The organism is Limosilactobacillus caccae (assembly GCF_900156885.1).
GTDB lineage: Bacteria > Bacillota > Bacilli > Lactobacillales > Lactobacillaceae > Limosilactobacillus > Limosilactobacillus caccae.
On the sequence record NZ_FTOY01000008.1, the window covers coordinates 228,168 to 273,976 of the forward strand.

Genomic DNA, 45,809 nt, shown 5'->3' on the forward strand with positions numbered 1-45,809 from the left:
GCTACATGCTATTATTTGCTGACCGGACGGTAATGAACATTTCCCTTGCTTATATCGGCAAGGACTTTCACGTCGGGGCAGCCGCGCTTGGAACGACTGCCAGTGCCTTTTTCCTGGGCTACACGCTGATGCAGATTCCCGGCGGGTACCTAACGGATAAGTTTGGTAGTAAGTATTTAATTATTATTTCCCTCTTTGCTTGGTCGCTGATGACGATGGTAACAGGGTGGGCCTGGTCACTGGCCGCCTTGATCGTGATCCGTTTTCTCTTCGGGATTGCGGAAGGACCATACCCGTCGGCAGCCCTGAAGCGGATTTCCGAAAACTATGACAAGAGTGAAAAGTCGCAAGCAACCTCGGCCTTGATTTCGTCAAACTACGCGGGGGCTGCAGTGGCGCCACTGATCATCGTGCCAATCATTGCTAGCAGTGGCTGGCGGAACGCCTTTGTCTGGCTCGGCATCGGTGGCCTGGTCGTAATGGTCGCCTACTACCTGGTCGAACGGCCGATCAAGAACGAAAAGGCCGCTGGACAGGCGCGGCAAAAGATTGAATGGAAGAACATTGACTCCCGCGTCTGGGTCTTTGTTGTTATCGGGATGGCCCTTAACATCATCACCAAGGGGCTGGAAACCTGGATGCCCGTTTACTTCCTCCAGGAACAGGGAATCAACCTGAAGAACCTTGCCTGGTTAGTGCCACTGCCAGTAATCTCTGGTGGGATCGCCGCCTTTGTCTCCGGCTTCATCATGGTACACCTCTTTAAGAAGCGCGAACGGTGGATGATCATTATTGCCTCACTGTTGACACTGGTCTTCATGTTTGGCCTGTTTAAGTCGTCATCATTGACCGCCGTGGTTATCTTTGACGTCTTGATTTACTTTGTAAAGTCCCTGGCATTTACTGGGATCTTTAGTTTTACCGCCCAGATCTTAAGCGAAAAGTCATACGGCTCATCGATTGGGATCGTCAACTTCGGTGGTCAGCTAGGGGGCTTCATCGGTCCACTGTTGATTGGGTGGATCGTCCAGCTCGCTGGTTCATACTCCGCCGCCTTCCTAGGCCTGGTAATCAGTGCATTACTAGCAGTAATTGCCTGCCTCTTTATTCGGAAGGGCTAAGCAAGTTTTACTGATCGAAAAATGAATAACTATCTCAAGCAGCTTGTACCAGAATATTGGTATGAGTTGCTTTTTTATTACTGTGGGGGAAAGGTGATGCGGATTTACAAGCACAATTAGCAATTTTAACACCGCACAAATTTGGTTAATTTATCGGGTGTAATTTTCAGAGTTAGGTTTATTTTTCAGCGACGGTTAATTATTTTTAAAAGCGCTTTAAAAAATCTAATGGGAAGGGTTATAATGGGCGCGTTAATAGAATTAAAACTATTGGGGGAATTACAATTGAATAGTAAAAAGTTAGTAACTACCGCAACCATGGCGGCTGCAGCTGTTGCCGGTGTTTCTGTTGCCACTAATGCACAAGCGGACGCAACACCAGCAAATGACGAAAGTATTCAACAAAATGCACAGAGTTCTCGTCAAGCAGCAATCAGTCAAGCAGAAGCAGGGGTGAAAGATGCACAGGCTGCCCTAGATAGTGCGAATGCAGGACTTGCTACAGCACAAACTAACTCAAACAACGCTGATACTCAGTTGAAGAGCGCTGGCAAGGCAGTTGACGACCAGCAAGCAGTTGTTAACAAGGTACAAGCGACGGTCACGTCCGCAAGTGCGGCTAATAGTGATGCACAAAAGGCCGTAGACGAGGCAAATAAGGATGCAGCGTCAGCTACGCCAGAGAATATCGCAAAGGCACAACAAGATATTCAAAAGCAAACTGAGTTGGTTAAGGGAAACCAGGATAAGTTAACCAAGGCTCAAGCGGATGCGGATGCTTTTGCGAAAAACACTGTTAATTCAGCGCAAGAAAATGTAAATGTCGCAACTACTAAGCGTGATGCCCAACAAGCAGCTGTTGACCAGGCTAAGACTAACGTTAAAAACGTGACTGATATTCTTAATAATAGTGCACAAGCCAAAGATAAGGCGCAAAATGATTTGAATGCTGCTAATGCTAAGGTTAAGACTGATAGCAACGCTGTTAGTGCTAAGCAAGAAGACGTAAATAACGCTACTACGGCTAAGGAGGGTGCGGATGCTGCTTTAGCTAAGGCTAAGGATGCTGAAAAGACTGCACAACAAGCCAAGGACGCTAAGCAGAAAGTAGCCGATGAAGCTAAAGCTGCCTTAGATGTTGCCAATGCAGCGGTTAAGGATGCTCAAGCTAAAGTTGATGCCATTAATGATAAATTAGCTAACTTTAATACGATTACTTTACCTAGTGGCTATAAAGAAGCGATGAAAGAATATATCACCAATGGAGATAATTCTGCTGAGATAACTGAGTTAGGTAAAGATGGCAAAAAAAATAATAGTTATAAATCTAATAAAGAAGATCAGAAGATTAGCGTTGATTACAATAATTTAACTGAAAAGCAACGGACAGAGTTGTCCATTTTTGCTACTGGTTTAGTAAATCAGATTCAAGCTCAAATGGGTACACCAAAGACAAAGGTTTCAGCTAAATCAGTAGAATTTGCTAATAAGGTTGTTGATGAAGCTTATAATAAGCCTTCGTGGGATGCGTTTGGACCTCATATGAATGACGGAAAGAGCCATAATAATAGTGGACTACAAAAGGTTTCAGATGAAATGGGATCAGAAACTAAGCTAGAAAATATGAGTACTTCTATCCACAATTATACTTTTGATAATGGGAATATTGTATCGGGTAAAGTTGCACCACAAACGATGGATTCATTAAAGAACGCCCTTTATAATGACATTATCAACATGATGTTTGATGACGCTGGTTCAAGATGGGGGCATGCATTAACATTCATTAACTTTGGTGATGCCTGGAGAAGTCAATCAATTGATAATGAGGTTATGGGTGTTGCTTTCGATAAATATGGCTATTCACACTTTGATTTCGCGGAAGCTACTGAAACTAATGGCTTTGGTGATAATGAATTTCCTATTTTGCCTAATGATGATTCAGAAAATAAATTGTCTATAGCAAATAATGAATTGCAATCTGCAAAAACAGACCAAGCCACTAAACAAAAAGCAAATGATGATGCTCAAGATGCTTTGGGTGATATGCTTCAAGTCCTGGCTGCTGCCCAAAAGGATATTAAGGCCAAGACGACCAATGCTCAAACCGCTACTGATAGTTTAACTAAAGCTCAAAATGACTTGGCCAGCTTACAAACCCAATTACAAGCAGATCAAGTTGCTCAAAAGAAAGCTCAAGCTGGTTTAGATTCATTTACTGCTGATGTGGAGACTAAGCGAGCTAACCTGCAAAAAGCTAACGACCAACTTAAAGCTGAAGAAGGTAAGTTAGACACTACCCAAGCTAACCTGGAAACTGCTAACAAGGTTTTGAAAAATGCTCAGGATTCCTTGAAACAAAAGAAACAAGCTGTTGAAAATAATAAGGCAACGCTTAAAGCGAATAATGATAAGTTAGCTTTATTAAAGAATAAGCTTAACAGTTTACAAAATGCTCAGAAGGTGTTAGCTGCTGCTCAACAAACTGTTAAAAAGACGCAGAAGACGTTAGATGCTGCTCAACAAGAGCTAGCAAAGCAGCAAAAGCACCTTGCGGAACTTAAAGCAACCCACTCACAACGGCAAAAAGATGTCGATGCCGCAAAGGCTGCCGTTGCCAAAGCAACTGAAGACGTCAATGATGCCAAGAAGGCATTGCAAGAAGCAAAGGATGCCTTAGTCGAAGCCCAAAAGACTGATGCCGACAGGTACGGTAGTCTGGTTAAGATTGAACCCGTTACAGTGGTTGTTGGTCAAGAAATTCCGGACCCAGTAATTGCTAATGACGGAATCGTTGTAAGCACGCCAGCAGTGCAATCATTTATGTTAATGTCATTACCAGTGGTTACGCCGCAAGCCGCTGGGCAGTTACCAGATGGAACTAATGCAGAATGGGCTGATCGTGAAAAGGTCGAGCGTGATGCCAAAACAGTTGGTAGTTACGATGAAGACGTATTAGTTACATTCCCAGATAAGTCGACGTACAAGGTTAAGGGCGTCCACCTAATTGTTAATCCGGTAACGAAGCCAGGTGACAACAAGCCAACAGGGGATAAGACCCCAGCAGGAGAACCAGGCACGACGCCAACGCCAGGGAAGGATGATACGTCAACAAAGACGCCATCTCAACAACCTGGAAAAGGCGAAGATAAGGGTTCAGCAAATCAACCAGGCAAGGACGAAGGCACGTCAACCACCCCATCAAATGGGACGGAAACACCAAGCAATACGCCAGACCACAATGATGGTAATTCGGCTAAGCCAGATGACAACAAGTCAGCCGGAGATAAGACTCCAACAGGAGAACCAAGCACGACGCCAACGCCAGGAAAGGATGACACGCCAACAAAGACGCCATCCGAACAACCTGGAAAAGACGGCGACGATAAGAGCTCAACCAATCAACCTGGTAAGGACAATGGCACAGTAACCACGCCAAGCAAGGACACGACGCCAGGTACCGAAGCACCTTCTCAACAACCTACCAACGATGGTAACAATGGGTCAGCAAGTCAACCTGGAAACGATGCAAATGGTTCCACTAACATGGCCTCAACTGAACAACCAGCGCCGACTAACCACGGAACTGGTGCAACAACTACTGCACCGGCAGATAGCAAGCCAGCTCCTTCGGTAAATAAGGATACTGGTTCTTCAGCTAAGACGACCGCTCCATCAATGAGTAAGGGACAAGCAGGAATTGACCATTCACAGATGCCTAATGATGATGAAACGCAAAATATTAGCAACGAACCTGCTGCTAATAAGCAGGGCGCTGCAGTCGCTAATGCCAACATGGCCAAGAGCGCTTCAGCAGTCCAAACGTCAATCACAAGCGCAAATGCAATGCCAACGCGGGAACAATCCCAAGCTAGCCAGCAGAACAAACAGTTACCACAAACTGGTAATTCGCGTTCTAGCATCTTAACACTAGCAGGAATTGGTCTCGCCGCTGCAGCAAGCCTGTTTGGTTTAAGCTTAAAGAAGCGGGAAAACTAGTTTGACGACAAAAAGCTACCGGCAATCACGCCGCTAGCTTTTTTGTTAGAATGAAAGAAAGGTGGGGATGGAAAATGAAGTTTGCAATGGCCTATAGCTGTGGGAAGGATAGTACGCTTGCGCTGCATAAGATGATTGCGCAGGGGCATACCCCGGTCGCATTGATCGTGATGATTAATCAGCAAGTGGGTCGTTCTTACTTTCACGGTGCTGATGACCAACTACTGGCAGCATATTCTAGCGCCCTGGAGATTCCGCTGATCCGCTGCCAAACGGACGGGACTGACTACGCTGTCGCATTTGAGCGGGGACTTGCTCAAGCCAAGGCAAAAGGGGCAGTGGCCGCCTGTTTCGGTGACATCGATCTTCAACAAAATCGCCAGTGGGAAGAGGAACGTTGCGAACATCGCGGGCTGGCGGCAGTTTTCCCCTTGTGGCATTGTGACCGCAGGCAAAACGTTTATGACCTCCTAGCTCACGGCTATAAGTGCCTGATCAAAAGCGCTAATACTAACTTATTGCCCAAAACAATTGCCGGAAAAAGCCTGGATGAAGCGACAATTGCGGTGATGAAGAAGGCCAATATTGATATTTGCGGTGAAAATGGTGAGTACCATACCCTCGTCATTGACGGGCCGATTTTTCGACGGCCGCTCGGGGTCCAGGTCGGCCAAACTATGCAGTTTGGTGATTATGCGACTGCCGAGATTAGCTTGGCGGATTTTAAGTGAATATTAACGAAGAGCGGCTATCTTTAGTCGCCCTTTTTGCTATAATATAATTACGATGAAAGCGCTACGACAGAAAGGACGCATATGATGACAAAAAAGATTATTTTCGACTGTGACCCTGGTCATGACGATGCCTTAGCATTAACCTTGGCGATTGCTTCACCCAAGCTTGACGTCTTGGCAGTAACGACCTCTGCAGGTAACCAAACACCTGATAAGACGTTAAACAACGCGATGCGGATGCTTACTCTGCTTCATCGCGAAGATATTCCCGTTGCCCAGGGGAACCTGACACCGTTGGTAAAGCCTCTAGAGACAGCGCCCGAAGTACACGGGGAGACTGGCCTTGATGGCGCCGACCTGCCAGACCCTGACTTTGCGGTCCAGGATGTTCCAGCGATTGACCTGATCGCCGCCACCCTCCGCAAGTGTGATGAAAAGGTCACCTTAGTAGTTACTGGCCCGATGACCAACGCTGCCTTGTTCCTGCGGGTATATCCAGACTTGGCAAAAGAAAAGATTGACCAAATTGTCTACATGGGTGGGGCAATGGGCCTTGGTAACTGGCGGCCATCCGTTGAGTTTAACATTTTCGTTGATCCGGAGGCGGCTAAGATTGTGATGAACTTTGGCATCCCATTAGTAATGGCCCCGTTAAACGTCACGCACAAGGCGCAGATAATGAAGGATGAGATTAAGCAGATCGGTGAGATTGATAACCCGGTTGGTCATGCCTTTTATGGCCTGTTAAACTTCTTCGAGCAGTACCACGAAAATCCAAAGTGGGGATTCACCGGCGCGCCGCTACATGACCCTTGCGCGATTGCCTGGCTGATTGACCCAACGATGTTTACGACCGAGAAAATGAATGTTGATGTCGAGACCCAGGGTGATTTGACCCGCGGCGAAACCGTTTGTGACTACTACGAACTGACTGGCAAGCCAAAGAACACGGAAGTCATGCTGGACATCGACCGGGAGAAGTTCATTAAGCTGATCATGGATTCAATTAAGAGCTTTTCATAACTAATCGCGAGGCCGGAACTAATCGCCGGCCTCAATTTTTAAAAACTTATGTTCACGTTAAAATCAAAAAGAGATAAAGTATCCACAATTACCTTCTGGCGCTGAGTTTAATAATTGACATGGCGCGTCATTTTCTTTATGATAAGGATAACTATTAAGCTGATATAAATATTTTGATATATTTAAGGCAACGAAAGAAGGAAGACTCTTGGAGGAAGAGAAGGTTACAATCAAAACAATTGCCAAGATTGCAAATGTTTCACACACGACTGTTTCGCGGGCCTTAAATGATAGCCCCCTAGTCAAGGAGGAGACAAAGAAGAAGATCCGCGAATTAGCGGCGAAGATGAATTATACGCCTAACTTAAACGCGAAGGCACTGGTTGAGCAGAAGTCGTTTATCATCGTTGTTTACTTCACGGATATGGCCGATGGGACCTCACCAAGTTTCATGTCGGCAGTGATCCACCAGATCAAGGACCAGTTGCCGAAGGGGTACGAGATCGCGGTTGATAGTTTCGCTAGTCTGCGGCGGGCAAAGCAAAGTATTAACTTACGTTTCGACGGGGCCCTAGTAGTGAGCCAGTCGGCCAGTGATGATGAGTACATTGAGCAGTTGGCGGAGACTGGCAAGCCGGTGGTGGTATTAAATCGGAAGATCGACCGTGACGATTTATATAACTATTCATCAGACGATTACGCGGGAACGACGAGCGCGCTGAATTACTTGTTGCGGATGGGACACCGGGATATCGCAATGATTGCTGGACGGAAGGACTTTGCCTCGGCGAAGCTGCGTTGCCAGGCGTTCTATGATGTGCTGAAAGCAAACGACATTGCAGTACGTCAGGATTGGATGCTGCAGGGAAATTACAGCATTGATTCTGGCTACAAGGCGATGGAGGATATCCTCAACGCGGGCGATTTACCCTCGTGCGTGTTTGCGGCCAATGACGATATGGCGATGGGCGCAATTCGGGCCTGTGAAGACTACGGCTTTAAGGTTCCGGAAGATATTTCATTTATCGGCTTCGATGACAACGCCTATTCGCAGTATTACAATCCGCGGATTACGACGATTAAGAAGCCGACAAGTGAGATTACCCATTATGGGATTGGTGTCTTGAAGGCCTTAATTGATAATAAGCAGCCAGAGCTACCACGATTTGAAAACTTGAAGCCAGCGTTGGTCGTCCGTGACTCAGTAAAAAAATTAAAATAGTTAAATGATTTTAGCAGGGCTAGTTAAGAGATGGACTGGCCTTTTCTATTTACCAATAAGAAAAATGAAAACCTTTTCAATGTGTTGGTGATGATGTATAATTGCCGTGAAAAGCGAAATGTGATTTCTTTATTGGTAACAAAGGAGCTGCTAAGATGAGTTTTAAGATGGTAACGCGTTATGCACACAGTCCTAAGGATATTCAACATTATGATACTGATGAGCTACGTCAGGAATTTTTAATGGATAAGATTTTTTCACTAGGCGATATTCTTTTGACGTATACCTATAATGATCGGATGATCTTCGGTGGGGTTACACCAAAAGCCGGGGAACCATTAGAAATTAAGCTTGATAAGGAATTAGGGGTAGACTTTTTCCTCCAACGTCGTGAATTAGGGTTCATTAATATCGGTGGTTCTGGATCAGTTACGATTGACGGCAAGAAGGACACGATCGTTACTCATGATGGCTACTACATTGGAATGGGTGCTAAGCATGTTGTGTTTGAATCAGATGATTCAGACAATCCTGCAAAGTTCTACGTTGTTTCTACACCTGCTCACAAGACATATCCAAATAAGAAGTTGCCATTCAAGGATGCAATTGCAATGCCAATGGGTGACCAAAAGAACATGAATAAGCGGACGATCTACAAGTACATCGACGCTTCTAGCATGGACACCTGTCAATTACAAATGGGTTACACTGTGCTTGAACCTGGTAATTCATGGAACACGATGCCTTGTCATACCCATGCACGGCGGATGGAAACTTACATGTACTGTGAATTTGGTGCCGATGACACACGGGTATTCCACTTCATGGGCAAGCCTGACGAGAGCAAGCACATTGTAATGGAACCAGAACAAGCCGTTGTTAACCCTAGCTGGTCAATTCACTGTGGGGTTGGGACCACTAATTACGCCTTTATTTGGGCAATGTGTGGTGAAAACCAAACTTACGATGACATGGACATGGTTGATATGCATGATTTGAAGTAGTAAAAAATAAAAGCAATCGTTTGATAGGATAACGTAATTCGCTCCTTCTTGGGAATTATGTTATCCTATCTTTTTAAGTTGATTATCATCTTAGATAGGTTGATAATTAAAGTAATAAGCTAAATTAGGTGAAAAACATGGAAAACAAATTATACGGGACGGTTTTGCTCAAAGCCAAGCAAATCCTCGACTATATTGCACGCACCAAGGACGGTGTGACCCTCAATGATTTGAGCAAGAATTTGGACATCTCAAAGCCAACCATCTATAAGATTTTAAAAACGCTAGAATTTTGTGGTTATGTCCGGGTTGTTTTTGTCGGCGAAGAAAAATTCTACCACCTAGGTACAATTTTTCTCCAGTATGCCCAGTCGGTTAACGACTCAATTAACATTGTTGAAATTGCTAATCCTTTCCTCAAGAAATTGCGGGATGAAACCGCAGAGACTGTTAACTTAGGGATTGAAGAAGATAACAGTATTGTTTTACTTTCAAAAATGGAAAGTACACATAGTATTAAGTTGGTTTCTGTGGTTGGTGGGAAGATGCACATGTTCTCCTCATCAATGGGAAAGGCTATTTTAGCAACATATTCGCAAGAACAGCTAGACGAGTACTTAGCAACGGTTGAATTTCAAAAAATGACGGAAAATACCATTACTAATAAGAAGGACTTAGTTGCTGACCTAGAAAAGACACGGGCACAGGGATTTTCAATTGATAATGTGGAAAACCAACCTGGAGTATACTGCTTAGGTTTTACGTTAACCGCAAACGGAAAGGTGTACGGGGCTTTTAGTATTAGTACTCCTGAATTTAGGATGAACGCGGAAAAACGGGATCAGTTTATTGCATTAGGCAAACAAATTCAACAGGAAATAGAACAGCACTTATAAAAAAAGCGGAGGGAAACCTGCGCTTTTTATAATTACCGTGAAAACGATCACAATAATAAATCAAGCCTTAAATGCTCTTAAATTGCGATAATATACACTTTAGGAATCACATATTCATATACGATGAGAATATTTTCAATATCATTTGTGAATATGTTATTTTTTTCACAAAAATTGTTAACGTTTTCAGTGAAATGTGCTAATATGGAAACTGTTGAAGGGATCGCTTATGTACTAACCGTTCAATAGGCGCACTTCCTTAATAGTTGTTTTGTTTCTTTTGGTTTTTGTTTTTTATATTGTTTACATGCGGACAAGGGCAATTATATTTTATTTTTTTGCTAGTAATTGTTCACGTGTGTTTTTAAAGGAGGGCTTACCTTATGAGTGATCATGATAGCGCTGCTACTGCTACGACGGCAGTGCAGAGTAACGAGGGTAAGAAAGTAGATAATTATAATAAGCAAATTCCTACTCACCAGAAAATTTTCTATGGATTCGGTGATTTCGGGAATGGGTTTATGTTTGACCTTGGTCAGGCCTATCTGACTAAGTTCTGGATTGATGCTGCCGGCATTGGGGCCGGGGCTGTTGCCGGGATTTTCGCCTTTACGAAGATCTTTGATGCATTCATGGATCCAATCGCTGGTTCTTATGTTGATGGACGGAAGAATATCGGGAAACGAGGAAAGTTCCGTCCGGTAATGATGATTTCTGCTATTATTTTGGGGATTATGACCGTCATTACCTTTACCATGCCGATGGGCTTGACTACTACCCAGAAGATTATCTACGCTTATGCAGTTTACATGATCTGGGGTGTTGTTTATTCATTTACTAATGACCCGTATGGATCGCTAGCGTCGGTTATGTCGCGGAACCCGCAAGACCGGAGTTTCATGGCGACGACGCGGCAAGTTGGTTCTGTTGGTGCCCAGTTTATCGCTGGGGTTGCCTTTATTCCACTGATGGAATTAGTCGGCGGTGGAATGAGTAGCAAGGACCAACTTCATGGTTACTTCTTCGCTGCATCTGTCTTTGCAATTATTGGGATTGCGATGTTTGCCGTTTGTTACTTCGGGACAAAGGAAAACGTTAAGGTTCACCGTGACCAAAATGCTAAGCGTGAAGGTTTTAAGGATTACATTAAAGTTATCTTCACCAATGGTCCTTTGGGTGCCTTGATTTTGATGACCTTGTTTACTATTTCTGCAATGAACACCAACAACCAAATGATGGTCTTCTATGCACAATACAACTTAGGTAACATTGGTCTTCAGCCAGTTATCAACGCTGTTATGATGGGTTGCTCAATTGTTGGTGTGTTCATGATTCCTACACTGACTAAGCACTTCGGCCAAAAGCGGACTGCAATGTGGTCATTTGTTGTCGGTGCAATTGCTAACATCTTGAACTTCTTCTTGCCAACTAACGTAATTACTTTTATCGTTTTAGTTACGATTGGTTACACCGCCTTAGCTATTCCAAATGGGATCACTTGGGCCATGGTTTCTAACGCCATCGATTATGGTGAATGGCACACGGGAATGCGGAAGGAAGGTATTACTTACGCCGCCTTCAACTTCTCACGGAAGATTGCGCAGTCAATCGCTGCCTTAGTCAGTGCCGGTGTTCTTGCCGTTACTGGTTACGTTGCTAACGCACAACAATCAGCTAAGACCCTTCAAGGGATAAAGGCTGCGATGACCCTTTACCCTGGTTTCTGCTTAATTATGGCCGCTATTATCATTGGTTTCTTATACAAGATCAGTGATGACAAGTTCAAGCAAATTGCTACTGACCTTGATAATGGTAAGTGGGAACACGGTGTTATCGGTGACGAAGATGTTAAGTAATTTGAATCTTGCTTAGGAGGATTTATTATGACTTTATTAGATAAGAACTTTTTGCTGACGAATGAATGGGCGAAGAAGTTATTCTTTGACTATGCTAAGGACATGCCAATCATTGACTTCCACTGTCACCTTAATCCAGAAGAAATTTATGAAAACAAGAATTACGAAAATATCACGCGGGTATGGATTAACGAAGACCACTATGGTGACCACTACAAGTGGCGTTTAATGCGGGCTAATGGTGTTCCCGAAGAATTAATCACTGGTGACGGTGACGATTATGAAAAGTTCCTTGCCTGGGCTGGTACGATTGAAAAGGCCGTTGGGAACCCGGTTTATGAATGGACACACCTTGAATTACGGCGTTTCTTTGGCATTGATGAACCGTTGACTCGCAAGAATGCGCCCGAAGTTTGGAAGAAGGCAAATGCCCTTTTACAAACTGAAGACTTCAAGCCACGCAACTTGATCAAGCTTTCTAACGTTAAGGCTGTCTGCACCACGGATGATCCTGCATCAGACCTTCATTACCACAAGCTATTAAAGAAGGAAGAAAAGGAAAACGGCTTCCGGACACTGCCTGCAATGCGGCCGGATAACTTAATTCAAATTAATAAGCCAACATTTGCAGAATACATTAAGCAATTAAGCGACGTTTCTGGCGTTGAAATTAACTCCTTCCGTGATTTGATTAAGGCAATGGATCAACGTTTCCAATACTTCAATGACATGGGCGGTCGTCTTTCAGACCACTCTCTCTTGACTTACCACTTTGCTGAAGCCACTGATGATGAACTTGATGCGATCATGAAGAAGGCAGAAGCTAACGAGGAAGTTACCGGGATTGAATACGACAAGTGGTTGACGATGTTCCTTGAAGAAATGATGAAGTTGAACACCAAGTACAACTGGACAATGCAGTTCCACATTAACTCTATTCGTGACCTTAACCACCCAATGTTCAAGCAACTTGGTCAAGATACTGGTTACGATGCAATGGGGACTCAACCAGATATTGTGGCCCAAATGCAACAACTCTACTCTAAGATGCGGGATACCAATGATATTCCAAAGACCATCTTCTACTCACTTAATCCAAATGACTGGATGCAGTTAGTAACCTTGATGGGTTGCTTCCTTGAAGGTGGCAAGCAACGGATGCAATTAGGTGCTGCATGGTGGTTCAACGACACTGCCGAAGGGATGACTACCCAATTACGTGACTTTGCACAACAAAGTCTGCTGCCAAACTTTGTCGGAATGCTGACTGACTCACGGAGCTTCTTGTCATACCCACGTCACGAATACTTCCGGCGGGTACTTTGCAACTTCTTCGGTAACCTGGTTGAACAAGGACGGGCACCAGAAGACGAAGAATACCTTGGTAAGATTATTCAAGACATTGCTTACAACAATGCTTACGAATACTTCGGCTTCTTTGGTGATGCTAAGCCAGAAGAATTGTTTGAAAAGCATGACAATCCTTTCCAATACTAATTGAATAGGATCAGAGGTTGGGATTTCCCCAGCCTTTTTTGTTAAGGAGGTGTTTATTCATGGTTGCATATCCGGGAGAACCATTAAATATTTTGCATACAATTGGCCTAAAGGAACTCTATCCAATTATCCGCGTGCACTTTTGTGTAGCGGGGAGCTTTGACGAAGCCCGCTTTGAAGACGCACTAATGAAATGCGCGCAGGTAGCGCCAGAAATATTCTGTAAGTACGTTCTTGCAGATAATTCATTTGTCCCGGTTGTCGATGACTTAGAAGGGGTTGTCTATCAAAATCTCGATCCTGACATTGATATCTCGCGGTGGGACCTTTTTATGGATCCGCAGATTCGCGTTTATCTCAATCACCATGGTGAGGAGGCTGACGTCACAATCTTTCTCAGCCACATCTTGACTGACGGGGCCGGGGCTAAGCAGCTATTGCAGCTCTTAGCAACTGCTTACAATACTAGAACGGTAGAAGGAATAGTAAACCACCAGGACATTGATTGGTTGCGGAAGTTGCTAGCCGAACACCAGGTAGAAGTTAAAAAGGAAACTGACCATCCAGCCAAGCCATTAACGATGCCGAAGTTAACTAGCAATAAGGAACAGCAGACGAGGAGAACACACCGGCTTACCTTAAGCAAGAAACTTACCGCCCAGTTAATTAAGACCAGTCATAAGACAGGCGTTACCATCAATGACCTCTTAATGGCAGCGTATGGGCAGGCTGTCCAGCGTTTTTCTGCGACTGACCAAATTTCTCTTGCCTGTCCGACGGATATGCGGAAGTTTATCCCTGGACCCGAGGAGTTACGGGTGGCGAACCATACCTCGCGTTATAACATTAGCGTTTATTCTGACGTGCAACAGCCGTTTGCCCAAGCTGTGCGCGCTGTCCATGATGCGATGGTCGCTAATAAGCAGAGCTTTCAGTGCCTCGCGTCAGTTAAGACCCTGGTTGACAACTACGATCGCTATTCGCTCGCAAAGTTGCAACAGATTTGCGAAGACAATTACCATGTGCGGACGATTTCGTATACTAATTTTGGGATTGTTGATTTTGCTTTTGCTGGTTGTCAAATCAGCGACTTTGACATGCTTGGTAGTTATCGGCGGGCACCGATGTTCCAGGTTGCGGTTAGCACCTATGAAGCACAACTTATCTTTGCTTTCGCGATGATTGGGACCGCGGAAGAAGAACGTGTCGGCAACGTGGTAATGCTAACAATGAAAGATTTACTGGAAAAATATGTTCTTGAATTTAGTGAAAACTAGTTTTGTTAACGTTCACAAAACTGTTATAATGATGGAAAAGAATAGAAGAGGAGTTTTTAACCATGAAAAAAATTGTTACCTTTGGTGAGATGATGATGCGACTCAACCCGACAAATATGAAGCGGGTACTCCAAGCGGACCAATTTGATGTTAACTATGGTGGCTCGGAAGCAAACGTTGCGGTTTCTCTAAGCTTATTCGGTGATAACGCGGCTTACGTTACTAAGCTGCCAAAGAACATCCTGGGTCAAGCAGCTGCTAACAAGTTACGTGAGTTTGGGGTCGATACTTCACTGATCCAATACGGTGGTCCACGTCTGGGGATGTACGTGTTTGAAAAGGGTCACAGTATTCGCTCAACTAATGTCACTTACGACCGGGCAGGTAGTTCATTTGCAATTTCTACGGCTGCTGAATATGATTGGGCTAAGTTATTAGCTGGCGCTGATTACTTCTACTTCAGTGGTGTTACGCCAGCCTTGTCAGCAGAATTGCGGCAGGCGGTGCTGAGTGCTTGTGAGTATTGCCAGGAAAACGATATTAAGGTTGTTTGTGACCTTAACTTCCGTGGCAAACTGTGGACACCAGCGGAAGCTCAAGAATTTATGAAGAAGGCCATGCCGTACGTGACGATTTGCTTAGCAAACGATGAAGACTTTGAACAGTCACTAGGGATTCATGCATTTGATGGTGATATGACCCACGGGATTGAGCAAAAGGCAATGTTTGAAAAGGGAATGCAAGAAATTACCAAGCAGTACCCGAACGTAAAAGTAGTTGCTAGTGTATTACGGAATATTCAGTCCGTTGATAAGTCAACGTGGATGGGACTAGTATTTAAAGATGGCAAGTTTACTGAAAGTCCTGCTTACGATGTCGACGTCCTTGAAGGTGTTGCCGGCGGGGATGCCTTTGGTGGCGGTCTGATGCACGGGATTCTTAACGACTTTGATGACCAAGAGTTGATTGATTACGCAATCGCAGCTAGTGTCCTTAAGCTAACTGTTCTTGGTGACTTGAACATTACAACCGAAGCAGACGTCCGGAGCGTAATGGAAGGCGGCGCTGGTGTGCGCGTCTCACGTTAAAGTATTTTAATAGGATAGCTAAGATGCATGAATTAAGTGCGTCCTAGCTATTTTTTTGTGGACAAAATTTAAAGTTTAATTTTGCACAAACTTGTCGAAAGCGCTTGCTTATTTTTCAGTCTATGTTATTATAATAATGAAATAAGAAATATGATTTCTTATTAGGAAATAGCAATAAGGATCCAAATGTTGCAATGCAATTATAAAGAAGAAGGTATATTATTATGGCTCAATCACAAGAAGAAATTAAACAAAATGAAGCAGCACTCGATAAGTTCAAGATGTCATTCTTTGACCTAAGTGGCAAAGTTGCCATTATTACGGGTGGTAATACAGGATTAGGACAAGGTTATGCTGTTGCTTTGGCAGAAGCTGGAGCAGACATCTTTATCGCTACTCACGGGACTCAAGGCTGGGATGCAACTCGTGAAATGATCGAAAAGCGTGGCCGCAAAGTTGAATTTATGGAAATCGACTTAACTGAAGATGGCGCTGCTGATAAGGTCATTAATGAAGCACTTGCTAAGTTTGGTCACATTGATATTTTGATCAATAATGCAGGAATGATTAAGCGTAACCCAATCCTTGAATCAAAAGATGAAGACTGGAAGAACGTTATCAACATTAACTTGAACGCGGTTTACCACTTATCAATGGCAGCTGCAAAGGTCTTTGCAGAACAAAAGCATGGGAAGATCATCAACATTGGTTCAATGCTTTCATTCCAAGGTGGTAAGTTTATCCCTTCATACACCGCATCTAAGCACGGGGTTGCTGGTTTAACAAAGGCATTTGCTAGTGAGATGGGGGCATACAATGTCCAAGTTAATGCCATTGCTCCTGGTTACATTAAGACTGCTAATACCGCCCCAATTCGTGCAGACAAGGCTCGTAACCAAGAAATCTTGAGTCGGATTCCTGCTGGTCACTGGGCAGAACCACACGAATTAATGGGTGCAGCGGTCTTCTTGGCTAGTGATGCTGCTAACTACGTTAATGGGACAATCATGCCAGTTGACGGTGGTTACTTAGTACGGTAATTAATTAGTGTTGCTTTGAGGCTCGATAAAAGCAGGAGAGAAGACTTTTAGTCGAGCTTCTTTTCTTTGGCAACTTTGTGAAAGATATCATAAAGGGTGAATAAAAATGGGAGTCATTAATTACATTATGTCTCTTGGTGCCAGCGTTATGATGCCAATTATTTTCTTAATTTTTGGGATCTGTCTTGGCATGGGAGTCGGTAAATCATTAAAATCAGGTTTGTCTGTCGGGGTAGGTTTTGTTGGTCTAAATGTTATTACCCAGCTGTTATCTGATAACATCGGTCCAGCAGTTAACTCAATGGTAAAGATTTACGGGTTAAATCTTCATTCATTAGATATCGGTTGGCCAGCTGCTTCAGCTGTTGCCTTTGGGACGCAAGTCGGCGCGATCATTATTCCATTAGGACTGTTGATTAACGTTATTATGTTGTTGACCCAGACGACAAAAACACTGGATGTCGACCTTTGGAACTACTGGCACTTTGCTTTTATTGGGTCTATCGTTTCAATTGCAACCCACAGTTTCGTTTTAGGGTTGATTGCTTCAATCGTAACGATTGCTGTTACCTTGGTTGGTGCTGACCGTTCACAAAAGCGACTTCAAAGTTTTTACGGGAAAGACTTAGAAGGGATTTCAATTCCACAGGCATTCTGTGTTAGTTTTATTCCGTTTGCAATTGTTGTTAACTGGATCTGTGAAAAGATTCCGGGATTAAACAAGGTTGACTTTGATGCAGAAAAGATGTCGAAAAAGTTCGGGATTCTTGGTGACCCAATGTTCTTAGGGGTTATTGTTGGTGTGATCATTGGTTTCTTAGCTCACTATTCAGTTGCAAAAGTTTTGCAATTAGGGGTTATCTTAAGTGCCGTAATGGTTCTTATTCCACGGATTACTAAACTTTTCATCGAAGGGTTAGCGCCAATTTCCCAACGTGCACAAGAAATTATTTCTAAGCATACCAAAGGGAAGTCATTCAATATTGGGATGACACCAGCGTTAGTTATTGGACACCCAACTACTTTGTTCTGCTCATTGCTGTTGATCCCAATCATTTTGTTCTTAGCTGTTATCATTCCAGGAAACCAATTCTTACCATTGGCAAGTTTGTCTGGATTAATTTACATCTTCCCACTGGTATTACCTTACACAAAGGGGAATGTTTTACGGACATTTTTAACTGGTTTGGTAAGTATGATCTTCGGTGTATTATCAGCAACGATGTTAGCGGGCATCTTTACCACTGCCGTTAAGATTGTTCACAAGTCATTTATTCCTGCTGGTACTAGTTCCGTTGCAAGTATTGACTTTGCGGCTAGTCCATTAGCATGGGTAGTATACGAATTAACTGCTAATGCTACGGTAATCGGGGTTGTTGTCATTGTCGTATTAACATTAGGTTTAATGCTCTGGAACCGGAAGCACATCGTTAGTGAATCAAAGAATGCAAAATAAGCTAGAACGGTTAGTAATCTAGGCAACTATTTAGATAATTATTGATATTTCTTGGTTAGAAGATTAATATATCAATTGCAAGGCAAATTAAGTTTGAAAAGAGGAAATATTTGATGTTACCAAAGTATGAAGCATTAAAAGCAGTTGAAGAAGCTGGTGTCTTGGCCGTTGTCCGTGGCCGGAGTGAAGAAAACTCCTACGAGATTTCAAAGGCCAGCATTAAGGGTGGGGTAAAGGCCATCGAATTAGCCTTCACTTCCCCCAACGCCGATGTAACGATTAAGCGGTTAAACGAGGAATTTGCCGATGACCCCGAAGTAGTTGTCGGTGCCGGAACGGTCTTAGACCCGGCAACGGCGCGGATGACGATGGTTGCTGGTGCCAAGTTTATCGTTAGCCCATCCTACAACGAAGAAGTTGCGAAGTTATGTAACCTGTATGCAGTGCCATACATGCCAGGTTGCTTCACCCCAACCGAAGTACAAACGGCTTTAATGGCGGGTGCCGATGTCGTTAAGATCTTCCCTGGGGCAATTGCCGGCCAAAAGATGATTCCGGAACTGCAAGGACCATTCCCACAAGCTAATATCATGCCAAGTGGTGGGGTATCCCTTGACAACATGAAGGACTGGTTTGCGGCTGGGGCCTTCTGTGTCGGTGCTGGTGGGAGCCTCGTTGGCCCAGGTGCTGACGGCGATTACGACCAAGTAACGGCCAATGCCAAGAAGTTCCACGAAGAATTAATGCGGATTCGCAGTGCAAAGTAAGTTATTAAAATATTGCCAAAATAAAAACGTCTACTGAAAAATTCAGTAGGCGTTTTTATTTTTGGTAATTTTCAAAGAAGTCAGGGAATGTATCGATTAAGTTGTGTTCTTCCTTTAACATTCGGTGCATGTGGTTGGCGGTTAGACGATCAACCTCGTTAATGTCCTTGGACTTTACAGCATCGAGGATCGCTTCATGCTCTTCCACAAGGCCACTCCACGACAGCCCTTCGACCTTGAGTCGTAAGAAGCGGAAGCGGTCGAATTGAATATTAATCTTTTTCATCCAGTTCCAAATTCGTTCACGGTTAGTGATTACGTAGAAGTAGCGGTGAAATTCGTCATCACTTGTTAAGAACTTTGGGAAGTCATCCACACGCATCAAGGCCCGTTCCTTATCTAATATATTTTCAAATTGAAAGAGCTGCTCAGCCGTCATATCTACAGCCGCAGCATTCCGCATGATTCGCTGCTCCACGCTAGCACGAACAAAGCGAGCATCGAGAACTTCTTGCATATCAATTTTTGATATATAAGTTCCTGACTGGGGAACAATGTTTAACAGGTTTTCCTGCCGTAGTTGGATGAAGGCTTCCCGGACTGGTGTGCGGCCAATGCCGAGTTCCGCTTCTACTTGCTTTTCAGTAACCCGTTGGCCCGGTTTATAGTCAGCATCAATTATTTTTTTCATAATTAAATGGTAGGCCTGACTGGTTAAATTCTGTTTTTCCATATCAATTTCCTTTCTTGCTAGTTTCTATTATATCATTCTTTTTCCTGAATTTTCTTGACAGCTGCCTTGGAAGCGTTTACTATAATAAGTGAATTGATATATTAATATATCAAATAGGAAGGAGAGCTTGTCGATGGTGAAATTATTAGATGACTACCAAAAAGACAAGGATGCTTTTCAAAAGGCCGGAATTAAGGTTCCAGAGTTTGATCAGTCACGAATGGTTGAAGAAACCGCAAAGAACCCGGTATGGGTACACTTTGGTGGCGGAAATTTATTCCGTTGCTTCCACTCGATGATTGCTCAAGACTTGCTGAATAGCGGTGATATGAAGAGCGGAATTATCGTTGCAGAGACTTACGGTGACCAAGTAGTAAATAAGCTTTACAAGCCGTACAATAACCGTTTCTTATCAGTAGAAATGAAGAGTGACGGCAGCTTGGATAAGACCCTGGTTGCTAGTGTAGCTGACAGCATTTATGCTGGCGCGGATAGTAAGGAGGGCCGGGAAAAGTTAAGGAAGGTCTTTGAACAGCCATCCTTACAATTTGTCACCTTTTCAATTACGGAAAAGGGGTATGCCTTAAAGGACATGAACGGTGAATTGACTGCTGATGCTGTTAGCGACATTAAGAATGGTCCACAAAAGCCGCTTACTAACATGGGCTTTATCGCAAGCCTCCTCTTAGCACGGTTTAAGGCAAATCAAGCACCGCTTGCCCTAGTAAGTACTGATAACTTTTCACAAAACGGGCAACGGTTGCAGGATGCGGTAATGTTAATTGCTAATGGCTGGCTCAAAAACGGGTATGTCGACCAATCCTTTATCGATTACTTATCAGATCCGACGAAGGTTACGTTCCCGTGGAGCATGATTGACCGGATTACACCAAACCCTTCAGCAAATGTTTCTGCTGAATTAAAGGCAAGTGGCTTTGAAGATGGTGAAATTCTGCATACGTCCAATTCTAACTTTGCCCCGTTTGGCAACACGGAAGAGACCCACTACTTAGTGATTGAAGATTCCTTCCCTAATGGCCGTCCCGCACTAGAAAAGGCGGGAGTGATGATGACTGATCGGGAGACAGTCAATGACGCTGACCAGATGAAGGTTACGGCCTGCTTGAACCCCCTGCACACTTCGCTGGCGATCTTTGGCTGCCTTCTCGGCTTTGACTCGATAGCTGCAGAGGCGAATGATGACGACCTGCTTAAGCTAATTAAAAACCTCGGCTACGGTGAAGACTTACCAGTGGTAAAGGATCCAGGAATTATCAACCCCAAGGAATTTATCGATACGTTAATTACGAAGCGGTTGCCAAATAAGAATATTCCTGATACGCCACAGCGGATTGCCTCCGATACTTCGCAAAAGGTTGGTATTCGTTATGGGGTCACCCTCCAGAACTATGTTGATGATCCGCAATTAGATCCCGCCAAGCTTGAATTTATTCCCCTGATTATTGCCGGTTGGTGTCGTTACTTGATGGCAATTGATGATCGTGGTCAGGAGTTTACGCCAAGTCCAGACCCACTTTACGACCAATTACATGAATACGTTGCAACGATCAAATTAGGTGATGGTAGTGTTGATGTTCATGAAAAGCTGCAACCAATTCTTAGCAATAAGGCAATCTTTGGTAACGACCTTTATGAAATTGGTGTTGGTCAAAAGGTAGAGGGCTACTTCAAGCAGCTGATTGCCAAGCCGGGTGCGGTTCGTGCAACCATTGAAAATACGGTAGATAAATATGGTAAATATTAATTAAAAAGGAAGTTTTTGACATATGAAAAATATGGGATTTCGCTGGTATGGCGATGGCAACGACTCGATCAAGTTGTCAGACATTCGTCAGATTCCAGGGACAACGCAAGTAGTTGGTGCATTATTTGATATACCAGTTGGTGAAGTGTGGCCAAAAGAACGGATTGCGGCACTGAAGAAGGAAGTAGAAGATGCTGGCCTCAAACTTGAAGTGATTGAATCTGTTAATATCCATGACGATATTAAGATTGGCCTGCCAACACGTGACAAGTACATTGAAAACTACAAAGAAACAATTAAAAACCTTGCTGCCTATGGCATTAAGGTTATCTGTTATAACTTCATGCCAATCTTTGACTGGGTGCGGACAGATCTTCATTATCCGCTTCCTGATGGCTCAACGGATATGGCTTTCCAGCATAAGTATGTTGAGGGGTCACCAGAAGACATTATTAAGTCTGTCGAAAAGAATTCCAACGGGTATGTTCTTCCTGGCTGGGAACCAGAACGGTTAGCGGAAGTTAAGCGGTTATTTGAAGCCTACAAGGACGTTGATGAAGCTAAGCTCCGCGAGAACTTAAAGTACTTCTTAGATGCAATCATCCCGACGTGTGAAAAATATGATGTGCGGATGGCAATGCACCCGGATGATCCGCCAATGCCATTATTTGGCCTGCCACGGATTTACAAGAACCGGGAAGACATGATCAAGATTGAACAAATGCACGAATCAAAGTACAACGGCTTTACGATTTGTACAGGTAGTCTCGGTGAGAACCCGAAGAATGATGTGCCAGCCATTATCCGTGAATTCGTGAAGAAGGATCGGGCACCATTTATCCATGCGCGGAACATCAAGTTTATGGAAAATGGGGACTTCCATGAATCAGCCCACTTATCATCCGAAGGTTCATTGGATATGTATGAAATCATGAAAGCCTTGTATGACACCGGCTTTGATGGCTACATTCGACCAGACCACGGTCGTGACATCTGGGGTGAAGAAGGTCGTCCAGGCTATGGTTTGTATGACCGTGCACTTGGTGCAACATACTTGAATGGCTTATGGGAGGCGATTGAGAAAGATAATAAGTGAAGTGGTGGTAAGGAAACTATCATTTTACAAAGTGGTAGTTTCCTATAATTTGTGGTTAAAATGAAAGCGCTATCTTATAGAGGAGTTCATGAGGAGAGTGAAAAATATGAGTAAAGATAAGCCAGAATCGAGCGTTATCGGCGAGATAACTAATGCAAAAGTTAAAGATGAAGAACAACCCAAACTTCCTTGGCTAGTTTCGTCCGCGATGTTTCTTGCGCCACTTTGTTGGTACGGGCCAATCGGTTCAACAAGAAGCGTCTTAATTCCGCAATTATTTAGTCAAATTGATCCCGTTCATAAGGTGTGGGCTGTTGGTATCTTAGCAACGGTAGCTTCAATTACCGGTGCAATTGCTAATCTTTTGTTTGGTGCCTTGTCTGATGTTACACGGACACGTTTTGGGAAGCGTAAGCCATACATTGTTTTAGGAACGCTTTTTATTGCAATTTCACTTTGTATTATTGCTAATATGAGGTCGGTTGTTGGAATTATCTTTGTGTGGATTGTCGCGGCTGCGGCTGAAAATGCGATTGCCGCAGCAATTTACCCGCAAATTTCGGACCGGGTCGCGCCTAAGTGGCGGGGGACTGTTTCGACATTTTATGGTGTTGGTTTTACTATCGCTCAACAAGGTTTTGCACTCTTAGCAGCCCAGTTCCTTGGAAATGTTAAGTTTGGTATTTATGTAATGGCCGGATGTACGGTTGTCTTAGCAATTATTCACGAATTATTAATTCAAGAAAAAGGTAACCTAGATGAACCTAAAGTTAATTTTGATAAAGAATCACTGAAGAAGTATTTCTTCTTCCCAACTAAGGGGGCACGGGATTTCTACCTTGCCCTTTCAGGTAAGTTCTGTATGGTTGTTGGTTCAACAATTGTTACAACTTTTGAATTATATATCTTTACTGATTATATCGGTCAAAGTACCAAGGATGCCGCTAATTCAATTTCAATTTTCTCAATGATTATGTTAATCATCGGTGTAATCTTTGCCTTAGTTGGTGGACCACTTGCTGATAAAATGAAGCGTGTTAAGGGACCGGTTGTTTTAGCTACCTTTGCTTTAGGTGCCGCAGCCTTATTCCCACTGTTTGTTCAAAAGCCATGGGCAATGTTTGTTTATGCTATTATTGCTGCCTTTGGTAATGGTCTTTATAACTCTGTCGATGGTGCTTTAAACATGGACGTATTGCCATCAGCTGATACAGCTGGTAAGGATCTTGGCTTAATCAACCTTGCCAATACTCTTGGTCAGATGCTTGGTGCCATGGTTGCCTCAGCGGTTGTTGCCGGTTTTGGTTACAAAGGAATTTTCATCTTTGCTGTTATTATGGAAATTGCTGGTGCAATTTTAATTTACCTTATTAAGCGTGTACGTTAATTGATAAGAGGATGTAATTTTATGAAATATAAAAATGAATTTTGGACAGCAACAGCTGGAGATTTAAGTGAAAAACGTACCCAAATAGCGGCACCAGAATATGTTGATAGAGTTATTGATGGTTACAAGATTGTAATTGATCCTTCTAAAAAGAAGCAAGATTGGCTTGGTGCTGGTGCTGCGATTACAGATGCTGCCGCTTCACTTATTTGGAAACAAAATGCGGAGCAACGTAGTGCATTGTTGCATGAATTGTTTGATCCTGCAGAGGGAAACTTCTCTGCAATTAGAATACCAATTGGCTCTTGTGACTTTGGTTCCGGTGAATCGTCGACAGAAGAATATTATAGTTATGATGATGTGCCATTTGGTGAGCATGATTCAAGCCTAGCAAAATTTTCGATTGGAAAAGGCGAGCCCGGTAGCCCAAATGCAACTAAGGATTTGAAATATATTGTTCCGGTTGTTCAGGAAATTTTAAGAATTAATCCTGCAGTAAAGGTTTTAGCTTCACCGTGGTCTGGTCCAGCATGGATGAAAAACACAGGGAGCATGAAGATGGGTGGTCATCTTCGCTTTGGCGAATTTACTGGTAATGGTTATGCTGATAAAGACCGCTTTGAAGGAGTTTATGCTAATTACTTTATTAAGTTTATTGAGGCTTATGCTAAGCTTGGGATTCCAATTTATGCGTTAACGATTCAAAATGAGCCATCAAATGCAGCTGCTTGGCCGGCGATGATTTGGAGTGTAAAGGAATTGGCAGAGTTTGGCGCTCACTATCTTCGACCAGCACTTGACGAAAACTTTCCAGATATAAAACTTTACTTTTGGGACGGAAGCCTTAACGTCTTGAATGAGCCGTTAACGGAATCTATTACTCCTGAAGAAGCTAACGCTTTTGATGGTTTTGCTTTCCATACTTATGATGGACCTTATACAAACTTGTTTAAGGCTAGTCGCCTTAATCCCAATTGGAAGCTTGCAATGACAGAGCGACGGTGCATGCTTGAAGAAACAGTGGATGATGCTTCCCATATTATGTTTGGTTTAATTGGCAATTGGCTAGTCAGACAAGGCCTTTCATCCATTTATCTTTGGAACATGGCCTTAGATGAACGAGGACTTCCTAATATTGCAGGATCGACTGGTCGGCGAGGCGTTGTCACGATTGACCATAAGACAGGCAAAGTTCAACGTAATTTGGAATATTACATGTTGCGTAACTTTACCCAGGATGTTGAACCGGGATCGGTAGTTATTGGCTCAAGTAATTATACACAAAATGGCTATTCTGGCGGTTTAGGATCAGTAGCGTTTTTAAGCCCAACTGGTGGGATTGCCGCGCACATTTATAATCCAACAGCAGAAACAATGGTTGCTAATGTTATGGTAAATGGTGAAAGTAATCAATGGCAAAGGGTTGAAGTTCCAGCATATGGTACAGTTACCCTGCATAAATCGAACTACCCAATCAATGAAAGCTCACCACGACAAGATGAAAAATTTAAACTAAACCCTCGTCCAGCTAACTTGATGGATGACTATGCGCCTGGTAAGGGAGTCAACAAATAGGAGGACTAATGATGACAGCTTTTAAAAATGAATTTTGGACTGTTACTGCGGGTGATTTAAGTAGCAAACGAAAGCACTTAGCAACTCCTGAAATGAAAGAACACGGCGGGGATGGTTACAAGATTGTAATTGATCCTTCGCAAAAGGAACAAGAATGGATTGGTGCTGGGGCAGCAATTACTGATGCTGCTGCGTCACTCATTTGGAAGCAAAGTAAAGAGCAACGGAGTGCCTTACTACACGAATTATTCGATCCTAAAGAAGGTAACTTTTCAACAATCAGGATTCCTCTCGGGGCTTGTGAACCATCAAGCCAGCCATACTATAGTTATGATGACGTGCCATTTGGTGAGCATGATTCTAGTCTTGCTAAATTCTCTATCGGTGAGGGGAAGCCTGGTGCAGATAATGCAACAAAAGATTTAAAGTACATTGTTCCAGTAGTTCAAGAAATATTACAAATCAACCCTGCGGTTAAGATTATGGCTTCCCCATGGTCAGCACCAGCTTGGATGAAGAATACAGGTAATATGCGGATGGGTGGACATCTCCGGTTCGGTGAATTTACTGGTAATGGTTATGCTGACAAAGATCGCTTTGAAGGTGTATATGCGCAATACTTTATTCGCTACATTGAAGAATACAGGAAACTTGGTATTCCAATCTATGCTATTACGATTCAAAATGAACCGTCGAACGCGGCTGCTTGGCCAGCGATGATTTGGAATATTAAAGAATTAGCACACTTTGGCTATAAGTACTTACGACCAGCGCTAGATGAGAACTTTCCTGACACTAAGCTTTATTTCTGGGATGGTAGTCTAAATGTACTCAATGAGTCATTGAGCGATGCGATTAATCCTGAGGAAGCTAATGCTTTTGATGGCTTTGCTTTCCATACTTATGATGGTCCTTACACCAATATTTTTAAGGCGCGGCGATTCAATCCAAGATGGCAACTAGCAATGACTGAACGGCGTTGCATGTTGGAAGAAACAGTTGAAGATGCTTCCCATATTATGTTTGGTTTAATTGGTAATTGGTTAGTAAGACAAGGACTTTCATCGATCTATCTTTGGAATATGGCTTTAGATGAACGTGGCTTGCCAAATATGGTAGGTTCAACTGGCCGGCGGGGTGTTGTTACGATTGATCATACAACTGGTAAAGTCCAACGTAACCTGGAATATTACATGCTGAGAAACTTTACTCAAGATGTTAAGCCAGGTTCTGTAGTTGTTGGTTCAACTAACTATACCCAAGATGGTTATACCGGTGGCCTAGGCTCGGTAGCCTTTTTAGGGCCTGATGGTTCAATTGCTGCTCATATTTATAATCCAACGGACAAGCCATTAAAGGCTTCGGTTATGGTAAATGGTTTTGAAAATAAATGGCAAGATGTTACAGTTCCCGCATACGGGACTGTGACATTACATAAAGCTAATGATGAAATAAATGAAAGTTCGCCACGTGAGGATGAGGCCTTTAAACTAAATCCATCACCAGCAAACCTGATGGATGACTATGCACCTGGAAAGGGGGTAAACAAGAAGAATTAGGATCAATAAAATATCTTACATTAAAGCCTACTAGCTATCTACTCTCCAGCTGGTAGGTTTTTTCAAAAAGGAGGAACTATGATGCTTTATCCAGAACAAACGGCAACGAGAACGCTTGCAGATTTAACTGGTTTATGGAAATTTAAAATTGAGGATGGACATGTTGATCCAGCAAAGCCATTACGAGGATATGAGTGGATGGCTGTACCAGCTTCATATAATGATCAAGTAACAGACTTGGGGAAACGGAATCGTGTTGGTTATTTTTGGTATGAAACAAATTTTAGTGTACCCGTTGATCAACTAAAGAAGCGAAATGTCCTGCGTTTTGGATCAGTAACACAAAATGCTGAAGTCTTTTTAAATGGACAAGAAGTTGGAAAGCATATTGGTGGCTTTACTCCCTTTGAATTTGAAGTTAATAAGTACCTAAAAGCTGGAGATAATAACTTAAAGATTCGCCTGAATAATTTGCTTGATAATACGACAGTTCCCTCTGCTTTGCAAAAAAATGAGAATGGAGAACTTAGCCAGCAAAATCGTTTTGATTTCTATAACTATGCCGGTATTCATCGCAAAGTCCAACTTTATACCACTGCGCAAACATATCTCGAATATGTTGCGGTTAATTATAAAATAGATGGAGAAAAGACTTTCGTTCACCCAGATATAAAGATTATTGGTGGTTATGATCAAGTTGTAGTTACTATCCTTGATGAAGAGGGTAAAGTAGTGGCTCGTGGTGATGAAGAAGCCACGTTAACTATTAATAGCACTCATCGTTGGCAACCATTAAATGCTTACCTTTATCGTCTGCAGGTAAAGATATATGTTGCTGATAAATTAGTGGACTCTTATAATCAAGAGTTTGGTGTTCGAACAATTGAAGTTAAGCAACATCAATTCTTTATTAATGGTAAACCTTTCTATTTCAAGGGCTTCGGTTGGCATGAAGACTCAGTAGCTCACGGAAAAGGAGAAAACCTCCCGCAGGTTAATCTTGACCTTAACATCATGGAAAAGATGGGTGCTAACTCGTTTCGAACTTCTCATTATCCCTACTCGGAAGAGACGATGCGGCTCGCTGACCGAAAAGGATTTGTTGTTATTGATGAAGTCCCGGCAGTAGGCTTATATGAAAATTTTGCTGTTACTTTAGGCGGCAGTTTCAAGGAAGGCAAAACGTGGAAAAATTTAGATCCTCAAGCTAATCATAAGCTTGCTTTACGTGAAATGATTGAGCGGGACCATGACCATCCAAGTGTTGTGATGTGGTCAGTAGCTAATGAGCCAGCAAGCCATGAACCGGGAGCACATGAATATTTTGCTGATATAATTAGATGTGCTAAACAAATGGATCCGCAAAAACGGCCGGTAACAGTTGTTAATATCATGAATGCTGATGCTGAAAAAGACTTAATTGGTGATTTAGTAGATGTTATTTGCTTAAATCGTTACTATGGGTGGTATGTTGACTTTGGCAAGCTTGAATTAGCAAAGAAACAATTAAAAGTGGAACTCGAGAAGTGGCACAAGAAGTTTCCAGAGAAACCAATATTATTTACGGAATTTGGAGCCGATACTATCGCCGGAATGCATTCTTTATACCATGCCCCATATTCGGAAGAGTATCAGGTTGATTATTATCAGGCTAACTTTGCGGTGTTTGATTCTTGTGAGTATGTTCAAGGAGAACAATTATGGAACTTTGCAGATTTTGTTACTGAGCCGGGGATGATTCGGGTTGGTGCTGAGAATCGTAAAGGCGTATTTACTCGCGATCGCCGGCCAAAACAAGTTGTGCAATTATTAAGGCAGCGTTGGCGTAATAAGTAGATTAACAGTGACTGAAGGTAGTGTTTCAATAACGCTATCTTTTTATTTTAAAAAGAAAACGCTTACTGCTAAAAAGTAAGCAAAACCTCTTGAATCTTAATCTAAATATAGTAGAATACAAGATGTTGATTTACTGTTCACGTTAACATTTAATGGGACGTTTTCTGTGAGAGGAGAGAATTAAAATGAACTTAATTAAGACTTTTGTATTTTTTATCGTAGCGAGTGTTGCTTTAGCAGGGGTTGCTAGCGCAAGTTCCTTGTACACGACCTCAACGGTGAATAACCACAGTGTAAGCCAACAAATGGCTAATGTTATCAGCAAAAATAACGAAGCTGTTAACCACCAATTTAATAAGTAAAAGCAAGATAATTGAGGGCTGCTATCTGCGAGACAGCCCCATTTCTTCGCCCCAACTTGATCAATTATAAACAAATTATGGAAAAGCATTGAATGTTTCACGTTAACATTCTATAATGTAATTGTATTGATAGCGTATCCATTTACCGCAAGGGCGGCAATAGTGGCTGCACGTCAAATATGAGGCAGGCTTTGCTATAAGATGCACATCACCTCTCACAGATGCAGATTAGGTAGGCTACAAGTCCTGATTACTAAATGATGTTAATTAATCAAGTTTTGGAGGGTTTCTAACATGGAAAGTCTTAATAATAGTTTTCGTAAATTGCCACAATATCCTAATAAGGTAATTCAATTTGGTGAAGGTAACTTCTTGCGGGCATTCATTGACTGGCAGATTCACCAGATGAATAAGCAGGGCCTGTTCAAGGGTGGCGTGCAAATTGTCCAGCCATTGCCAACTGGCCGGGTTAAGGAACTTGATAAGCAAGATGACCTCTATACTGTTTTGCTTGAAGGAATCCTAGATGGTAAGAAGATCCAAAGCCATGAGATTATTGAGTCAATCAACGGGACAGTTAACCCCTACACTGAATATGACAAGTACATTAAGTTAGCAGAAGATGACAATATCGAAGTAATCTTCTCTAACACCACTGAAGCGGGGATTGAATTTGTTCCAGAAGATACACTTGATGCTATTAAAAACGGGGAAAAGAGTTCATACCCTGCTAAGTTGACGGCATTACTTTACCACCGGTTTGAATTAGGGAAGAAGGGCTTCCACATTATCCCTTGCGAACTAATTAACCACAATGGGGATGCCCTCAAGAAGGCAATCTTGCAATATGCCGACTTATGGAACCTTGGTCAAGACTTTGTCGATTGGATTAACAACGATAACGAATTCTACTCAACCCTAGTTGATCGGATTGTTCCCGGTTACCCACGCGACCGGGCGACTGACCTCGAAAAAGAGTGGGGTTACAAGGACCAAAACATGGTTAAGACGGAACCATTCTTAATCTTCGTTGTTGAAGGAAATAAGGATATTGAAAAGGTCTTACCACTTAAGGAAGCCGGCATTAACCTGGTTGTCACTGATGATATGCAGCCATACCGGAACCGGAAAGTATCAATCTTAAATGGCCCGCACACGACGATGTCACCAATTGGTCGCCTCGCTGGCCTTGAAACAGTTGGTCAAGTAATGGACGACAAGGACTTCTACAAGTTCATTGACGATGAAATGCACAAGGAAATTATCCCAGTGGTTCCATTACCAAAGGACGAACTAGAAAGCTATGCGAAGGGGATCCAAGAACGGTTTGAAAACCCATACGTTAAGCACCAACTGAGTGCCCTTGCCCTCAACAGTATTTCTAAGTATGCTGCCCGGTTGTTGCCAAACTACAAGCGCTACTACGACAAATTTGGCAAGTTACCTAAGCGGATGACCCTCGCGCTTGCTGCTTACCTGTGGATCTACAATGGCAAGTCCGAATTTGACATTAATGATACTGCGGATATTACAGCCGGCTTTAAGAAGATTCAGGGGGATGACAATTACATCCACGAAGCGCTCAGCAATGACGCCTTCTGGGGTGAAGATTTGACGAAGATTCCGGGCTTGGAAGAATTAGTAACGAAGTACTACAACGAAATTGCCGAGAAGGGTACCCGGGCAATTGTCCAAGAAATTAACGCAGAGGAGTAGTAGTTTCATGGAAAAACTAGTTATCTTAAATGGCAGTGACAATGTTGCTGTTGCAACGACTGACTTGACTGCCGAAGATACAATTGATGTTAATGGCAGCCAATTAAAGCTGGTTAACGATGTTCCTGCTGGTAACAAGCTTGCGCTAAGAAACCTTTCTGCTGGTGCAAATATCGTTAAGCTCGGCCAAGTGATTGGGCACTTAACCGCTGATGTCCGCGCTGGGCAACTGGTCAATGAAGATAACTTGGCTAGTAGTCTCAACTCTGACCGGCAGTCAGTCATGAACATGAACCTTGACCTTGCTGATTATATTAGTAAAAAGACGTTCATGGGCTACCGGCGGAAAAGCGGGAAGGTCGGAATTAGAAACGACCTGTTTATCGTCCCAACCGTTGGATGTATTACTCCACTGATGGATGTGATGGTCCAACAATTTAAGGCTGCCCACCCTGATAATGGTTCCTTTGACAATATTGTTTTATTGAAGCACCCATACGGCTGTTCGCAACTCGGGGAAGACTTTGAACAAACCCGGCAAATCCTGTGTGATGCGGCACTGCACCCGAACGCAGGGGGAGTCTTCGTCTTTGGCCTGGGCTGTGAAAACAACCAGATGGCTGGAATGAAGGAAACGATTGACCAGATGGCCGGAATTGATCCTCACCGAATGAAATTCCTCGTTGCCCAAGAAGTTAAGGATGAGTTTGCCAATGCGCAGCAGATGCTAGAAGAATTAAACGAAGCAGCTGCCAATGACCATCGTGAACCAGTTCCGTTGAGCGAATTAAAAGTCGGCTTGCAAAGTGTCAAGCCTGATGCACTAGCACCGGTTACTGCTGACCGCCTGCTCGCTAACCTGGCGGATACGATTAATGCTAATGGCGGGAGCACGGTCCTTACCGGTGTTCCTGAATTAGCAGCGGCACAGGGCAACTTGCTTGCCCGGAGTAACGACAGGGAAACAGCCGAAAAGGTTGCCGATGTCTTTGACCACATGCAACACTACTACGGTGAATTTGATCAAGAGCTGGTCAAAAAGCCCGGTGCAAAGGATAAGGCTAATGGGGTGACAACAGCTGAAGAATTAGCGGCTAATGCGACGCAAAAGGCTGGTCATGCCCTGATTACTGATGCCTTGCGCTATGGGCATAAAGTAACGAAGGCCGGTTTGAACTTGCTGGAAGCGCCAGATAATGACTTGATTGATTCATCAGCGGAAGCGGCGGCTGACTGCCAGATGGTGGTTGTCAGCACCGGGGTCGCAACGCCGTATGCTAGCTTTGTGCCGTCAATCAAGGTTGCCACCAATTCTGAATTGGCGACGAAGAAGCAGCTGTGGATTGACTTTGATGGTGGAAAAGTACTCACGAAGCCGTTTGCGGAAGTTGCAGCTGAGTTTATTGACTACATTATTGCCGTTGCTAGCGGCACGGCGACTAATAATGAAAAGGCTGGTTTACATGGCTTGGCAATCTTTAAGATTGGGGTCACTGAATAGTAAGGAAGTTATTTATAATGATAAAAATTGAAAATGCTGACTTTTGTGCTGAAATTGATGAACACGGGGCACAATTAACCCACCTGGTAAATAAGAAAGCCAACTTTGACTACATCTGGAATGGTGAAGAATGGGGCAAGCATGCACCGGTCCTCTTCCCCGCAATTGGTCGGTCTAATAAGGACCAGTACGTTTTGGATGGGCAGACTTATGAAATGCCCCAGCATGGTTTTGCCGGCGACCAGGAGTTCACGGTGACTTACCATGCCGCAAATGTGGCTGTCTTTGAACTGACCGCTAATGCTGCGACAAAGAAGCTGTACCCGTTTGATTTTAAGCTGACCGTTGCCTTTACCCTCCTAAGTACTGGGCTATCAGTAAGCTTTACTGTTGAAAATCAGTCTGACAAGCAAATGCCATACTCGCTTGGTTCACACCCGGCATTCAACGTGCCGATTAACGGGGTATCCAAGTTTGATAATTACCGGGTTAAGTTTACCGGGATTGAAGGGCCGGTTAACGTTTACGAAATCGTCAAGACACCTAACCCATACCGGACGGGGAAGGAAGAATTACTCACCAGCAGTGAAGGTAATGAATTGAGCCTTAACTACGATGTCTTTAAGCCCGGCTTACGGATTATTAGCAATCCCGGAATTAAGAGTGTTAAGCTCTATTCACCGTTGACATCGCGTTCCATTGAGATGGACATCAGTGAATTTAAGAACGTTTGTCTGTGGACAAAGGAAGATCAAGACTGCAAGTTCTTATGCATGGAACCATTTAACGGTCTCCCAGATGTCCTTGGTGAACCGGTAGATTGGATGAAGAAGCCAGGAAATATCATTTTGCCTGCCCACGCAAGCAAGGTATCACAGTACGAAATGCATTTATCATAAGGAGAGTTTGAAACATGTTACCAAAGTATGAAGCATTAAAAGCAGTTGAAGAAGCCGGTGTCTTGGCCGTTGTCCGTGGCCGGAGTGAAGAAAACGCCTACGAGATTTCAAAGGCCAGCATTAAGGGTGGGGTAAAGGCCATCGAATTAGCCTTTACTTCTCCTAACGCCGATGTAACGATTAAGCGGTTAAACGAGGAATTTGCCGATGACCCCGAAGTAGTTGTTGGTGCCGGAACGGTCTTAGACCCGGCAACGGCGCGGATGGCGATGGTTGCTGGTGCTAAGTTTATCGTTAGTCCATCCTACAACGAAGAAGTTGCGAAGTTATGTAACCTGTATGCAGTGCCATATATGCCAGGCTGCTTCACCCCAACCGAAGTACAAACGGCTTTAATGGCGGGTGCCGACGTCGTTAAGATCTTCCCTGGGGCAATTGCCGGCCAAAAGATGATTCCGGAACTGCAAGGACCATTCCCACAAGCTAATATCATGCCAAGTGGTGGGGTATCCCTTGACAACATGAAGGACTGGTTTGCGGCTGGGGCCTTCTGTGTCGGTGCTGGTGGGAGCCTCGTTGGCCCAGGTGCTGACGGCGATTACGACCAAGTAACGGCCAATGCCAAGAAGTTCCACGAAGAATTAATGCGGATTCGCAGTGCAAAGTAAAAGGAGTTATGAATAATGAATAATTTCATTATTTTAGACGAACATGATTCCGTAGCAGTGGCATTACAAGATCTGCCGAAAGGGACGGTCTTAAAGACAACGAACCACGGCGATGTTACCACCACCGAGGATATTACCCGCGGTCACAAGATCGCCTTAGAAGATATTAAGGAGGGCGCCGATGTGATCAAGTACGGTTACCCAATCGGTCACGCCACCCAAGATATCAAGCGGGGGGAACATGTTCACATTCACAATATTGCTACCAACCTTTCGGGCGAATTAAAGTACCACTATGACTCGATTAAAGTTACCAACAAAGTAGCGAAGGATGACCGTCACTTTATGGGCTACAAGCGGCCAAATGGGAAGGTCGGGATCAGAAATGACCTCTACATTATCCCGGTCGTGGGCTCAGTTAGTGAATTGCTTGACCCACTGGTTACACAGTTTAAAGCCCTGCACCCCGACAACGGGAATTTTGACAACATTGTGCCCCTTAAGCACACTTACGGGATTGAGACGTCTCAGGATAACTACGAACACGCGCGCAAGATCCTCCTTGACGCGGCATTACAACCCAATGCCGGCGCTGTTTTGATCTGTGGCCTGGGCTGTGCGGATGACGATGAGTTAGCCCGGATGAAAGAGATGCTAACAGGAGCAACTGGTTCGCTTGATACCGATCGGATTAAGTTCTTATCATCTGCTGATAGTGATGATGAGCTTACTGATGGCTTAGCGATGCTTGAGGAACTCAATGCGGCGGTTAAGGATGACCAACGGACGCCGCAACCATTGAGTGAATTGAAGATTGGGCTAAAGTGTGGTGGCTCTGATGGTTTATCAGGGGTTACTGCTAACCCATTGCTCGGTCGGCTGTCTGACTTTGTTGCTGCCCAGGGCGGGACAACGGTGTTATCAGAAGTTCCAGAAATGTTTGGGGCAGAAACAATCCTGATGTCGCGGGCGAAGGATGAAGCGACCTTTGACAAGACTGTTGACTTGATTAACAATTTCAAGGAGTACTTCGAACGGTTCCACCAACCAATTTACGAAAATCCTTCTCCTGGTAACAAGGCCGGGGGGATCTCAACCCTTGAAGATAAGTCCCTTGGGTGTACGCAAAAGTCAGGAACATCGGCGGTTAATGATGTTTTGAAATACGGTGATAAGATTAAGACGAAGGGCTTGAACTTATTGCAGGCACCAGGGAATGACCTCGTTTCATCATCAGCGGAAGCATCGGCGGATTGTCAGATGGTCCTCTTCACTACTGGTCGGGGGACACCATTTGCCACCTATGTTCCAACGGTGAAGGTATCATCGAATTCATACATCGCTAACCTCAAGCCACGCTGGATTGACTTTGATGCAGGCCAATTGATGAACGAATCAATGAATGACTTGGCTGCCAAGTTTATCCAGTACATCATTGATGTGGCAAGCGGTAAGAAGACGAATAATGAAAAATACGATGTCCACGGAATCGCAATTTTCAAGACCGGAGTAACAAATTAAAGTTTGACTATTAATTGGATAATGGGAAAAGCTGGGGTATCCCCGGCTTTTTTAGTTACTTCCCATTAATGTTAATGAAAGCGATCACAAATAACTATTGAACACGCTTTCTTGCCTGTGTATAATAAAAATGCTGCTGAATAGGTTTTGAAAGAAATTGAGGAATAATTGATGAAGATTAAAAAATTTACAGTAATGTGTGCAGTTTTTTCCGGCCTTTTAGTTGGTAGTACCGCGACCGCTGTTGTTCCAGCGACCGCCTCTGCTGCTGATAAAGACCAAGTTACCATTTACCTCACTCGCCATGGGGAGACGACTGGTAATGTGATGCAACGGGTTCAGGGTTCCAGCGACTTCCCACTGACGAAGAACGGGATTAAGGTTGCTAATGACCTGGGCTACGGCTTAAAGGGGATTAAGTTCAAACACGCATACACTGGTAACTTAACTCGTCAAGAAGTCACTGCAGAACATGCGCTTAAGTACTCTGGCAATAAGGATACCAAGATCACGACGACGCCGAAGCTCCGCGAAGGTGGCTACGGTAGTTTTGAAGGGGACAGCATTGAAGCTGACAACCAAAAGATTGCTAATGTATACGGCTATTCTGATGGTAAGCAATTCCAGGAACAGACTGGGAAGGACTACTGGAACCGTCTCCAGGATGCCTACCACACTCTTGATAAGCAAAACTCTGAAAATACTAAGTTAGCCAAGAGCGACCGGGCAGAAAGTTCAAAGCAAGTGCAAAACCGGATGAATTCAGAATTGCTTCACATCGCCAAGACCACCCAAAAGCAAGGTGGCGGGAATGTTCTGGTTGTTAGTTCCGGAATGTCAATCAACGAATATCTTTCGACAATTAGTGACAAGTACGAAGGGAAGCCAATGCAAAACGCCGCAGTGACAAAGCTCGTTTACAAGAACGGCAAGCTTCATGTCCAGGGGCCGATTGGTACCTTGCACTATGTCAACAAGGGACAAAAGATCGCCGACGGCAAATAATTTAGCAGCGAACTGACGGATATTCAGCAGCAGGTTAATTAGAAATTATTGAGGATATCTTTTTTGGTGTCCACTAAAAGAGTAGCTTGACCGCTAACGGGAAGGCTACTTTTTATTTTTAAATCTAAATTAAAACTTGACAACTTAAAATGAGAATGTTTTAATAATTGCAACAAGTATTGAAAGGAAGAAGAAACAATGACATTATCAACATTAAATAACGTTAAGAACTTCTATTATAACTTTGCTTACTTTATTTAGCGTCCGTGCGACTGCGTGCGGACGGGGGCGTTCGCACCAGGAGCAAGGTTTGTTTAATGTTGACTTTGCTAGGTGCATCAATCTAGCAAAGCGTTTATTTGTTCTATACTTTCTAAAACCTCCTCAAGAATTTTAGAAAACGCCAACTAGGTTGAGAAATGTCTCAGTTTAGTTGGCGCTTTTTTATTAGATTTTAAGGAGAAAAAAGATGGAACTAGCAGTAACAGAAAACAACGTTAATAAAAAACACTTGTCGTTAAGCCTCTACCTTAATTACCTGATCCATGGCTTCGGAATCATTATCCTTGCGCAAAACATGGTTGACCTTGCTGGCGGCTGGCAGGTGCCAATCAAGACGGTTTCCTTTGTTATCTCAGGGATCGGGATTGGCCGCCTGCTGGCTTACTTGATTACCGGTGCCCTTGCCGACCTTTTTAGCCGGAAATTATTCGTTTACATCGGGATGGTTGCTTACCTTATCTTTGCGCTTGGGATGGTGATGACCCGCAGTGTGCCGGTTGCCTACTGCCTGGCGATTCTTGCCGGGATTGCTAATTCTGCCCTGGATGCGGGGACCTACACCACCCTGGTTGAGATGAACGATGGTAAGGGTTACGACACAGTCTTGATCAAGGGATTTGTCTCGATTGGTGAGTTTATCTTACCGTTAATCGTTGCGGTCCTTGCCGCGCGGAACTGGTGGTTTGGTTGGTCATTCATTGCGATGGCCGGGCTGATTGTCGTCAACTTAGTCAACATGACGACCGTTAAATTCCCCCAGCTTAGTCAGCGGGTTAACCAGGGCAAAACCGTTGCTGATGACACGGGGCACTACTCGCTAAGACGGGGTATCCAAACAGCAATCCTCCTATTATACGGTTACAGCTCGATGGCATTGATGATCTGGTTCACCCAGTGGATCACGTTATTTGCCCAGCAGAGTTTGCACTACGGCAATGTGGCAGCCCATACCTTGATGTCTTTATACAGCATTGGCTCGCTAGTCGGGGTGGTGACCCTCTTTATCATGTTAAAACGCGCAGTTAGTGAAATGAAATTACTGGTAAGCCTAAATGTTATTGCGGTCGCGGCACTTGCTGCAATCGTCTTCGCTGGACAAAACCTGCTTGTTGCTAATATCGCTAGCCTCATCTTCGGCTTTAGCGCCGCGAGCGGGGTAATGCAGACGGGGTTGACGGTCTTTATGAACTTGTACCCCCAACACCGGGGAATGGTTACCGGGGCATTCTACTTTTTCGGAAGCATTGCTTCATTTACCGTCCCACTGATTACCGGGTTCTTATCCGCGATTAGTATTCAGTTAGCATTTTCAATGAACCTAGTGGTCGGCGTTAGCGGAATTATCTTGATGGTTGCTTTAGCAGTTTTACAACAGACAAAAGGAGAAGATTAAGATGGAACGAATTGATGGACACACGATTTTAATTGGTTTGATGGCGCACCCGATCCGGCATTCAATGTCACCAACAATGCATAATAATGCCTTTGCCAAACTGGGCTTAAACTTTGCTTACCTGGCATTTGAAATTGATTGCGACCGCCTGGCAGCCGGGGTTGAAGCAATCCGGACATTAGATATGCGGGGGGCCAATATTTCAATGCCGAACAAGCAAAAGATCCTACCATTACTCGACCAGCTTTCACCAGCAGCAAAGTTAGCGGGGGCGGTAAATACGGTTGTAAATGACCACGGGGTACTTACCGGCTACACAACCGATGGGACCGGCTTTATGAAAGCACTTGAGGATGAGGGCTTGGATATCCGGGGAAAGAAGATGGTGCTGACCGGTGCCGGTGGGGCCGGGACACCAATTGCGATCCAGGCCGCGTTAGACGGCGTTGCAGAGATTGCAATCTTTAACAACCAGGATAGTCACTGGGAGCAGGCAAAGAAAAACGTCGCAATTATTAATGAACAGACGAACGGTCACGCGAGCCTGCATCGCTTAGAGGACCAGGCTGACTTTAAACAGGAGCTAGCGACAGCTGATATTTACTGTGATGCAACGGGGGTGGGGATGAAGCCGCTGGAGGATAAAACCCTGGTTGAAGACCCCTCATGGTTCCATCAGGACATGATTGTGTTCGACACGGTCTACGCGCCACGGACAACCAAGTTAATGAAGGTGGCTAAAGCGGCGAACGTGAAGCATGTTTTAAACGGCCTGGGGATGATGCTTGAGCAGGGGGCCGAAGCATTCAAATTATGGACTGGCAAGGAGATGCCGGTGGAATACATCCGCCAGTTACTCTTTGCTGATGAGGAGGAGCGCTAATGGCAGAAGTTAAAGTAAATGGTTTAACGATTGGCACGGGGATGCCGAAGATTGCTGCGCCAGTAGTTGGGACAAATAAGGAAGAAATCTTGGCTGCTGTCCGCCAAGTATGTGCCAGCCCGGTTGACCTGCTAGAATGGCGGGTTGACTTCTTTGACCAGCTAACAAGCCCCACCGCGGTTGCTGAACTTGGCCTCGCAATTAAAAGGATCATTGCAAACAGGCCGTTACTAATTACCCTGCGGACGAGTGCCGAGGGTGGTCAGCAACCGATTAGCAGCGAAAGCTACCAAGAAGTGTACCAGCGGGTAATTGAAGCTTGTGCGGCTGATATCATCGACCTTGAGGTGGCCCGCGACCAGCAGCTAATCACGGCACTGACAGAGAAGGCCCATGAAAATGGGATCAAGGTAATCATGAGCAGCCATGACTTTACGAAAACACCGGCTGCCACTGAACTACTGGCCCGGCTCGGCAAGATGACCGCCTTAAATGCGGATATTGTCAAGTTTGCGGTCATGCCCCACAACCGTGATGACCTGTTGACGATTTTGACGGTAAATGCGCATTATGCGGCCCTGCCAGGGAGCAAGTCGATTATTGCAATCGGGATGGGCCGGCTCGGGAAGATTATTCGGGTTGGTGGTGAAACATTTGGCTCCTGCATTAGCTTTGGTAGTGTCGGCCAGTCATCGGCACCCGGGCAAGTGGAAGTTCACCAGCTTCACGAAATATTGACGGAATTGCACCAGTAGGAGGCGGCGACAATGAGCAATCAATTAGCGACAGCACGGGACGAAATCAACGCGATTGACCAGCAGTTAGTCCAGCTATTAGAAAGACGCTTCAAGGCGGTGGTGAAGGTGAATGCTTACAAGCGAAGCCATCAGCTACCAGTCCTTGATAGTAAGCGAGAAAGCCAAGTGTTAGCAAGGGTCGCGGAGTCGGTGGGTGACCAGCAACTGACAAGTTATCTACAGGCAATCTTTACGGAAATCATGCACCAGTCCCGAAAATACCAGGAACAGCAGAGAAAGGAAGAAGAAAAATGAACTACATTACTGCCGGTGAATCCCACGGCCCACAACTTACCGGGATTTTAGAAGGAATCCCCGCGGGGCTCCACCTTGATATTGAACAAATCAATGCTGCTCTGGCGGCGCGCCAGGGTGGGTACGGTCGTGGCAACCGCCAACAGATAGAACATGACCAGGTCGAAATTGTTGGTGGCCTTCGTCACGGTGTCACCCTCGGTTCCCCCTTGGCGTTAGTGGTGAAAAATCGCGATCACGCGCACTGGGCGGAAATTATGAACCCCACAAGCCCCGCCACCCCGGAAAACTCGGTGCGGCGGGTTGAACATCCCCGCCCCGGTCACGCGGACTTAGTCGGGGGGATGAAGTACCACCACCGCGACCTCCGCAATGTCTTAGAACGGTCATCGGCCCGGGAAACGGCGATGCGGGTCGCGATTGGTAATATTTGTGAGCAACTGTTGGCCGCGTTGGATATCAAGCTGGTCGGCTACGTTCAACGTGTAGGGGCAATCTCAATTGATGAACCAGTAACGACAACGGTTGATGAAATTAAGCAGGCAATTGCTTGCAATGACTTACGGATCATTGACCAGCAACGCGTCACCGCAATTCATGACTTGATCGACCAGACGAAAAAGGCCGGGGATAGTCTTGGCGGCATTATCCGGGTGGTTGTGGAAAATGTTCCAGCGGGGCTAGGCAGCTACATTAGCTGGGATACCAAGTTTGATGCGCAATTAGCCGGGGCCGTAATGGGCGTGAATGCAATTAAGGGGGTTAGCTTTGGCGATGGCTTTGCGGATACGAAGGTCCCGGGGAGCAAGGTGATGGATCAGATAGACTATCAAGCAGAAAAGGGCTTTACCCGTTTGAGTAACCACCTGGGCGGTTTTGAAGGCGGGATGACTAACGGAATGCCGATTGTCATCAACGCGGCAATGAAGCCAATCCCGACCCTTTACAAGCCCTTGCAAACAGTGGATATCAACACTAAGAAACCGTTAAAAGCAAACGTGGAACGGTCTGATACGACGGCAATTGTCCCCGCATCAATCGTAGTCGAAAACGTGGTCGCAATCGAGCTCGCCAAGAAGATTACCGCAACCTTTGAATCAGCTAACATGGACCGTTTGAAGGACGAAGTTACCCGCTACCGGCAAGCCTTGGCTGCTTTTTAAAATGCGACTACACACCCTTGGCCCACGTCAAACTGATAGTTATGCGGCCGCAAAGGAGTACCTTGCAAAACAAAAGAATGCCGGTGAAATTATTTTGCACCGCTCCTTTGCGGAAATTTACGGTCACTTAGCATCGCTTAGGGGTGACTACATGATTGTTCCCGCTGCCTATCAGAATAATGACCAGGAAGGTTGGGGCCAGCTCCACTACCGCTATTTTTCACAGCTAGAACTAGTAGACGGCATCGTGACAACACTAAGCCCACTGGTGTTATGCGAAAAAGACGCGCGTGAAGAGATTGCCTATACCCATCCAGCGACAGTGGAATTAATTAGGCAGTATTGTGGTGAAAATACACTTGTCCGGCTAAGCTCAAGCAAGGTGGATGCCTACCACGACTTCTTGGTCGACGGTCGTTACGTCATCACCAGTAAGAAACTCATTAAGCCAGCTGATAATGTAACGATTATTAAAAGCTTTAATACCCGGATGCTCTGGGCGATTTATCAGATAGGAGGATAATATGAAAACACTACATCCTGTAACGAAGGGGCTCCACGGCCGCCTCATCGTCCCCGGTGATAAGAGTATTTCTCACCGGGCAGTAATGATTGGCGCACTGAGTGACGGGCCCACCGAGATTAGTCATTTTTTAACGGGGGATGATTGCGAATCGACAATCAACGCATTTCGGGCGCTCGGCGTTCAGATTGAACAAGATGGTGAACGGGTCCTAGTACATGGCAAGGGGATATCAGGGCTGAAAAAGCCGACCCACCCGTTAGCGATGGGAAATTCAGGAACGACCACCCGGTTGATGATGGGGATCCTTGCCGGGACGAACTTCACCAGCGAACTAATCGGTGACCAATCGCTACAACGGCGGCCGATGGAACGGGTCAGCATCCCCTTGCAAATGTTCGGTGGGGAAGTGGTGTTAAGCCCCCACGGAACCCTCCCAGCAAAGGTGATTGGTCATCAGCTCCACCACGCTAACTACCAGATGACGGTTGCCAGTGCGCAGGTAAAGAGTGCCCTGATCTTCGCTGCCCTACAAGCGGACGGCCCATCGACGATTATTGAGAAATTACCGACGCGTGACCACACCGAAATCATGCTGCGACAGTTTGGCGCTGATATTAAGACGGTTGACCACCAGAGGATAATTGTGAGACCACAGCCACATTTGCGGGGGCAAGCAGTAGAAGTGCCGGGGGATGTTTCTTCCGCCGCGTTTTTCCTTGTCGCAGGCGCGATTATTCCTCATTCCGACATCACCCTGGAGCATGTCAACCTTAACCCTACGCGGACGGGGATTATTCGGGTCTTACAAAAGATGGGCGCTAGGATTGTGGTTGAAGAAGTGCCGTCAGCCGGTGAACCATTGGGCAATATTCGAATTATGACAAGTGAGTTGTCACCGATTGAGATTGGTGCTGCAGATATTCCATCCGTGATTGATGAGCTACCCCTAGTTGCCCTGCTGGCAGCGTGTGCAGGAGGGCAAAGCAAGATCACGGGGGCACAGGAATTACGGGTGAAGGAAACTGACCGGATTAAGACGGTGGTCACCGAGCTACGGAAATTTGGGGTTACTGTCACTGAACTTGCGGATGGAATGATCATTGAAGGTCGCCAGGAATGGGCGGAAGAAACGGTGAAGTTGGATAGCTATGGTGACCACCGAATTGGGATGATGGACGTTATTGCTTCATTAAAGGCTCATCAGGAAATGCTACTAGCGAATGACCAGGCCATCAATGTTTCATACCCAGGCTTTTTTGCTGATTTATCTTTATTAGGAGGAAAAACAAAATGACGACGGTGTTTATCAAGGGACTGGGCCTTATCGGTAGCTCACTCGCCCGGGCAATAAAAAGGGTCCACCCCTCTTACAAGATCATGGCGAGTGACATTGATTCGGCGGCGATTGAATATGCGTTAGCAAATGAGTTGATTGATGAGGGCGTCACGGGCTTTCACGGGGTGAACCAAGCTGACTTTATTATTCTCGCCAGCCCGGTTTCGCAAATAATTACAGACATTACGGCCCTGGCAAAGGAGCAATTAAAAGCGGGCGTGATTGTCACCGACGTCGGGAGCACCAAGGCGACGATCATGGCGGCAGCAAAGCAGCTTGCAAGCAACAAAGTTACCTTTATCGGTGGTCACCCGATGGCCGGGTCGCATAAGTCGGGAGTTGCCGCCGGAAAAGCGGACTTGATTGAGAATGCATACTACTTTTTAATTCCGTTGGTAGACGGTAAGGGGGTTGCGGCGATAAAAGACCTGTTAGCTGGGACGGGGGCTAAGTGGTTACTTACCAATGCCAGCAAGCATGACTTGATCGTTACCCAGATAAGCGACCTCCCCCACGTAATTGCTGCTGCATTGGTTAATAACACTGAAGATGTGTTTGCAGCGGACCCCCTTGGGATGCGGGTAGCGGCCGGGGGATTCAAGTCCGTCACGAGAATTGCGGCATCTAATCCCGTCATGTGGAGTGCCATTATGCTGAACAACCAACGCTTAATCACTGCCCACCTTCAAAGCTACATTGATGACTTAGCGCGGATTAAGGCACTAATTGCAGCGGGAGATAAGCAGGCCATCCACCAATTCTTTACGCGGGCGAAGGCTGGGCGGGAGAGTTTGAACGCGACAACGAGAGCGCCATTTTACGACCTCTTCCTTAATATCCCTGACCGCCCGGGTGAAATTGCCCGGGTGACCCACGTAGTTGCCGCGGCTGGAATCTCGCTAGTCAACCTGCAAATCTTAGAAGTTCGCGAAGACATTAACGGGATTTTGCAGCTTGTCTTTGCTCGCGAGGATGAACGGGAGCGAGCTGCCACAGTATTAAAGAAGGACTACGAAATTGTGACGAGGTGAGATAAATGAAGTTAATTTTAATTGGGTTTATGGCTAGTGGAAAGACATCCGTAAGCCACTTCTTGCACCAGAAACTAGGCTTGCCGCTGTTAGACCTTGACCAGGAAATCGAACGACGAACAGGCCAGACAATCCCCAAAATTTTTGCGACTGGTGGTGAGGAGCAGTTCCGTCAGATCGAACACCAAACGCTCAGCCAGGTTGCTGCTTTCCCTGGGATCTTGGCAACGGGCGGCGGAACGCCATTGCGCGTCGATAACCAGCAGATTTTAGCAGCGACTGCAGCACCAGTGGTGTTACTTAAGGCAAGTCCGGAAGTAACGTATGCCCGCTTGCGGAGACAAACAGGGCGGCCACTAGCAGATAATTTGACAATCGACGGGATTAGTCAGCTGCAAGAACAACGTCAGGCAGCATACGATCGCTGTGCTGATATAACGATTAATACGGATGACTTAGCAGTGACGGAAATTGCTAAGCAAATTATGCCATTAATTCACTTGCCCTGAGATTGTGTTAGACTAGAGGAGTTAAGCCGCACCTAATTGATAAACTGAGGTGGAAAACGTGGAAAAGGTAAAACAAAAACGTCATCTAAGCTTGATTATCTTTTTAGTCGTCTTAATCGGCTTATTGGTTGTCCTGGGGATGAATGTTAAGCAGTTTAGTCAAAAACAATTAAACCCAGTTGTTGAAACGAGCAAGAAGGCCGCACAACAATCTTCGGCAACGAGGAGTGACGTGGAAGCGATCGTCGGGGCATACCGTGATGATGAAGATGGTGCCGCAATTGTCTTGAATGAAGACGGAACTGGGCGGTATGTATATGCGGATAAGCATAATCCCGATACTGATGATCAGCTGACGTGGAAAAAGGATGGCGACCAGTATCAAATTGATTTGCGCGATAAGGATGTTGTCAATCCACTGACTGCTAAGCTAACAGGTAAGCAGTTGGTGATTAGCGGTAATGGTGGTTGGAACACGGAAAGTTTCCAGCAGGTTGCCGGTCAGTTAGACTTAACTACCTTTCTTCGCCAGCAGCATGGTGAAAAATAATTTTAGTTTTTTAAAATTTACTCTTGCATGAAGGGGAGGAGGTATGTATAATTTATATCTGTTGTCACCACAGAGTTTCAACTAGACCAATTTTAACTTTCGTATCATTGAACAATTTTGTTCATCAGTGATAGAGATGAATGAACGTTCATGAGCGATGAATTGTGATGGCTGATGTAACGGTGCTGATGGTAATTAATTAAAAATTATTGTTGACATCAAGTTGACGACATGATATTATAATAAAGTTGCTGATTGAGTTATCGATCAAAAGAAATTCTGAATTAATTAAAATTTCTTCTTGACAAACCAATCAACGTTATGATAAAATATAAATGTTGATTGGCTGCTTAGTTAGCCAACAAGGTAGACCTTTGAAAACTGAACAAAGTTTCGACGAATCAAATGTGTAGGGTCTTCAATCATTTATGATTTGAAGCAAAACATTTGCGAAGTCAATTCGCTTAATAATTAATTTATT

38 protein-coding genes (1 of these 38 only partly in view) are annotated in these 45,809 nt (G+C 44.7%); 37 read left to right on the forward strand and 1 reads right to left on the reverse strand.

Annotation, left to right across the window (positions count from 1 at the left end):
• The 14 genes from CZ502_RS02125 to CZ502_RS02190 all read left to right on the forward strand — a co-directional run.
• A protein-coding gene (locus CZ502_RS02125; RefSeq protein WP_076459460.1) for an MFS transporter crosses the window boundary here: on the forward strand, window positions 1-1,121 show its 3' portion. Its footprint begins 64 nt before the window's first position; only the last 1,121 of its 1,185 coding nucleotides appear in the window; its start codon lies beyond the left edge, outside the window; it ends in the stop codon at window positions 1,119-1,121.
• 285 nt (window positions 1,122-1,406) lie between these two features.
• A complete protein-coding gene (locus CZ502_RS02130; RefSeq protein ID WP_159434547.1) occupies window positions 1,407-5,120 on the forward strand; it encodes an SEC10/PgrA surface exclusion domain-containing protein in 3,714 nt (1,237 codons plus the stop codon).
• 74 nt (window positions 5,121-5,194) lie between these two features.
• Window positions 5,195-5,851, forward strand: a complete 657-nt coding sequence (locus CZ502_RS02135; protein WP_076459462.1) for a Dph6-related ATP pyrophosphatase — start codon at window positions 5,195-5,197, stop codon at window positions 5,849-5,851.
• 87 nt (window positions 5,852-5,938) lie between these two features.
• Window positions 5,939-6,877, forward strand: a complete 939-nt coding sequence (rihA, locus tag CZ502_RS02140; protein WP_076459499.1) for a pyrimidine-specific ribonucleoside hydrolase RihA — start codon at window positions 5,939-5,941, stop codon at window positions 6,875-6,877.
• Window positions 6,878-7,085: 208 nt separating this feature from the next.
• Window positions 7,086-8,099: a LacI family DNA-binding transcriptional regulator gene (locus tag CZ502_RS02145; RefSeq protein WP_076459463.1), complete on the forward strand. Its 1,014-nt coding sequence runs from the start codon at window positions 7,086-7,088 to the stop codon at window positions 8,097-8,099.
• A gap of 155 nt (window positions 8,100-8,254) precedes the next feature.
• Window positions 8,255-9,103 (forward strand): 5-dehydro-4-deoxy-D-glucuronate isomerase, encoded by an 849-nt coding sequence (kduI, locus tag CZ502_RS02150; protein ID WP_076459464.1) that lies wholly within the window; start codon window positions 8,255-8,257, stop codon window positions 9,101-9,103.
• 137 nt (window positions 9,104-9,240) lie between these two features.
• Window positions 9,241-9,999, forward strand: coding sequence for an IclR family transcriptional regulator (locus CZ502_RS02155; protein ID WP_076459465.1), 759 nt, complete (start codon window positions 9,241-9,243; stop codon window positions 9,997-9,999).
• Between the two features lie 383 nt (window positions 10,000-10,382).
• Entirely contained in the window at window positions 10,383-11,855 is a 1,473-nt protein-coding gene (locus CZ502_RS02160; protein WP_083673303.1) for a glycoside-pentoside-hexuronide (GPH):cation symporter, read from the forward strand.
• A 27-nt stretch (window positions 11,856-11,882) separates the two neighbouring features.
• Window positions 11,883-13,352 (forward strand): glucuronate isomerase, encoded by a 1,470-nt coding sequence (gene uxaC, locus CZ502_RS02165; protein WP_076459466.1) that lies wholly within the window; start codon window positions 11,883-11,885, stop codon window positions 13,350-13,352.
• A gap of 59 nt (window positions 13,353-13,411) precedes the next feature.
• Window positions 13,412-14,629, forward strand: coding sequence for a condensation domain-containing protein (locus CZ502_RS02170; RefSeq protein ID WP_076459467.1), 1,218 nt, complete (start codon window positions 13,412-13,414; stop codon window positions 14,627-14,629).
• A 62-nt stretch (window positions 14,630-14,691) separates the two neighbouring features.
• Complete coding sequence (locus CZ502_RS02175; RefSeq protein ID WP_076459468.1) at window positions 14,692-15,717, forward strand: sugar kinase; 1,026 nt, start codon at window positions 14,692-14,694, stop codon at window positions 15,715-15,717.
• 224 nt (window positions 15,718-15,941) lie between these two features.
• A complete protein-coding gene (kduD, locus tag CZ502_RS02180; RefSeq protein ID WP_076459469.1) occupies window positions 15,942-16,757 on the forward strand; it encodes a 2-dehydro-3-deoxy-D-gluconate 5-dehydrogenase KduD in 816 nt (271 codons plus the stop codon).
• A gap of 106 nt (window positions 16,758-16,863) precedes the next feature.
• Window positions 16,864-18,213 carry a PTS galactitol transporter subunit IIC gene (locus CZ502_RS02185; RefSeq protein WP_076459470.1) on the forward strand — a complete coding sequence of 450 codons (1,350 nt, stop codon included), beginning with the start codon at window positions 16,864-16,866 and terminating at the stop codon, window positions 18,211-18,213.
• 113 nt (window positions 18,214-18,326) lie between these two features.
• Complete coding sequence (locus CZ502_RS02190; protein WP_076459471.1) at window positions 18,327-18,980, forward strand: bifunctional 2-keto-4-hydroxyglutarate aldolase/2-keto-3-deoxy-6-phosphogluconate aldolase; 654 nt, start codon at window positions 18,327-18,329, stop codon at window positions 18,978-18,980.
• Between the two features lie 55 nt (window positions 18,981-19,035).
• On the opposite strand, the gene CZ502_RS02195 is transcribed toward CZ502_RS02190, so the two are convergent.
• Window positions 19,036-19,713 carry a GntR family transcriptional regulator gene (locus CZ502_RS02195; protein WP_076459472.1) on the reverse strand — a complete coding sequence of 226 codons (678 nt, stop codon included), beginning with the start codon at window positions 19,711-19,713 and terminating at the stop codon, window positions 19,036-19,038.
• 133 nt (window positions 19,714-19,846) lie between these two features.
• On the opposite strand from CZ502_RS02195, the gene CZ502_RS02200 reads away from it, so the two are divergent.
• From CZ502_RS02200 to CZ502_RS02305, 23 genes are all read left to right on the forward strand, one after another.
• Window positions 19,847-21,478 carry a mannitol dehydrogenase family protein gene (locus CZ502_RS02200; protein ID WP_076459473.1) on the forward strand — a complete coding sequence of 544 codons (1,632 nt, stop codon included), beginning with the start codon at window positions 19,847-19,849 and terminating at the stop codon, window positions 21,476-21,478.
• 22 nt (window positions 21,479-21,500) lie between these two features.
• A complete protein-coding gene (gene uxuA, locus CZ502_RS02205) occupies window positions 21,501-22,574 on the forward strand; it encodes a mannonate dehydratase (RefSeq protein WP_076459474.1) in 1,074 nt (357 codons plus the stop codon).
• A gap of 106 nt (window positions 22,575-22,680) precedes the next feature.
• Window positions 22,681-23,961 (forward strand): MFS transporter, encoded by a 1,281-nt coding sequence (locus CZ502_RS02210; protein ID WP_083673304.1) that lies wholly within the window; start codon window positions 22,681-22,683, stop codon window positions 23,959-23,961.
• 21 nt (window positions 23,962-23,982) lie between these two features.
• Window positions 23,983-25,536 (forward strand): glycoside hydrolase family 30 protein, encoded by a 1,554-nt coding sequence (locus CZ502_RS02215; RefSeq protein WP_076459476.1) that lies wholly within the window; start codon window positions 23,983-23,985, stop codon window positions 25,534-25,536.
• A gap of 11 nt (window positions 25,537-25,547) precedes the next feature.
• Window positions 25,548-27,095, forward strand: coding sequence for a glycoside hydrolase family 30 protein (locus tag CZ502_RS02220; protein WP_143457260.1), 1,548 nt, complete (start codon window positions 25,548-25,550; stop codon window positions 27,093-27,095).
• A 78-nt stretch (window positions 27,096-27,173) separates the two neighbouring features.
• Window positions 27,174-28,931, forward strand: coding sequence for a beta-glucuronidase (gene uidA, locus CZ502_RS02225; protein ID WP_234982438.1), 1,758 nt, complete (start codon window positions 27,174-27,176; stop codon window positions 28,929-28,931).
• A 185-nt stretch (window positions 28,932-29,116) separates the two neighbouring features.
• Window positions 29,117-29,293: a hypothetical protein gene (locus CZ502_RS10675; protein WP_159434548.1), complete on the forward strand. Its 177-nt coding sequence runs from the start codon at window positions 29,117-29,119 to the stop codon at window positions 29,291-29,293.
• Window positions 29,294-29,587: 294 nt separating this feature from the next.
• Complete coding sequence (locus CZ502_RS02230; protein WP_076459479.1) at window positions 29,588-31,009, forward strand: tagaturonate reductase; 1,422 nt, start codon at window positions 29,588-29,590, stop codon at window positions 31,007-31,009.
• A gap of 7 nt (window positions 31,010-31,016) precedes the next feature.
• Window positions 31,017-32,510: an altronate dehydratase gene (locus CZ502_RS02235; protein ID WP_076459480.1), complete on the forward strand. Its 1,494-nt coding sequence runs from the start codon at window positions 31,017-31,019 to the stop codon at window positions 32,508-32,510.
• Window positions 32,511-32,527: 17 nt separating this feature from the next.
• Window positions 32,528-33,409, forward strand: coding sequence for an aldose 1-epimerase family protein (locus tag CZ502_RS02240; protein ID WP_076459481.1), 882 nt, complete (start codon window positions 32,528-32,530; stop codon window positions 33,407-33,409).
• Between the two features lie 14 nt (window positions 33,410-33,423).
• On the forward strand, window positions 33,424-34,077 hold the full coding sequence (locus tag CZ502_RS02245) for a bifunctional 2-keto-4-hydroxyglutarate aldolase/2-keto-3-deoxy-6-phosphogluconate aldolase (protein ID WP_076459482.1): 654 nt from the start codon (window positions 33,424-33,426) through the stop codon (window positions 34,075-34,077).
• Between the two features lie 15 nt (window positions 34,078-34,092).
• On the forward strand, window positions 34,093-35,598 hold the full coding sequence (locus tag CZ502_RS02250) for a UxaA family hydrolase (RefSeq protein ID WP_076459483.1): 1,506 nt from the start codon (window positions 34,093-34,095) through the stop codon (window positions 35,596-35,598).
• Window positions 35,599-35,769: 171 nt separating this feature from the next.
• Window positions 35,770-36,603 (forward strand): histidine phosphatase family protein, encoded by an 834-nt coding sequence (locus CZ502_RS02255; RefSeq protein WP_076459484.1) that lies wholly within the window; start codon window positions 35,770-35,772, stop codon window positions 36,601-36,603.
• A gap of 469 nt (window positions 36,604-37,072) precedes the next feature.
• Window positions 37,073-38,278 (forward strand): MFS transporter, encoded by a 1,206-nt coding sequence (locus tag CZ502_RS02260; protein ID WP_076459485.1) that lies wholly within the window; start codon window positions 37,073-37,075, stop codon window positions 38,276-38,278.
• Window position 38,279: 1 nt separating this feature from the next.
• The gene (locus tag CZ502_RS02265; protein ID WP_076459486.1) at window positions 38,280-39,161 is read left to right on the forward strand and encodes a shikimate dehydrogenase; all 882 of its coding nucleotides are present in this window, start codon (window positions 38,280-38,282) and stop codon (window positions 39,159-39,161) included.
• Window positions 39,161-39,916, forward strand: coding sequence for a type I 3-dehydroquinate dehydratase (gene aroD, locus CZ502_RS02270; protein WP_076459487.1), 756 nt, complete (start codon window positions 39,161-39,163; stop codon window positions 39,914-39,916). The genes CZ502_RS02265 and aroD overlap by 1 nt, the downstream gene beginning before the upstream one ends.
• A gap of 12 nt (window positions 39,917-39,928) precedes the next feature.
• A complete protein-coding gene (locus CZ502_RS02275) occupies window positions 39,929-40,213 on the forward strand; it encodes a chorismate mutase (RefSeq protein ID WP_076459488.1) in 285 nt (94 codons plus the stop codon).
• Window positions 40,210-41,376, forward strand: coding sequence for a chorismate synthase (gene aroC, locus CZ502_RS02280; protein WP_076459489.1), 1,167 nt, complete (start codon window positions 40,210-40,212; stop codon window positions 41,374-41,376). Before CZ502_RS02275 ends, aroC begins: the two co-directional genes overlap by 4 nt.
• A 1-nt stretch (window position 41,377) precedes the next feature.
• The gene (locus CZ502_RS02285; RefSeq protein ID WP_076459490.1) at window positions 41,378-41,899 is read left to right on the forward strand and encodes a hypothetical protein; all 522 of its coding nucleotides are present in this window, start codon (window positions 41,378-41,380) and stop codon (window positions 41,897-41,899) included.
• Window position 41,900: 1 nt separating this feature from the next.
• Complete coding sequence (aroA, locus tag CZ502_RS02290) at window positions 41,901-43,196, forward strand: 3-phosphoshikimate 1-carboxyvinyltransferase (RefSeq protein WP_076459491.1); 1,296 nt, start codon at window positions 41,901-41,903, stop codon at window positions 43,194-43,196.
• Complete coding sequence (locus CZ502_RS02295) at window positions 43,193-44,269, forward strand: prephenate dehydrogenase (protein ID WP_076459492.1); 1,077 nt, start codon at window positions 43,193-43,195, stop codon at window positions 44,267-44,269. Before aroA ends, CZ502_RS02295 begins: the two co-directional genes overlap by 4 nt.
• A gap of 5 nt (window positions 44,270-44,274) precedes the next feature.
• The gene (locus CZ502_RS02300) at window positions 44,275-44,778 is read left to right on the forward strand and encodes a shikimate kinase (RefSeq protein ID WP_076459493.1); all 504 of its coding nucleotides are present in this window, start codon (window positions 44,275-44,277) and stop codon (window positions 44,776-44,778) included.
• 58 nt (window positions 44,779-44,836) lie between these two features.
• Window positions 44,837-45,328 carry a lipocalin/fatty acid-binding family protein gene (locus CZ502_RS02305; protein ID WP_076459494.1) on the forward strand — a complete coding sequence of 164 codons (492 nt, stop codon included), beginning with the start codon at window positions 44,837-44,839 and terminating at the stop codon, window positions 45,326-45,328.
• Window positions 45,329-45,809 lie beyond the last annotated feature (481 nt).

Bases quoted from the DNA above. Each gene is read 5' to 3' on its own strand.
- CZ502_RS02135 (WP_076459462.1), top strand. From the start codon at position 5,195: ATGAAGTTTGCAATGGCCTATAGCTGTGGGAAGGATAGTACGCTTGCG.
- rihA (WP_076459499.1), top strand. From the start codon at position 5,939: ATGACAAAAAAGATTATTTTCGACTGTGACCCTGGTCATGACGATGCC.
- kduI (WP_076459464.1), top strand. From the start codon at position 8,255: ATGAGTTTTAAGATGGTAACGCGTTATGCACACAGTCCTAAGGATATT.
- CZ502_RS02155 (WP_076459465.1), top strand. From the start codon at position 9,241: ATGGAAAACAAATTATACGGGACGGTTTTGCTCAAAGCCAAGCAAATC.
- CZ502_RS02160 (WP_083673303.1), top strand. From the start codon at position 10,383: ATGAGTGATCATGATAGCGCTGCTACTGCTACGACGGCAGTGCAGAGT.
- uxaC (WP_076459466.1), top strand. From the start codon at position 11,883: ATGACTTTATTAGATAAGAACTTTTTGCTGACGAATGAATGGGCGAAG.
- CZ502_RS02170 (WP_076459467.1), top strand. From the start codon at position 13,412: ATGGTTGCATATCCGGGAGAACCATTAAATATTTTGCATACAATTGGC.
- CZ502_RS02175 (WP_076459468.1), top strand. From the start codon at position 14,692: ATGAAAAAAATTGTTACCTTTGGTGAGATGATGATGCGACTCAACCCG.
- kduD (WP_076459469.1), top strand. From the start codon at position 15,942: ATGGCTCAATCACAAGAAGAAATTAAACAAAATGAAGCAGCACTCGAT.
- CZ502_RS02185 (WP_076459470.1), top strand. From the start codon at position 16,864: ATGGGAGTCATTAATTACATTATGTCTCTTGGTGCCAGCGTTATGATG.
- CZ502_RS02190 (WP_076459471.1), top strand. From the start codon at position 18,327: ATGTTACCAAAGTATGAAGCATTAAAAGCAGTTGAAGAAGCTGGTGTC.
- CZ502_RS02195 (WP_076459472.1), bottom strand. From the start codon at position 19,713: ATGGAAAAACAGAATTTAACCAGTCAGGCCTACCATTTAATTATGAAA.
- CZ502_RS02200 (WP_076459473.1), top strand. From the start codon at position 19,847: ATGGTGAAATTATTAGATGACTACCAAAAAGACAAGGATGCTTTTCAA.
- uxuA (WP_076459474.1), top strand. From the start codon at position 21,501: ATGAAAAATATGGGATTTCGCTGGTATGGCGATGGCAACGACTCGATC.
- CZ502_RS02210 (WP_083673304.1), top strand. From the start codon at position 22,681: ATGAGTAAAGATAAGCCAGAATCGAGCGTTATCGGCGAGATAACTAAT.
- CZ502_RS02215 (WP_076459476.1), top strand. From the start codon at position 23,983: ATGAAATATAAAAATGAATTTTGGACAGCAACAGCTGGAGATTTAAGT.
- CZ502_RS02220 (WP_143457260.1), top strand. From the start codon at position 25,548: ATGACAGCTTTTAAAAATGAATTTTGGACTGTTACTGCGGGTGATTTA.
- uidA (WP_234982438.1), top strand. From the start codon at position 27,174: ATGATGCTTTATCCAGAACAAACGGCAACGAGAACGCTTGCAGATTTA.
- CZ502_RS10675 (WP_159434548.1), top strand. From the start codon at position 29,117: ATGAACTTAATTAAGACTTTTGTATTTTTTATCGTAGCGAGTGTTGCT.
- CZ502_RS02230 (WP_076459479.1), top strand. From the start codon at position 29,588: ATGGAAAGTCTTAATAATAGTTTTCGTAAATTGCCACAATATCCTAAT.
- CZ502_RS02235 (WP_076459480.1), top strand. From the start codon at position 31,017: ATGGAAAAACTAGTTATCTTAAATGGCAGTGACAATGTTGCTGTTGCA.
- CZ502_RS02240 (WP_076459481.1), top strand. From the start codon at position 32,528: ATGATAAAAATTGAAAATGCTGACTTTTGTGCTGAAATTGATGAACAC.
- CZ502_RS02245 (WP_076459482.1), top strand. From the start codon at position 33,424: ATGTTACCAAAGTATGAAGCATTAAAAGCAGTTGAAGAAGCCGGTGTC.
- CZ502_RS02250 (WP_076459483.1), top strand. From the start codon at position 34,093: ATGAATAATTTCATTATTTTAGACGAACATGATTCCGTAGCAGTGGCA.
- CZ502_RS02255 (WP_076459484.1), top strand. From the start codon at position 35,770: ATGAAGATTAAAAAATTTACAGTAATGTGTGCAGTTTTTTCCGGCCTT.
- CZ502_RS02260 (WP_076459485.1), top strand. From the start codon at position 37,073: ATGGAACTAGCAGTAACAGAAAACAACGTTAATAAAAAACACTTGTCG.
- CZ502_RS02265 (WP_076459486.1), top strand. From the start codon at position 38,280: ATGGAACGAATTGATGGACACACGATTTTAATTGGTTTGATGGCGCAC.
- aroD (WP_076459487.1), top strand. From the start codon at position 39,161: ATGGCAGAAGTTAAAGTAAATGGTTTAACGATTGGCACGGGGATGCCG.
- CZ502_RS02275 (WP_076459488.1), top strand. From the start codon at position 39,929: ATGAGCAATCAATTAGCGACAGCACGGGACGAAATCAACGCGATTGAC.
- aroC (WP_076459489.1), top strand. From the start codon at position 40,210: ATGAACTACATTACTGCCGGTGAATCCCACGGCCCACAACTTACCGGG.
- CZ502_RS02285 (WP_076459490.1), top strand. From the start codon at position 41,378: ATGCGACTACACACCCTTGGCCCACGTCAAACTGATAGTTATGCGGCC.
- aroA (WP_076459491.1), top strand. From the start codon at position 41,901: ATGAAAACACTACATCCTGTAACGAAGGGGCTCCACGGCCGCCTCATC.
- CZ502_RS02295 (WP_076459492.1), top strand. From the start codon at position 43,193: ATGACGACGGTGTTTATCAAGGGACTGGGCCTTATCGGTAGCTCACTC.
- CZ502_RS02300 (WP_076459493.1), top strand. From the start codon at position 44,275: ATGAAGTTAATTTTAATTGGGTTTATGGCTAGTGGAAAGACATCCGTA.